52 protein-coding genes (1 of these 52 running past the window's edge) are annotated in these 57671 nt (G+C 42.3%); 26 read left to right on the top strand and 26 right to left on the bottom strand.

Annotated elements, in window-relative coordinates:
• Positions 1–29, top strand: the final stretch of a protein-coding gene (locus EO93_RS11595; protein ID WP_048162656.1) for a class I SAM-dependent methyltransferase. It extends 682 nt beyond the left edge of the window; 29 of the gene's 711 nt are visible here — the last part of the coding sequence; its start codon lies beyond the left edge, outside the window; its stop codon occupies positions 27–29.
• Positions 30–257: 228 nt separating this feature from the next.
• Here EO93_RS11595 and EO93_RS11590 read toward each other — a convergent pair whose 3' ends face one another.
• Together EO93_RS11590 and EO93_RS11585 are read right to left on the bottom strand one after the other, a co-directional pair.
• On the bottom strand, positions 258–1091 hold the full coding sequence (locus EO93_RS11590) for an ABC transporter permease (protein ID WP_048162655.1): 834 nt from the start codon (positions 1089–1091) through the stop codon (positions 258–260).
• Positions 1088–2077: an ATP-binding cassette domain-containing protein gene (locus EO93_RS11585; RefSeq protein WP_048162654.1), complete on the bottom strand. Its 990-nt coding sequence runs from the start codon at positions 2075–2077 to the stop codon at positions 1088–1090. Before EO93_RS11585 ends, EO93_RS11590 begins: the two co-directional genes overlap by 4 nt.
• A gap of 1045 nt (positions 2078–3122) precedes the next feature.
• On the opposite strand from EO93_RS11585, the gene EO93_RS11580 reads away from it, so the two are divergent.
• The 3 genes from EO93_RS11580 to EO93_RS11570 all read left to right on the top strand — a co-directional run bounded on the left by EO93_RS11580 (position 3123) and on the right by EO93_RS11570 (position 5391).
• Positions 3123–4532, top strand: a complete 1410-nt coding sequence (locus EO93_RS11580) for an ammonium transporter (RefSeq protein ID WP_048162653.1) — start codon at positions 3123–3125, stop codon at positions 4530–4532.
• 1 nt (position 4533) lies between these two features.
• Positions 4534–4881, top strand: a complete 348-nt coding sequence (locus tag EO93_RS11575) for a P-II family nitrogen regulator (RefSeq protein ID WP_048135925.1) — start codon at positions 4534–4536, stop codon at positions 4879–4881.
• Positions 4882–4959: 78 nt separating this feature from the next.
• Positions 4960–5391: a hypothetical protein gene (locus EO93_RS11570; RefSeq protein ID WP_235283048.1), complete on the top strand. Its 432-nt coding sequence runs from the start codon at positions 4960–4962 to the stop codon at positions 5389–5391.
• Positions 5392–6088: 697 nt separating this feature from the next.
• Here the strand turns inward: EO93_RS11570 and proC are convergent.
• The 3 genes from proC to EO93_RS11555 form a co-directional block, all read right to left on the bottom strand.
• Positions 6089–6901, bottom strand: coding sequence for a pyrroline-5-carboxylate reductase (proC, locus tag EO93_RS11565; RefSeq protein ID WP_048140838.1), 813 nt, complete (start codon positions 6899–6901; stop codon positions 6089–6091).
• Positions 6902–7123: 222 nt separating this feature from the next.
• On the bottom strand, positions 7124–8281 hold the full coding sequence (gene proB, locus EO93_RS11560; protein WP_048135921.1) for a glutamate 5-kinase: 1158 nt from the start codon (positions 8279–8281) through the stop codon (positions 7124–7126).
• 138 nt (positions 8282–8419) lie between these two features.
• On the bottom strand, positions 8420–9763 hold the full coding sequence (locus tag EO93_RS11555; RefSeq protein ID WP_048162652.1) for a glutamate-5-semialdehyde dehydrogenase: 1344 nt from the start codon (positions 9761–9763) through the stop codon (positions 8420–8422).
• A 925-nt stretch (positions 9764–10688) separates the two neighbouring features.
• Between EO93_RS11555 and EO93_RS11550 the strand changes: the two genes are divergently transcribed.
• Complete coding sequence (locus tag EO93_RS11550) at positions 10689–11105, top strand: DUF356 domain-containing protein (RefSeq protein ID WP_048135917.1); 417 nt, start codon at positions 10689–10691, stop codon at positions 11103–11105.
• A gap of 286 nt (positions 11106–11391) precedes the next feature.
• Here EO93_RS11550 and EO93_RS11545 read toward each other — a convergent pair whose 3' ends face one another.
• Both EO93_RS11545 and EO93_RS11540 read right to left on the bottom strand, forming a co-directional pair.
• Entirely contained in the window at positions 11392–11826 is a 435-nt protein-coding gene (locus tag EO93_RS11545; RefSeq protein ID WP_048162651.1) for a toprim domain-containing protein, read from the bottom strand.
• Positions 11827–11893: 67 nt separating this feature from the next.
• Positions 11894–12220: a DUF167 domain-containing protein gene (locus tag EO93_RS11540; RefSeq protein ID WP_048162659.1), complete on the bottom strand. Its 327-nt coding sequence runs from the start codon at positions 12218–12220 to the stop codon at positions 11894–11896.
• Positions 12221–13083: 863 nt separating this feature from the next.
• Here EO93_RS11540 and EO93_RS11535 point away from each other — a divergent pair.
• The 4 genes from EO93_RS11535 to EO93_RS11520 all read left to right on the top strand — a co-directional run bounded on the left by EO93_RS11535 (position 13084) and on the right by EO93_RS11520 (position 16515).
• Positions 13084–14193, top strand: coding sequence for an amidohydrolase family protein (locus EO93_RS11535; RefSeq protein ID WP_048135912.1), 1110 nt, complete (start codon positions 13084–13086; stop codon positions 14191–14193).
• Positions 14194–14212: 19 nt separating this feature from the next.
• Positions 14213–14665: a universal stress protein gene (locus EO93_RS11530; RefSeq protein WP_048162650.1), complete on the top strand. Its 453-nt coding sequence runs from the start codon at positions 14213–14215 to the stop codon at positions 14663–14665.
• Positions 14666–14750: 85 nt separating this feature from the next.
• Positions 14751–15605 (top strand): CBS domain-containing protein, encoded by an 855-nt coding sequence (locus EO93_RS11525; protein ID WP_048162658.1) that lies wholly within the window; start codon positions 14751–14753, stop codon positions 15603–15605.
• A gap of 223 nt (positions 15606–15828) precedes the next feature.
• Positions 15829–16515, top strand: a complete 687-nt coding sequence (locus tag EO93_RS11520) for a 2,5-diamino-6-(ribosylamino)-4(3H)-pyrimidinone 5'-phosphate reductase (RefSeq protein WP_048162649.1) — start codon at positions 15829–15831, stop codon at positions 16513–16515.
• A 229-nt stretch (positions 16516–16744) separates the two neighbouring features.
• Here EO93_RS11520 and EO93_RS11515 read toward each other — a convergent pair whose 3' ends face one another.
• Positions 16745–17464 carry a YkgJ family cysteine cluster protein gene (locus EO93_RS11515; RefSeq protein ID WP_048162648.1) on the bottom strand — a complete coding sequence of 240 codons (720 nt, stop codon included), beginning with the start codon at positions 17462–17464 and terminating at the stop codon, positions 16745–16747.
• A gap of 878 nt (positions 17465–18342) precedes the next feature.
• Between EO93_RS11515 and EO93_RS17790 the strand changes: the two genes are divergently transcribed.
• Entirely contained in the window at positions 18343–18516 is a 174-nt protein-coding gene (locus EO93_RS17790) for a DUF5350 domain-containing protein (RefSeq protein ID WP_162197436.1), read from the top strand.
• A 272-nt stretch (positions 18517–18788) separates the two neighbouring features.
• Here the strand turns inward: EO93_RS17790 and crcB (EO93_RS11510) are convergent, their stop codons facing one another.
• The 4 genes from crcB (EO93_RS11510) to EO93_RS11495 form a co-directional block, all read right to left on the bottom strand.
• Positions 18789–19157: a fluoride efflux transporter CrcB gene (gene crcB, locus EO93_RS11510; protein WP_048162647.1), complete on the bottom strand. Its 369-nt coding sequence runs from the start codon at positions 19155–19157 to the stop codon at positions 18789–18791.
• Positions 19158–19160: 3 nt separating this feature from the next.
• Entirely contained in the window at positions 19161–19541 is a 381-nt protein-coding gene (gene crcB, locus EO93_RS11505; RefSeq protein WP_048162646.1) for a fluoride efflux transporter CrcB, read from the bottom strand.
• Positions 19542–19712: 171 nt separating this feature from the next.
• Positions 19713–20903, bottom strand: coding sequence for a gephyrin-like molybdotransferase Glp (gene glp / locus EO93_RS11500; RefSeq protein ID WP_048162645.1), 1191 nt, complete (start codon positions 20901–20903; stop codon positions 19713–19715).
• A 20-nt stretch (positions 20904–20923) separates the two neighbouring features.
• Complete coding sequence (locus EO93_RS11495; RefSeq protein WP_048162644.1) at positions 20924–21229, bottom strand: ubiquitin-like small modifier protein 1; 306 nt, start codon at positions 21227–21229, stop codon at positions 20924–20926.
• Between the two features lie 80 nt (positions 21230–21309).
• Between EO93_RS11495 and EO93_RS11490 the strand changes: the two genes are divergently transcribed.
• The 3 genes from EO93_RS11490 (at position 21310) to EO93_RS11480 (ending at position 25122) form a co-directional block, all read left to right on the top strand.
• On the top strand, positions 21310–22944 hold the full coding sequence (locus tag EO93_RS11490; protein WP_048162643.1) for a flippase activity-associated protein Agl23: 1635 nt from the start codon (positions 21310–21312) through the stop codon (positions 22942–22944).
• A gap of 80 nt (positions 22945–23024) precedes the next feature.
• A complete protein-coding gene (locus EO93_RS11485) occupies positions 23025–23690 on the top strand; it encodes an HPP family protein (RefSeq protein WP_048162642.1) in 666 nt (221 codons plus the stop codon).
• Positions 23691–23940: 250 nt separating this feature from the next.
• Positions 23941–25122, top strand: coding sequence for a cation:proton antiporter (locus tag EO93_RS11480; protein ID WP_048162641.1), 1182 nt, complete (start codon positions 23941–23943; stop codon positions 25120–25122).
• A 174-nt stretch (positions 25123–25296) separates the two neighbouring features.
• Here EO93_RS11480 and EO93_RS11475 read toward each other — a convergent pair whose 3' ends face one another.
• Positions 25297–28011, bottom strand: a complete 2715-nt coding sequence (locus EO93_RS11475) for a calcium-translocating P-type ATPase, SERCA-type (protein ID WP_048162640.1) — start codon at positions 28009–28011, stop codon at positions 25297–25299.
• 280 nt (positions 28012–28291) lie between these two features.
• Between EO93_RS11475 and EO93_RS11470 the strand changes: the two genes are divergently transcribed.
• On the top strand, positions 28292–29605 hold the full coding sequence (locus EO93_RS11470) for an NAD(P)/FAD-dependent oxidoreductase (protein ID WP_048162639.1): 1314 nt from the start codon (positions 28292–28294) through the stop codon (positions 29603–29605).
• Between the two features lie 475 nt (positions 29606–30080).
• Here EO93_RS11470 and EO93_RS17545 read toward each other — a convergent pair whose 3' ends face one another.
• On the bottom strand, positions 30081–30239 hold the full coding sequence (locus tag EO93_RS17545) for a hypothetical protein (RefSeq protein ID WP_156161308.1): 159 nt from the start codon (positions 30237–30239) through the stop codon (positions 30081–30083).
• 14 nt (positions 30240–30253) lie between these two features.
• Positions 30254–30511, bottom strand: coding sequence for a hypothetical protein (locus tag EO93_RS11465; RefSeq protein WP_048162638.1), 258 nt, complete (start codon positions 30509–30511; stop codon positions 30254–30256).
• A gap of 807 nt (positions 30512–31318) precedes the next feature.
• Between EO93_RS11465 and EO93_RS11455 the strand changes: the two genes are divergently transcribed.
• Positions 31319–33904, top strand: a complete 2586-nt coding sequence (locus EO93_RS11455) for a NosD domain-containing protein (RefSeq protein WP_048162636.1) — start codon at positions 31319–31321, stop codon at positions 33902–33904.
• A gap of 54 nt (positions 33905–33958) precedes the next feature.
• Here the strand turns inward: EO93_RS11455 and EO93_RS11450 are convergent, their stop codons facing one another.
• Positions 33959–34498 (bottom strand): GNAT family N-acetyltransferase, encoded by a 540-nt coding sequence (locus EO93_RS11450; protein WP_048135885.1) that lies wholly within the window; start codon positions 34496–34498, stop codon positions 33959–33961.
• Between the two features lie 475 nt (positions 34499–34973).
• Here EO93_RS11450 and EO93_RS11445 point away from each other — a divergent pair, with 475 nt between their 5' ends.
• From EO93_RS11445 to EO93_RS11430, 4 genes are all read left to right on the top strand, one after another.
• Positions 34974–36035, top strand: coding sequence for a hypothetical protein (locus tag EO93_RS11445; RefSeq protein ID WP_048162635.1), 1062 nt, complete (start codon positions 34974–34976; stop codon positions 36033–36035).
• Between the two features lie 646 nt (positions 36036–36681).
• The gene (locus EO93_RS11440) at positions 36682–38436 is read left to right on the top strand and encodes a hypothetical protein (protein WP_235284232.1); all 1755 of its coding nucleotides are present in this window, start codon (positions 36682–36684) and stop codon (positions 38434–38436) included.
• A 767-nt stretch (positions 38437–39203) separates the two neighbouring features.
• Positions 39204–40322 (top strand): hypothetical protein, encoded by a 1119-nt coding sequence (locus tag EO93_RS11435; protein ID WP_235284231.1) that lies wholly within the window; start codon positions 39204–39206, stop codon positions 40320–40322.
• 314 nt (positions 40323–40636) lie between these two features.
• Positions 40637–42331, top strand: coding sequence for a histidine kinase N-terminal 7TM domain-containing protein (locus EO93_RS11430; protein ID WP_048162632.1), 1695 nt, complete (start codon positions 40637–40639; stop codon positions 42329–42331).
• 99 nt (positions 42332–42430) lie between these two features.
• Here the strand turns inward: EO93_RS11430 and EO93_RS11425 are convergent, their stop codons facing one another.
• Positions 42431–42739: a hypothetical protein gene (locus tag EO93_RS11425; RefSeq protein ID WP_048162631.1), complete on the bottom strand. Its 309-nt coding sequence runs from the start codon at positions 42737–42739 to the stop codon at positions 42431–42433.
• Positions 42740–42907: 168 nt separating this feature from the next.
• Between EO93_RS11425 and mtaA the strand changes: the two genes are divergently transcribed.
• Positions 42908–43933, top strand: coding sequence for a methylcobamide:CoM methyltransferase MtaA (mtaA, locus tag EO93_RS11420; RefSeq protein WP_048162630.1), 1026 nt, complete (start codon positions 42908–42910; stop codon positions 43931–43933).
• Between the two features lie 71 nt (positions 43934–44004).
• Here mtaA and EO93_RS11415 read toward each other — a convergent pair whose 3' ends face one another.
• Positions 44005–44898, bottom strand: a complete 894-nt coding sequence (locus EO93_RS11415) for a DMT family transporter (RefSeq protein WP_048162629.1) — start codon at positions 44896–44898, stop codon at positions 44005–44007.
• 115 nt (positions 44899–45013) lie between these two features.
• Here EO93_RS11415 and EO93_RS11410 point away from each other — a divergent pair, with 115 nt between their 5' ends.
• Positions 45014–45325: a nucleoside triphosphate pyrophosphohydrolase gene (locus tag EO93_RS11410; protein ID WP_048162628.1), complete on the top strand. Its 312-nt coding sequence runs from the start codon at positions 45014–45016 to the stop codon at positions 45323–45325.
• A gap of 6 nt (positions 45326–45331) precedes the next feature.
• Here the strand turns inward: EO93_RS11410 and EO93_RS11405 are convergent, their stop codons facing one another.
• From EO93_RS11405 to EO93_RS11395, 3 genes are all read right to left on the bottom strand, one after another.
• A complete protein-coding gene (locus EO93_RS11405; RefSeq protein WP_048162627.1) occupies positions 45332–46192 on the bottom strand; it encodes a GNAT family N-acetyltransferase in 861 nt (286 codons plus the stop codon).
• Between the two features lie 85 nt (positions 46193–46277).
• Positions 46278–47363 carry a DUF5050 domain-containing protein gene (locus EO93_RS11400; protein ID WP_235283123.1) on the bottom strand — a complete coding sequence of 362 codons (1086 nt, stop codon included), beginning with the start codon at positions 47361–47363 and terminating at the stop codon, positions 46278–46280.
• A 333-nt stretch (positions 47364–47696) separates the two neighbouring features.
• The gene (locus EO93_RS11395; RefSeq protein ID WP_255350225.1) at positions 47697–48239 is read right to left on the bottom strand and encodes a YigZ family protein; all 543 of its coding nucleotides are present in this window, start codon (positions 48237–48239) and stop codon (positions 47697–47699) included.
• Between the two features lie 464 nt (positions 48240–48703).
• Between EO93_RS11395 and EO93_RS17990 the strand changes: the two genes are divergently transcribed.
• The 4 genes from EO93_RS17990 (at position 48704) to EO93_RS11375 (ending at position 52031) form a co-directional block, all read left to right on the top strand.
• Positions 48704–49039, top strand: a complete 336-nt coding sequence (locus EO93_RS17990; RefSeq protein WP_048135860.1) for a hypothetical protein — start codon at positions 48704–48706, stop codon at positions 49037–49039.
• Positions 49040–49649: 610 nt separating this feature from the next.
• On the top strand, positions 49650–50168 hold the full coding sequence (locus EO93_RS11385) for an amino acid ABC transporter permease (protein ID WP_235283124.1): 519 nt from the start codon (positions 49650–49652) through the stop codon (positions 50166–50168).
• Positions 50152–50874, top strand: coding sequence for an amino acid ABC transporter ATP-binding protein (locus EO93_RS11380; RefSeq protein WP_048162624.1), 723 nt, complete (start codon positions 50152–50154; stop codon positions 50872–50874). The genes EO93_RS11385 and EO93_RS11380 overlap by 17 nt, the downstream gene beginning before the upstream one ends.
• A gap of 263 nt (positions 50875–51137) precedes the next feature.
• Entirely contained in the window at positions 51138–52031 is an 894-nt protein-coding gene (locus tag EO93_RS11375) for a prenyltransferase (protein WP_048162623.1), read from the top strand.
• A 15-nt stretch (positions 52032–52046) separates the two neighbouring features.
• Here EO93_RS11375 and EO93_RS11370 read toward each other — a convergent pair whose 3' ends face one another.
• The 3 genes from EO93_RS11370 to EO93_RS11360 form a co-directional block, all read right to left on the bottom strand.
• The gene (locus tag EO93_RS11370; protein WP_048162622.1) at positions 52047–53060 is read right to left on the bottom strand and encodes a dimethylarginine dimethylaminohydrolase family protein; all 1014 of its coding nucleotides are present in this window, start codon (positions 53058–53060) and stop codon (positions 52047–52049) included.
• 33 nt (positions 53061–53093) lie between these two features.
• Positions 53094–54125: an L-histidine N(alpha)-methyltransferase gene (locus tag EO93_RS11365; protein WP_048162621.1), complete on the bottom strand. Its 1032-nt coding sequence runs from the start codon at positions 54123–54125 to the stop codon at positions 53094–53096.
• Positions 54126–54221: 96 nt separating this feature from the next.
• Positions 54222–55295: a radical SAM protein gene (locus EO93_RS11360; protein ID WP_235283043.1), complete on the bottom strand. Its 1074-nt coding sequence runs from the start codon at positions 55293–55295 to the stop codon at positions 54222–54224.
• Between the two features lie 308 nt (positions 55296–55603).
• Between EO93_RS11360 and EO93_RS11355 the strand changes: the two genes are divergently transcribed.
• Positions 55604–56548, top strand: coding sequence for a radical SAM protein (locus EO93_RS11355; protein WP_048162620.1), 945 nt, complete (start codon positions 55604–55606; stop codon positions 56546–56548).
• A 169-nt stretch (positions 56549–56717) separates the two neighbouring features.
• On the opposite strand, the gene EO93_RS11350 is transcribed toward EO93_RS11355, so the two are convergent.
• Both EO93_RS11350 and EO93_RS18190 read right to left on the bottom strand, forming a co-directional pair.
• Positions 56718–57050, bottom strand: coding sequence for a carboxymuconolactone decarboxylase family protein (locus tag EO93_RS11350; RefSeq protein ID WP_048143026.1), 333 nt, complete (start codon positions 57048–57050; stop codon positions 56718–56720).
• 131 nt (positions 57051–57181) lie between these two features.
• The gene (locus tag EO93_RS18190; RefSeq protein WP_048162619.1) at positions 57182–57430 is read right to left on the bottom strand and encodes a glycosyltransferase; all 249 of its coding nucleotides are present in this window, start codon (positions 57428–57430) and stop codon (positions 57182–57184) included.
• Between the last annotated feature and the right edge of the window lie 241 nt (positions 57431–57671).

The following is a 57671-nucleotide window of genomic DNA, read 5'->3' as shown; positions in this document are numbered from 1 at the left end:
TGCAGGCTGGTTTTTACTGTATTAAATAATGCTATTTATTTGCTACACAGACTTGTGGTTATTTGTTAACCGAATACAAATCCACCGGAGAAAAACGCAAAATCCTGTTTTATAATTTTGTGCGGTTTGAGCCCATAGATTTCTGAACCCGGTTTTACGGAGTTAGAAGGCTACTTTTATCAAAGTCCATTTGGATTGCATACAATGCCCGAATTTAGAATAAAAAAGCGAAGAAAAAATAAATTCTGGCAGTTTGCTTACACATCCACCTTGTTGAACCTCCAGAGTGACGTGGCTAACATTGTAAGGGCGAAGAACAGAAGGCCCAGGAAAGATATGCTGATATCAGCTGGTGTATACATATAGTGAATACCCATTACAGAGAAGTTATCTCCTAAAGCAAAGTAGCGGATTCCGTTTGCCAGAAGTGTCAGCGGGTTAAACATTGAGAGAAACCTGAGGACAGCAGGGAAGGCATCAACGGGATATAACGCATTGCTTACGAAGAACAGGGGCATACTGAGCAGGGTAAGAATAGACTGCATTCCTTCCGGGTTCTCAATTGTGATTGCAATCGAACCTGAGAGGAAAAGGAAACCCAAAGTGAAAATTCCTACAAGTAAAAAGATGCCTGCGATTGCAATAAGAGTTTCAGTAATTGTATATCCCAAAAAGAAATCCATTCCTATCAGTTTTCCGAATCCTATTATCATGGCAGTTTGAATAAATGCTTTTGTTACGCCGGAAAGCCCGACCCCCAGAATGATGTGAAATCTGGGTGTCGGACTTGCGAGAGTTTCCCTTAGCAGGCTATATTTTTTGTCAAACATAAGAGAAGTCCCACCAAAAAGGCTGCTGAACAGCACATCCATGGCAATTATTCCTGCTCCCATATAGGAAAGGTAATCAACATTCTGTACCCCTTCGATGGGCGGGATCATAGAGGTCAGTTGGTCAAAACTCTCTGACATTGCAAGCCCGAAAAATGCCAGCCACATCACAGGCTGGATTAATGAACTGATGAGCATCGATTTGAATCTGAAAAACTTCAGCATATCTCTCCAGTATATGGCACGAAATTCAAAATTCATTCAGAGACCCCCATTGGTTCTATTCCTTCATATTTTTCCTGTGGTTCTCCTTCCCTCAAGCCATGCCCGGTGTAGTGAACAAAAACATCATCCATTGAAGGCTTTTTGATGTTTATGGTTGTAATCTCTATTCCTGCCTGTCTGATCTTTTCTATAATTTGGGGAAGTACGTGAGTAACATCTTCCCCAATCATGACTCTCAGAGACTTTGTATCTTCGGTTACGGTTTTTACCGCCCCAATTGCCCTTAAAATCTCTGCAACAGTTTTATTATCGCCGGTTTCCAGGTAAATAAGGTCTTTACCAAGTTTATTCTTTAATTCATTTGCAGTTCCGGTTACGATTATTTTTCCGTGGTCAATTATGCTGATCCTGTCACTGAGCTGATCGGCTTCTTCCATATAGTGGGTGGTCAGGAATATCGTAGTGCCTTCTCTCTTAATCTCTCTCAAATACTCCCACATCCTCATTCTTGTCTGGATGTCAAACCCTATTGTCGGCTCATCCAGGAAAAGAACTGCAGGTTTTGTCATCAATCCCCTTGCAAGCTCAAGTCTCCTCTTCATACCACCACTCAGATCTTTTGCCAGGGTATCCCTTTTATTCTCCAGCTCTGTTAGCTTTAAAAGCTCTTCAATGCGTGCTTTTCTTTCTTTTTTTGGCATCGAATAGATCTTACCGTGGTATTCCAGATTTTCACATACAGTCATTTCATGATCAAGGCAAAGCATCTGAAAAACAATGCCTATTGACTTTCTTACGGATTTTGATTCCCTTGCCACATCATACCCGTTAACTCTGGCTTCTCCTTTCTGGATCTTCCGAAGCGTTGTAAGAATATTAATCACAGTACTCTTGCCAGCTCCGTTTGGACCAAGAAATGAGAATATTTCCCCCTCTTTTACAGTAAAACTGATATTATCAACGGCTTTTACAGAGCCATATGAGTGCTCAAGACTATCTACTTCTATGACATTTGCAGTCATCTCTAAATCAACCCCCTTCCCCCTGCTGTATTAAACGTACCCCATCACTCTGACTGACCCCAAATTTTGAGTGATAAGTGATTCAGGATATTTGTTGAATCAATTAAGTTCGGATAAATATCAAGATAGTTTTACACGAGTAGTTGTATCTCAGATGGCTTATATAACTAGGAAATATAGATTCGAAACTATCTTCTCATAAGCTCTTTGTTTTCTGTTTTCAATGCCTGAGAGATACCTCAGATCCTGTTTAATCTTTCTTTCTTTCGTTAATTAAATGGCCAATAACTTTCCCGAGTTTGTTTTTTCAAAATTAATTTTTTTCATAACAATTTTTATTCAATGCGGATTATAAATACGAAATAGATATCTTTATATAAGATCATGACCCGCCAAAAACCGGTAAACTTCTTTTGAATCAACTGAGAAATTCTGGACTCTGAAATTAGAATGAAATTTGAGAAACTGCTCTTAAACAAATCCGATAACAATTACTTTAAAGTTCATGAAAGTTCCAGAATAATTTAGACCGAAATTCCATTGTATCCCGTATCGTGGTCTGCTTCTTGTTTTATACTTATTCTCTTGTAACCAACTCAGGCACTTACAGTTATGCGGTAACCTAATTCTAGTACTGAAATAATTGAACTAGAGCCTGATTATTAATCTCATGCCGGTCCAAAAATCCAGCTATGATTATATTTTTAAGTCAGATGCATAAGCAGCTTGTATTTAATTACCAAAATAATGATAACTATCCAGCCTGGGTAAAACAACGTCAATAGTCATCTTCATTACGATTCAATGGGCAAACTTCAGTGAGCTTATTTTCTTTAATTGTTGGCGATAGATTCGGTTTTTCTTTTTTCATTAGTTAGTTACCAGATGTGTCTATTACGTCTAAATCGACATCAAACAACTGATTTTTGGTGGGCTGGATAGTTGCCAAATTATGAATTAAATACCTTAGCGAAATCTTTAAATATCTAAAAGTAGACAAGCACTTACCGGTAGCCGGCCAAATACAGGGAGGCAAAAGAACAGTATGTTGAAAAATATACAAAAAATAGGGAAATTACTGATAATTATTTGTATGATACTTATAGCGCTGTCCTCACCGGCATTTGCTTCAACGGCAGAGGAAAATGCAGAAGCTATTGAAGGATTACAAACTTCACTTACATTCGTATGGCTACTTCTGGCAAGCGGACTGGTATTCTTCATGCACGCAGGTTTCTCTCTGGTAGAAACCGGGCTTACGAGAAGTAAAAATACGGCTAATATCCTGATGAAAAACTTCATGACGGTAATTCTCGGGATCCTGATCTACTGGGCTGTAGGCTGGGGAGTAATGTATGGAGCTGACGCAGCAGGACTTGTAGGAACGAACCAGTTCTTCCTTGCAGGTGCGGACAATGCAACGTGGAACTCCTGGTTCTTCCAGATGGTTTTCGCAGCCACGGGAGCTACCATAGTTTCGGGAGCAATGGCTGAGAGGACTAACTTCAAGGCATACCTTGTATATTGCATCCTGATGGTAGCTGTAATCTACCCTGTGTATGGTCACTGGGTATGGAGCGGCTCTGACCTTGCCCTCCTGAGCGGAGCCGAAAGCCCGATCGTAAAAGCAATCGGAGTAGCTCATCATGACTTCGCCGGTTCCGGAGTTGTGCATTCAATTGGAGGATATTCAGCTCTTGCAGGTGTGCTTCTGGTGGGTGCAAGGATAGGTAAATTCAGAGATGGAAAAGCTGTGCCTATTCCGGGTCACAACCTTACCTTTGCTTTCCTGGGAACTCTTATCCTTGCACTCGGATGGATAGGATTCAACGGTGGAAGTACCCTTAGTGGAAACGATGCTTACATGAACCTTGTAATAGCCAACACCTTCCTGGCAGGTGCTGCCGGCGCAGTCGTGACCATGGCTATCACCTGGATGACGACCGGAAAACCAGATCCTTCGCTGAGTGCAAACGGGCTTCTTGGCGGGCTTGTAGCAATTACTGCTCCCTGTGGTTCGGTCTCAAACTGGGCAGCTCTGTTAATCGGGGCCATTGCCGGAGTAATTATCTATGCCGGTGTCATGTTCAATGAAAACAGACTAAAACTGGACGATCCTGTAGGTGCAATTGCTGTACACGGATACTGTGGAAGCTGGGGACTGATTTCGGTCGGGCTTTTCTCTATAGGAATTGGAAACGGAATCCTTGCAGACGCTTCGTACGCTGCTGCAGTTCCCGGACTCTTCTACGGAGGAGGAATCAGCTTGCTTCTGATCCAGCTGGTAGCAGTTATAGCAACCATTGTCTGGGGCTTCGGGCTCTCGTTCATTATCTTCAAGATCCTCGATGCCGTAATAGGACTTCGGGTATCTGCAGAAGAAGAAATTATGGGTCTGGATATTTGCGAACACGGAATCAGAGCATACCCTGAGTACCTGATGAGGGAGGAATAACATGGCTAAAATATGCAAGGTAGAAGCGATCATAAAACCCCTGAAACTGCATCAGGTAAAGGATGCCCTGGAAGAGGCCGGTTTTCCAAGCCTGACAGTTATCGATGTTAAAGGGCGTGGCCAGCAAAAAGGGATCGTGCAGCAATGGAGAGGCAAAAAATACTGCGTGGACCTTCTTCCAAAAACCAAAGTCGAAGTAGTTGTGGCGGAAGATAAGGTCGAAGAAATCATACAGTTGATCCAGAGCACGGCCTATACTGGAGAAATAGGAGATGGAAAAATCTTCGTAATACCTATTGAAACCGTAGTCCGGATAAGAACCGGAGAACGGAATGGAGATGCTCTTTAACCAGGCACCTCTTTTTTTCCATTTTAACCTAATTAATTCTCAAATACTGAAACGATTCAAGGAATAAGGCAAGATACCATGATGACCGAATTCAAATCCGAAACTCCTACCTTTGAGATTCCCCGCGGATACAGCATGCCTGTAATTAATTTATATTTCTGGGTAGGACTGGTTTCCGCAATCCTGCTAAGAGGTATAATCATAGCTGACCACTACAGTGTTTTCTGGGGAAAGGCAATATGGTATCTTGGAGTCGCAGGTTACCTCTGGTTCTTCACACACAGATACCATATTGCAAAACGAAGGTTTAGTGTGGTTAAAGACCTGAGCCTGCTTGAAAAGGTAAGGGCCAGACAGAAACTTTCAGAAAAAGATCTTGAAGGAATGGAATATCTGCTATGGAGCCTTTCCGTATCAAAAGAGCGTGCAAATTACCTTGTAATTTCAGTGTTCTCAGTAATAGCAATTGCCCTGTCCCTGAGCCTTGACCTGGGAATCCTGAAACTCTGAAAAAGAGTTTCCTAACTCTGAAAAAGATTTTCCTAACTCTGAAAAAGATTTTCCTTACACAGGAATCTTTCAATACTTTTTTCGTAACTATACCCTGAATAATTACCTTTTTTATAATCGTTACCTTTTTTAAATCGTAATCTCGCAGAGAGTAAGGGTTTAGGCAAGGATTAAATTAAAAGAATTTGAAGAGGAACCTCTTACCCCCATAAAAGATTCCTCCTATGGCGAACGAAGAAGGTCCAAAACTCCGTTTCACCACAATTCATCGCGATTTCTGATTTTTGTCCATTCCCATTTGTCTTTAGTATTCATTCCTGACATCCATAATAGTTATGGAAGAAATTCAGCCTTAAGAGTATATCACCAGGCCTTAGAATTGCGAATTATTCCATAATTGAAAGTCATGCATGAGATATGAAGTATGACCCCCGTCAACCTCAGTCACGTATGCTTGGCTTAATTGTCAGGTAGAAAGTAATATTGAAACCACTGATATATAAAATTCACCGATATTTGTAATCATTGATCATGAACTATCGGAAGAAAATTAGAGGTAAATAGCAGGAAAAAGGTCAAGCAGAAATTAGAAAAAAGTGTCTTGAAACCCAATTTTATCTAAATAAATTTAAGTTTTGAAAATTTATAAAAAAGAAAATTAATTATATAAAATTAAAGAGAAGGGAGGAATCGGATTTTATTTTTTCCCGAGTTCCTTTGAGCGTTCACTTGCCCTTATAACGGCATTCATAAAGGCAGCCCTTATTCCGGCTTCTTCAAGTGCGTGAACCCCCTGAATAGTAGTTCCGGCAGGAGAGGTAACCATATCTTTGAGTTCTCCGGGGTGCATGCCTGTTTCAAGCACCATTTTTGCGGCTCCGAGCACAGTCTGGGCTGCAAGAGCAAGGGCGCTCTTTCTATCCATCCCCTCAAGGACAGCCCCATCAGCCATTGCTTCAATAACCGGGAAAATGAACGCAGGTCCGCTGCCCGAAAGCCCTGTAACTGCATCCATCAGAGATTCCGGCACCTGGACGGCTGTGCCAACCGCAGAAAAGATCTCAAGGGCAGCTTTCAGATCATCAGGAGTGGCATTCTTTCCTGGGGAAATTCCTGAAGCAGCTTCAGAAACTGTCGCTGCTATGTTTGGCATCACGCGCACAACCCGAGTGCCTTCGAGGAGAGCAGCTTCGTAGGTGGAGATAGGTACTCCTGCAGCAATTGATATTAAGAGTTTTTCTGAAGTTATATCATTCCTCATATTTGCGAGCACCGAGCCCAGGGTCTGGGGTTTTACTGCAAGGATAAGAATATCCGAATCCCGGACGATATCAGCGTTGTTCGTTGACACCCTGATTCCCAGTTTTGCCTGCAGCTCTTTCAAAAAGGGCTCGTATACATCACTTGCACCTATATTTTCAGGCTTTACGATTCCGGCTTTAATGATGCCCTGCATGAGAGCAGAGCCCATTTTTCCTGCTCCTATGAATCCTATTTTTTGATCTGTCATATATGAAATCTCCTTATTTCCAGAAAATAATTGTAAATTAACTTTAAATTTGAAATGAACTGCTTCCGAAGCTCACCTGCAAGAGGTTAATTTCAAAGCATACCTGCATTTATTGCCTGTTGAAGCTTCGGAAACTCAATAGCACCGGTTAGACTCCCCGGATCGATAATACTGTTTCCAGGACCAGAGGAGATCCGGGAAATCTTCCTGAGCCCTATGGATTTAGTTTAACTCTTCCAGTATGCCGATATTTTCTTTCTTTATAACATTATCATAATTATTATGGCCCAGAATATTTTCAATTTGATCTGTGTGGGCTCCTTTGATTTTGATAAGTTCTTCGGAGTTATAGTCTGTGATTCCTTTTGCAAAGACCCTGCCTTCACACTCGAGTTTCACGACGTCTCCCCTATCAAAAGTTCCCTCAATACCCACAATGCCTGCCGGAAGGAGGCTGTTTTTTCCCAGAACAGCAGCTTTCGCCCCGGCGTCCACACGGACAGTTCCTGAGGCCCTGGCAAGAATAATCCAGCGGGCGCGGTTTTTCTGAATATGCCTTTCAGCAAGGAAGAGAGTTCCGATATCTTCTCCGGAGAGAATCTTCAGGATAATATCCTCTATTTCACTGTTTGCGATTACGACATAGCAGCCTGCCATGCTGCAGATCTTTGCAGCTTTTATCTTGGTCCGCATTCCCCCCACACCCTTGAAGCTTGTAGGGTCACCCCCGTAGCTCTCAATTTCAGGTGTGATCTTTTTTACGAGGGTCAGCAGTCTTGCATCACTATGCGTTTTTGGGTTCTTGTCAAAGAGGCCGTCAATGTCCGAAAGGATGATCAGTAGATCGGCATCAATTTTGCTTGCAACCATTGCAGAGAGTTTGTCATTGTCCCCGAATATTGCTTCAATCTCGTTTGTACAGGTACAGTCGTTTTCGTTTATTATCGGGACGACACCATACTCCAGAAGGGTTGAAATGCTGTTTCTCAGGTTAAGGTAGGTTACGCGATCGGAATAGAATTCGTAGGTAAGAAGTATCTGGGCTACTTTCATCCCGTACCTGGAAAAAGCCTTGATCCAGTCCTGCATCAGTATGCTCTGCCCCACAGCTGCAGCTGCCTGTCTTATAGGGATCTCACGGGGTTTAGGGGCTATGCCCATCTCGTTAAGCCCGACGCCTATTGCTCCCGAACTTACAAGGATTACTTCTTTTCCCTGTTTTCGCAGCTCGGATACCTGAGCTGCGATGCTTTCCATGAAGGCCGGGTCAATGTTGCAGTTTTCCTTTGTATGGTCACAGCCTTTTCTGGTGATCGAAGAAGTTCCAATCTTAATAACGATTTTATTAACATCACGGAAGAATTGTTCTCTATCTGTCAATGGAAGTGCCTCTTAAGGTTATTTGGAAAATGGCTGCAGACGATCTCAGCCGCAGCCGGGATTTCCGGTTTTTGCACTTAACCTGCGCTGGTATTTCAATTCAAATATATAAACATATCATAAATATTCAAGGATGTATTAATTCACATCCTTGAACTTAAGGTCAAGCTTCCTGTGAGTATAAGGTTTTGCGTTTTCTCCTGCATAGTCGGCAACAACCTGACCTTTACCCATAAGAATATACTTGTAAATCAGCAGCCCTTCCATGCCAACAGGTCCACGGGAGTGAATCTTGTTCGTACTGATTCCTACCTCCGCGCCTTTTCCATAACGGTAGCCGTCCGCAAAACGGGTAGAGGCGTTCACCATAACGCTTGAAGAGTCAACAAGCCCTATGAACTCTTTCCTTCTGGAAGCATTTTCCGTGATTATTCCATCGGTGTGGTGGGAGCCGAAGGTGTTTATATGGCCAATTGCTTCTTTTATGGTATCTACGAGCTTTATTGAAAGGATAAGGTCGTTATATTCAAGACTCCAGTCCTCTTCGGTAGCCCTTGAGAGAGGAGAAAGCCCCTTTTCTGCAAGCAGAGAATAGCTGTCCTCGTCACAGCGCAGTTGCACTCCGGCCTCTATGTACATTTCTGCCATCTTCGGGAGGAAAGCTTCCGCAATCCCGCGGTTTATAAGAAGAGTTTCAATAGCGTTGCATACTGCAGGGTACTGGACCTTAGCATCAAAACAGACCTTCCAGGCTGTGTCCAGATCTGCAAACTCATCTACATAGATATGGCAGATCCCGCTTGTGTGCCCGAGTACCGGGATTTTTGTATTATCCTGAATGAACTTGACAAACTCATTGGAGCCTCTGGGGATCAGGAGATCTACATACGCATCAAGGCTCAGAAGGCTCATGATCTCTTCTCTGGTTTCCATTAGCTGGAAGGCTCCTTTCGGCATACCCTCGGTGGATTCTATGGCTTTTACAAGAATTTCGAAAATTGTGCGGTTTGACTCCCTGGCTTCACTTCCGCCTTTGAAAATAGTTGCATTTCCGCTCTTCAGACAAAGAGACATTACCTGAGGCACCACATCAGGCCGGGATTCAAAAATTACTCCTATCAGGCCTATAGGGCAGCTAACCTGATAGAGGACCAGATCATTGTCCAGTTCGAGTGTGGAAAGAGTATCCCCTACAGGGTCTTTGAGCCTTATTACATCCCTGATTCCTGCGATCATCCCGTCGACCTTTGAGTCAGTGACCTTAAGCCTATCTACAAGGGCCTGGGTGAGCTTCCCGGCGGTTTTTAGTCCGGCTGCATATTCAAGGTCCTTTAAATTTGCCTCAAGGATAGATTTTCTTTCTCTATCCAGAGCTTCTGCCATAGCCTCAAGAGCCCTGTTTTTTACCTCTTCGCTTACATCGGAAAGCTCAATTGAAGCTTTTTTTGCCTTAATCACTTTAGTTTCAATATCTTTAGCCATATATTCACCGTCTTTATGTAATAACCCTGAACGCTTCAACAGGATAAGCTGGTAACATGCTCTTTAACCGAATCCAATTTATTGAACCAGACTTACCGGGTCAAAGATCTACTTAAGATATAATACTTAAAATGTAATTTATTGAGATTATAAGAGGAAGAACTAAATCAATAGAATATTTGATTTTTTTTTCATGCATGAAGATGAAAAAAGAATCAAGAGAGTCCTATGATAAATATTTTTGTATGCCGTCTCGGTATATGATATGGCAAGGTTCTAAATAAAAGATACCATTTAGCGAAGTAATTTTTGGTCCCTGTGACAGAATCAAATAGTTCTGTTTATATCATTCTTCTTTTATTCAATTTATAACGATATTTATGGGGTTTATATAAATCCGCTTGAAGCTGGAATATTTCCTGATTTCATAATTAGCCCGGAGAAATATCTCCATTCATGCTGAAATTGGGAATTAAAAAATGTAGTTTACAGGACCAACAAGAGAATCTTATATTACTAAAAATAAAAAAACTCGTTTCTTAAATAACTCAACTAAATAGGATTTAAGGTAAAGTTCTCCTGTTATCAAAATATTATTTCAAAACGAATATATATACGATGCATATAACTATAGAATATGCGGCTTCATTTCATGGAAGCGCATACGATATCTTGAAAAAAGAAATTGTAGAACCCCCTGTAATTTTTGAGCATATTTTGCAAAGAAAGAAGGCGGACAAATATTAAGGCCTCGAAACTGGCCATTTTTAACATTATTATTTAACATTATTATATATGATGAGGATGCCATATCCGCCTGGAAAATCATGGTCATCCACTAAGCCGTTTCATAAACAAAGTTTATTATAGGGGTAGATCTATATCGAAATGGGGATAACTTCAGTTGATTGGTGGTGTGTAAAAAATGAAATCATTCGCGTTAGTCCGGGCAGACGACTCGGATAAAGTAAAAATAGCATTACATGACCTAGAACGATACGGACATATTCAATTTTCAGCGACTCCGAAATGTATTGAACCAAACTATGCTGATGAGCTTCTTGTAAATGTAATGGGTGTATCACTCAAGTCAAAATGCAACTCTGCAGCCCTTGTGGAGTTGAATAATCACGCTGGAGCGGCTATTAGCAGGTTGAAGAAAATTCATCCCCCTGCGCATATAATTATTATCAGTCCAAGGCATAAAATGTTTGAAGAGCTGGCTGGCAAATTTCAAAAATATCCGGAATTTGACAGGACATTCAATCATCAAAAAAACCCGCAAAGTATGGATTTGATTCCGGATAACGCAGAATCATCCAATCCAATGCATAAAGAATAATACTTCCTCTTTTTAAGGCTAGAATACAAATTAACTTTTATTTTTTTCTTTTTCTGAAATAGGTCGAGAAAAAGGAAACTCTCTTTTTTATATAGCTGATTTTTTGCAGACTTATATAGCTGATTTTTTGCAGAATTATATAGCTGATTTTTTGCAGGATTTTTGTCCAGGTTCTATTCCATCTAATTATTATTTTTATTATACAGTTTTCCCTTTCAGATCAGTTTTCCCCTTTTTGATTGGTTCATACTTTTGGAGTGTTCAGGCGGTCCATTAGTTTCGAGTCTCATATTTCATATTCCTGATTGAAAGATGAGCCCGTCTTTGACCTTAGCTTGGAAATGTAAGTATACAGGCTTTCCACATCTTTAATTTCTTTCTGCGTTAATAGTTTCAGTTTATTCCGGATCTGGAGTTCAGGCTTTACTCCAAAGTTATCAAAGTATTCTGAAAGTTTGGCGGCAAGCAGGTCACCTCTCCGATCCCAGTCCGTGAGTATGATTATCTCGCAGCCGAGTTTCGCGATTCTCTCTGAAAAATTAAAAAGAGATTGGTGGGTTGCAAGTTCAAAGCTGCCTTCAATACCGAGTCGCTTCATGGAAATAATATCTCTTTTTCCTTCAACAATAATCACTGCCCCTCTTTCAGAGTGCTCTGAAAGTTCTGCGATCAGTTCTTCTATCCTTTCCAGCCGTTTTCTGTATATTTCAATATCAGTCACGTTACTCTGCAACCTTTTTCGTTAAACAATAGGTATAATTTGAAAGCCGTTTCCCGCAGTCCTGTCTTTATCCTTTTAAAAGGGCTCCAAAAACCGAAACTGCCCGTTGATAGGAAACCCCTTTTACCAGTAAGGACTTCTTGCTGCTTGTAGCTCCGCTGTTTATCTGGATATCCGAACTGCTGATCCCGAAGAGTTTGGCGAGGCTCTCAATAAGTTGTTCATTTGCTTTTCCTTTCTGGGCGTTTTTTGTAAGTTTTACTTCGATTCTCTTGCGCCATTCATTATAGCCGCTGGGGACGGAAAGTGACCTGGAACCCGGGGTAACTTCAATATCAATAATAATACCGGAATCCAGAGCTTTTATTGCCTCTTCGAAGGACATATGTGTCATCATTTTGAATGTATATATATAAATGAGTAACTAGACAACTGACAAATGGTCGCAATAATCATCGATCAATAAAAATAGCCCGAAACGAATTAAGCTATAATCAAAAACGGGCTGAAAGACAGCCGGAATCAGCTAATTAAGGAATGATAAAATTCAGCTAATTAAGGAATGATAAAATATAACTTCAAATTTTCAGTTCGGGAATTGCTCTATAGTTCCATTTCCCCAAATAATCATTCTTGGCAACAAAAATCCTTGGCATTATATTTGAATCGTTCCTAAATATGCATTTCTAAATTATGTGCTAAAGTTATTAAAAGTGAGTTTTATGAAAATAGATTTGTGTAAATATGAGTTTTATAAAAATGGATTTTAGATTTGTGTAAATATGAGTTTTATAAAAATGGATTTGTGTAAATATAAGTTTTATAAAAATAGATTCGTGTAAAATAGTGCTGTAGCCCGGACGCACTAACTCCGAAAGTTCATCCTCTGGTTTTCCGCAGTCCCTTTCAGTTACCCTCGTGCCGAGCAGTGTCACACTATTGATGTACCGCATTGGGGTTGTCTATACACTCATAGTTAGGATTTACCATTATCTCATGCAAGGACCTATACAATGCGACATGTGACTATATATATTTCCTAACTTATAAATATGCCGGTAAGAATGACCCTCGTCATGCATATATAATTGAGGACAACCGCTTAAAATATAAGAATAAATATTCTGGCATTTCCCAATCAGAGAAAAATGTACGGGCAGCACAAAAGGAGCATAAGGAAAAGTTATATATGATGTATATGTTTGGTCTTTCATTAATTGAGCACAGGCGTTTGATGAGCAGCAGGGGTGCGTATATATGTACGGCACTGAACAGATAATTCCCGGAACAATCATTGCAGGTCCCGAACTGGATCCCATAGTTGGGTACATCTGTGTACGAAACGGGATTATCACGGAAATTGGAGAAGAGCACACATATTCTGCAAATATAATAGCGCCCTGTTTTGTCAATGCCCACACCCATCTCGGAGATTCAGTTTGCAAAGACCCTCCCCTGGGAAACACTACCGGTTTTCGGGTAAAGAGAGACCTTGATTCCCTGGTAAAGCCGCCGGATGGACTAAAACACAGAATTCTCAGGGAAACTTCTTATAAAACACTTATCGAGTACATTAGAAAGTCTCTATTAGATATGATTGCGACAGGGACCTGTGCTTTTGCGGATTTTAGAGAAGGGGGGGTTGTAGGAATTGCAGCCCTGAATAAAGCTCTTGAGGGGTTGGAATTGCATTCCCTTATATTTGGTAGACCCACAGAACCTCAGCTTCCTCTGGGAGTGGTGCTTGCCGAAGTAAGAAGGGTTTTATTGAATTCCGATGGGCTTGGAATGAGCGGAGCAAATGATCTCAATATGGAACTCTTGCAGGAGATTATAGCCTGCACACGAGATCGAAAAAAGCTCTTTGCAATTCATGCAGGGGAAAAGAGCAGAAGTGACATTGAAAAAGCCCTCTCTCTGGAGCCCGACTTGTTGATCCATCTAACACAAGCCACAAAAAAAGACCTTGATGAAGTCGCTCAGACAGAAGTTCCAGTTGTTGTCTGCCCGAGATCAAACTTCGTAACAGGAGTAGGAATGGCACCGATAGCTGAAATGCTAGAGGCTGGAATTCGGGTGGCAGCAGGTACAGACAATGTAATGTTAAACTCTGTAAATATGTTTGCTGAAATGGAATTTATGTCCAAAGTCTTTTCGATCGAAGATAGGCAAGTATTTAAAATTTGCACACTTAATGGTTCTTTTGTAATGGGGCCAGACTCCACGGGGTCGATAGAAAAGGGGAATAAAGCTAATTTGATGGTCCTGAATGGGAGTTCAAATAATCTGGCCGGGATAAAGGACCCTATAAGTGGAATCACAAAAAGGGCAAGACCTGACGATATATTAGCGGTGCTTCATTCGTAAAGCAAATGGAGAGCGAGACATGACGAGCGAATTTTACCGGAACATAGTAATTGCAACAGACGGATCTGAGAATACCAAGAAGGCAATTTCTTACGGAATTGAGATTGCAAAACTCAGTGGGGCTACGGTTCACGCACTTTACGTAGTGGACACATCTTCTTTTTCGTCAATACCAATGGATGCCGGATGGGAAGCAATGTACGAAATCCTGAAAAAAGAGGGGGAAAAGGCAGTCTCTGAAGTGAAGAGACAAGGAGAGATTGCAGGCGTGGATGTAAATGAGGTACTTGAGGAAGGGCACCCGAGTAATGCGATTCTTGAGTTCGCAGAGAATAACAATGCTGACCTGGTAATTATGGGGACACTTGGAAAAACCGGGCTTGACAGATTCCTCATGGGAAGCGTTGCAGAAAAGGTGGTCAGAGGCTCAAAAGTTCCGGTAATGGTCGTTCGTAGTGTAGAAACAAGCTGATATTGCTATCAACTGGAAGCCTTTTGAAGAAGAAGTGATAAACAAAAAAATCCAGGATTCAGAGGACAACACAGGTGTAAATCATATGCCAAAAAACATCTTCATAGAAGATATAATGGTAAGGGACGTCGCATGCGCGACCTTGCCAGGTTCCAGGGACGAGGTTCTTAAAATTCTTAAGAATAAACATATATCGGGAGTCCCGGTACTCAAGGATTCCAAAGTAGTAGGAATCGTGACCCGGACAAACCTGTTACAAAACCCTGAAGAAGAACAGCTGGCCCTTCTTATGACACGAGATCCGATCACCATATCCCCTGGATCGGACCTGCAGACGGCCGCACGCCTGCTTCTGCAGCACGGTATCAGAAGACTTCCGGTCGTCGATGGTGGAAAACTTGTGGGACTTGTTACGGTTGCAGATGTCGTGGGCACAATTGCGGATATGAATATCGATATTCCTATCAAGGACTATGTGGAAAAGGAAGTAGTTGCAATCTACAGTGAAACGCCTTTACCTGTTGTAGCCAGGATCATGGAACTTGCCAGTGTCAAAGCCGTTCCGGTGCTCGATGCTGCCCTGGAACTCATAGGGATAATCTCGGACAGGGACGTTATCTCTGCAAGTGTTATTGAAGACAGTGTGGAGATGTCTGATATGTCCGCAGGCCAGGATGATGATGCGTGGACCTGGGAGTCAATGCGGGATACCATGAGCATCTACTACAGCGTTTCCAGGATCAAGGTTCCAAATCTGATTGGAAGTGATGTCATGATCCGGGAACCGATCACAGCTACCTACATTGCATCTGTCAGTGACTGCGCAAGAAAAATGAAACGTAACAGGATCGACCAGATACCAATCATTAATTCAAACCGCAAACTTCAGGGCCTCTTAAGAGACCACGATCTCCTGAAGCCCCTGATTGAATCGGAATAAACCAGGTTGAAATGCCGGACTGAAAACAGTTTTGAGCCAGGTCAGAAATAGTTCAAGCTCCTGCTCAAACTTATTTCAGTCTAAAAATAAAAACAACCTGAAAAATCCGGAAAGAAAAACAGACTTAAAGTAAAGTGCCAGGTCTATTCCATAATTCTAATGCTGAAAGGCTACTTTTAGACAAAGTGCCTCTCAATTTAATACTTTTTTCAGGAGCCATAACATGGACAGACCCTTCATTTTTATAAACTCTGCTATGTCAGCTGACGGCAAGCTCTCAACAAAAGAGAGGAAGCAAGTAAAGATCTCCGGAAAACTCGATTTTGAGCGAGTGGATGAACTCAGAGCTCAGGCAGATGCAATCATGGTAGGGATAGGAACCGTACTTGCCGATGATCCCAGCTTGACTGTAAAATCTCTTGAAAGGAAAGCCGCCAGAAAAATCGCCGGAAAAAACGAAAATCCGGTAAGGATTATTGTGGACAGTGCCGCAAGAACTCCTCTGGATGCCGATATATTCAAAAAAGGAGACGGGCTCAGGATAATTGCTGTTTCAAATTCAGCCTCTGCAGATAATATCAAAAGCCTCGAAGAAAAAGCTCTGGTCATTAAAACAGGAGCCCTTAAAGTTGACCTTGGAGAGCTGGCGGCAAAATTAAAGGAAATGGGCATAAACACCCTCATGGTCGAAGGAGGCGCGACCCTGAACTGGGGTATGCTCTCTGCAGGCCTTGTTGATGAGGTCTATACTTTCGTTGGAAACCTCATCATAGGAGGAAAAACAGCCCCGACTTTTACGGATGGGGAAGGTTTCACAGAAGCCGAACTCTTTGGACTTGAATTGCTTTCGGCTGAAAAAATTGAAGAAGGTATACTTCTTAAGTGGAAGGTTAAAGGTAAAAGAAACTGAAATTTTCCTTCCTTTCTTTTCCTTTTTTCTTCTCTTACTATTTTATCAAAAGTCTGTCTTTTTTATCTAAAAATGAACTTTTTAGCCATTTTTATTTGGCATGAAAGTAATGTGATTTGAAAAGTACTTTCATTTCTTTGTGCCTGTTATTTTGAAGAATTTCATGTTTGTTTTTTTAAATTCTATTACCTTGACGAGCTCGTTCCCCGGATTAAAGCAGTTCCGCTGGTTACCTGTCCGATTCATACCTGAGTTTTTTCATTTCAAGCCCGCTGCTGCAGTATACAAAAACTTCCAGTTCGCATTCCCCTTTAAGGAATTCCCGCATTCTGCGGTCATATATACTCTGGACGTGTTTTAAGTGGTTCTTCCTGAAATGAGTTCCCACAACTTCGAAAAAGTCAATCATCTGTTTGAGATAAGCTTCTTCATAAACCCTGGTCTCCTTTGCAATTGCTTCACACGTCAAATTGCCGAGTTCTGAATTATAGCTTCCATGCTCGTTTAAGCCGCTTATCTGCCGCCAGTCTACTTTTCCTGTTTCATCGGCTTCCCTGTGAAGCATATGGGGATATACCCTGCAGATTGAAGGGCGGCTCTCATAAATTCTGCACCTCTTATTTTCCAGGAAAATACAGGAACCATCAGGTTTTGTTTTCAGGGCATAGCCTGAAACGTAGAACCTGCCGTTCTGGTCGCAAAACTCGTAATATGGGGCAGGAGTGATGGCATCCGGATCGATTTGCTTTATTATTTCCAGATCTGAATCAAGCAGAAATACATGGTCGTTAAACTCTTTAGTGCAGCAGCGGGCGCAGAGTTCACAGCTGAATCCCAGTTCTTTGATTATGCCGACAAATTCAGAGTCCGGGAAGCTTTTTAAGTCCCTAAGTTCTTCTCGCACTTCGGCAAGCCTGGTTTCAATAGGATTATTTTTTACGGAAATCACCTTTTCAGAAAAGAATAATGAGGCATTTGTACTTTTATTCGTTTATTCCTTCTATTTATCTATTCCTGCTATTCATAAAACCTCAGCAGGAAACCCCAGGGTCTTTAATTAAGGGGTAGTTGACCCTTTTTCTGGTATCATTTAAGGTATCTGTACAGTTTCAAGTGGATCTATACGCATTTTCCAGAGGTCGAATTATTTATATCTTACGCATATCTCCACATTTTATGCCTGGATTTCGGGCAATGTCCATAACATTTAATTACTAGCATTTCTCTCTATAATAAACTCAAGGCTTGATGAAACTCATAATTCCTTACTTTCAGGCTTCAAGGAATATCAAACATTCCAATTAAGATCATTGAGATATCATCGATTTGACAGATCCTCGAATCAAAATACCTTTTTGCTGAAACATTGCGAAAGGAAAAAGCTGCGGCAAACAGCAGTGGTCGGCGATAAGGCAAATATGTTATGTGAATAAATCACTTATAAAATGGATCTATACGCATTTTCCAGAGGTCGAATTATTTATATCTTACGCATATCTCCACATTTTATGCCTGGATTTCGGCCAATGTCCGTAACATTTAATTACTAGCATTTCTCTTTATGATAAACCCAAGGCTTGATGAAACTCATAATTTCTTACTTTCAGGCTTCAAGGAATATCAAACATTCCAATTAAGATCATTGAAATATTACCGATTTGACAGATTCTCGAATCAAAATACCTTTTTGCTGAAACACTGCTGAAGGAAAAAATCCGCGGCAAACAGCAGTGGTCGGCGATAAGGCAAATATGGTATGTGAATAAATCACTTATAAATTTAAGCAAATACAGAATATATTTAAATCAAAATTAACGAGGAATGATAATGGGCAAAACCGGCAGCATTGATTGGGTAAAGGTAAAAGGCAGAAAAGGCAGAGTAATTAAGGTTCCGAAATCGAAAGCTCAGAAAGCACACCCCGGACCTTCACAGCGCTTCACCTCTTCAGGTCATAAAAGGCGCTTCATAAGAAGATCTGCAAAAGCCCTTGTAAAGTGATTTTAAGGGCTTTTCTATTTTACCATTTTTTTTAGTTCTATATTTTAAGTTACTTCATAGTCTTTTTTAAATCCGTTAATCCGGGCTATTTTACTCCAGGTAGCCAGATTTCTAAATGGTGTTTTAAATTCGCTGCTCTAACAGCTGATGCTTTAAACAAATAACTTAAAGCTGAGAAAATACCTGAAACAACCTGGAAGATATCTGAAACAACCATAAAACAATCTTTATAATCTGCCCTAAGTAACCTCTTCCAGGGGATATCTTCAAAATCAAAGCCTGAGGGCAAGATATGCGATGCTTACACCCAGAAGGCAGAGCATAACATTTAGAAAGATATTGAGAAAAAATGAAACGTTTTTCCCATCCTCAAGCAACTTGAAAGTCTCGTAGGCAAAGGTGGAGAAGGTTGTAAAGGAGCCAAGAATTCCTATGTTTAACAGATATACCATGGATTCGGGCTCAGAGGAAAAAGTTAAGAGTGCAAGCACTATGCTACCCAGAAGGTTTACTGTCAGGGTCCCTGCCGGGATATTCCGGATTTTTGGCACGCGGCTTGAAACCGTATAGCGGAGAGATGCCCCTATAAAACCTCCAGTGCCTATTAAAAAGAGTTCTCCGATGCCCGAAACTGGAAACATTTCTCAGATCTCCTTGCTTGAGAGGGCTTTTATAACACTCCTACCGAAGAATACGCCTGTAAGGGTAAGAAAGATATTGGCACTGATATTTCCAAGGGCTGGAATGAAAGGCATGCTGAAAGACTGGACTGCAAATGTGGAAAAAGTTGTAAATGCTCCCATAAACCCTGTGCCAAATGCAATCCTCCCTTTAGGACCTATGAAACCCAGGTACTCAGTGTCGTACATTATCATGCCCAGCATGAAACTCCCAAGTACGTTTACAGATAGGATGCCAAGCTGCCCTTCCACAAGTTCGCAGAGCAAAAATCGACAAACGGCTCCAAGAAAGCCGCCAACTCCTATTAGAAAAATCTTATCCATTTCTTTATCTGGAGAGGGCATTTTTTTCACTTATTTTATCTAAAAATTGGAGTAAGGGACGGTTTTTTCCAGTCCCAATAGCCCGTGGTAGTATAAAATTTTATTCATTTCCAGAGAGTGAAAAAATACAAAAAGCTAGCCGTATCCGTTCTGTATATCAATTTCACTCGACCTGGAAGACATCCATTTCCTTCACTCGATCAGGAAAACATTCACTTCCTGTCCTTCCTCATAGCCTTCCACGTTCTCAGGAACCAGCACGTAACCGTCAGCCTTTGCAACCGAGCTCAGGACTCCTGCCTTTCCCATAAGTGGGTGCACCTTATCGCCTTCAAAAACAACACGGATAAAATTAACATATCCTATTTTCGAACTTATTTTTGCAGCCAGGCGCTTTCTAAGGACAATTTCCGGAACTTCAGGGATCGAACCCAGTTTACGGATCCCGGGTCGGACAAAAAAGTATAGAGCAACAAGCCCGGCAACCGGGTAGCCTGGAAGGCAAACCACAGGAATTTTATCTATAATTCCAAGGGCTGTAGGCTTTCCAGGGCTGACTCCTACACCGTGTATAAGCAGTTTTCCCAGGGATTCGACAACCTCAGGGGAATGGTCTCTTTTACCAACCGAAGTCCCGCCTGAGAGGAGGATCATATCGGCGTCCAGATTTGCTTCCACCGCTTCTTTTATGCTCTCAGGATGGTCAGGCACGATCCCTGTATATCTGGGAATTCCGCCCCACCTGTTCACATAAAGGGCAGTCATAAGCCCGTTGGTCTCAAGCACCATTCCCGGTGGAGGGACTTCTCCGGCAGTCTCACGGCTTACCAGCTCGTCTCCTGTGGGGATAACCGCAACCACCGGTTTTCGGAAAACCTTCACCCTGTCCAGTCCAAGGGATGCAAGTACTGCAGCGTCACAGGGGCGAAGGAGATGCCCCTCCTCAAAAACCAGATCTTCTCTTTTTATGTCCTCTCCAATCTGCCCGACGTTCCTTCCTGGATAAACCTGAGCCCTGATTTCAACCAGGTCCCCGGCTGTAACAGTGTCCTCAACCATTACAACCGCATCGGCTCCTTCCGGCAGTGCGGCTCCGGTATGAACCCACATAGAAGTTCCTTCCTCTATACTGTCGGAAAGCTGTAAGAGCACGGGATTTGCAGGGGAAGCGCCCGGAGTATCGGATGCTCTGACAGCGTATCCGTCCATTGCAGCACGCCTGTAATGAGGGACATCTCTTCCGGAAACTACAGCCTCTGCAAGTACCCTGCCTGCACAGGCTTCAAGTGGTACTTCTTCTGTGTGCCTGAGAGGGGAAATGCTTTCAAGGAAAAGCCGTAAAGCTTCATCAACTGAAGTGCGTTCTTTAAATATTCTGCCCATATACTCGCCCCTTAAAAAAATTAGCCTCCTGAAACGGGAGGTAGAACTCCAATTTCATCCGAGTCCTTTAGAAGAGTATCAAGCCCTTCCAGGTGCCGGACATTGTTTCCGTTGACCAGGACATTAATTGAGCCGCAAAGGACCGGGGTCTCGCCTTTTTCATCACTTTTGTCATCGCTTTTTTCAAAAATAAGGTTTTTTAACTCCGGATGTTTGTCGGTGAGGGATAACAGGACATCAATGACCTTTTCTCCGGAAAGCAGGAGTTCTGGTGTGCCTGCTGCCTCACGCAGATTTGCAAATAACTTAATTTTTACTTCAGCCATGAGGAAGACTATTTCATCCTATTCCTTAAATATACCTATGCCTTATAAGGAACAGCCATCACCGGAAGGTTTGGGAAACAATGCAGCAAAGTCCAGATTCTGACCCCGTAAATTCACCGAAGCTCTCTGATAAAAAGTACAGGCTTTTCGGGCTTCTGATCGTTTTTTTTGCCCTCGCCCTCAGACTATTTGAGCTTGGAGAGAGGGTTTTTCATCATGATGAAAGCGTACACGGCAGTTTTACCCTCAAACTGCTTGAAACCGGGGATTACAGTTATAATCCAGCCTACCACGGTCCCTTTCTTTTCCATTCTACTGCAGCTGTCTTCCATTTCCTGGGAATAAACGATACAACAGCTCGCCTGGTCCCGGTCTTTTTCGGAGTGGCAACTATTCTGTTGCTCTTTTTGCTGAAGAAAGAATTGGGAAAAAGCGGAGTGCTCTGGGCAATGTTTCTGCTTGCATTTTCTCCAAGCATGGTCTACTTCTCAAGGTTCTTCAGAAATGATATGATAATTGTGTTTTGCACTCTGGCTGCTGTTACAGGTGTATTCCGCTATCTCGACAATATTCACAGCTCAAAGCGGTACCCTTACCTTATCCTGACAGCTTCCTCCCTTGCCATTGCCGTAACTGCAAAGGAAAATGCCTACGTTATCATACTTATATTCGGAGCCTATGCCGGGATGGGCTTACTATACTGGATTTATTCCACCTGGAAGAGAGAAAACCTGAGTTTGCAAAAGACCCTCCTCCGCAAAGCTTCGGTACTTTTACCCTTCCTCCCTGAAATTCTTCTTTCAGGGGCTCTCTCCATTTTCATTATAATGTTTTTTTATACAAGCCTTTTCAGGAACGATATTTCCCTTTTCTCAATCGTAGAAAGGGCTTTTACCCACTGGCTGGCAATGCACAGGATAGAGAGGATCGGAGGTCCATTTTATTATTATATCCCCATCCTTTTCAGATACGAGATTCCGGTTATACTCTTTGGGACTGCAGGATTTTTCCATTTTCTGAAAAGTAAAGGTCGAAATGTTCCATTTTTCCTTTTCCTCTGTTACTGGGCATTTACCAGCCTTCTGCTCTATTCCTACCTTCAGGAAAAAGTTCCCTGGCTTGTTGTACATATTGTCCTGCCCGTTGGAATCCTGGCAGGAGCTTATCTGGGAGAACTATTTTCCCGAAATACTGAATCTGTAATGCCGGAACAGGAGCTTCTGGAAGGAAATCTAAGCCCTCTGACAGGGTCGAAACCGTCTTTCCGGGCAAAACATCCCGGAAAAGCCCGTACTTTAACAGCAGGAATTCTGGCGCTCGCCCTGCTAATCTCTCTGGGCCAGTGTATCTCGGTAAATTACTACAGGAGCATGGAGCCGGCAGAGCTGATGACGTATACACAGGCTTCTCCGGATATTCGGGAGCTCATGGAAAAGATAGAAGGTTTAGACCGAAGGCCTGAAAGTCTAAGGCTTTATGTGGTTGACCCGAATAAGTTGTACTGGCCTCTGCCCTGGTACCTGGAGGACTATGAAAAAGTGGGGTATTCTTCAAAACCTCCTGCAAGCAGTAAGTACGATGCTATTATTGTGCCCATGTCCTATGATATGTACAGGGAAATCTCTGCAGAAGAGTACTCCTCTTACAACTTTACCCTGCGCCCCGGGAGGGATTTCACCCTCTATTATAAGAAGAAACTTGAAATGAACGGATAAACCCCATATACAGAGAAGAAAGTGCTGGAGAACACAAATAATATGTAAAAAGGGGAGAGTTCTATAAATGGGGGCTGGTTATGGACAAAATATTCTCTCTGGCAAATAATCTTGCAGGAAGAAACTCCTCTCAAGGAAGCAGCAACGAAGAGAGAGAAGAAAAGGAAAAAAGAAAAGATAAACAGCTGGAAAAGGTTTCTGAAAAGGGAGAAGAATTACCTGATTCGCTTGAAGGGTTTCCGGAAGCTGGTCCTCCATCCGAACAGATCGTCGAAATTTTTGAGCGTTGCCTCTGGATAACAATTAAAGAACTTATGACCAGAGAGGTAGTAACAATCCAGGAAGACACTCCTCTGGAAGAAGTCTTTTCGCTTTTTGGGAAGCTTCCCTACCATACTTTCCCGGTAGTGAATAAGAATAATGAGCTTGTGGGAATTATTGATCTTGATATCGTTCTTGAAATCTTGCTTTTGTGTCTGGTTCCCAGAGCAAAACATACCCCTCTTACAGCTATAAGGTCTCTTGGAGGAAAAGCGGGAGACGTAATGATTACGCATCCTGTGACAATTTCTCTTAACGCTACACTCAAAGACGCTTCGGATCTTATGATGAAGCACAGGTTTGACCGCGTATGCGTCAGCGAAAATGGAAAACTGGCAGGAATTATCTCCAAGAAAGATCTCGTAAAGGAGATTTGTAGAAGAAGAAAGAAGGAAAGAATAGGGGACGAAAAAAGAAAAGGATGAAAGCAGGAAAATTAAATTGAGGGATAAAACAGAGACTAAAGTAGAGGGGATAAATCCGGAAAATTAAATCGAGAGATTAAACGGGGAACAAAACAGAGGGATAAAGCCGGAAACGGAAATTGAGAGATTAAACGGAGAACAAAACAGAGGGATAAAGCTGGAAACGGAAATTGAGATCTAAAAAGCTCTGGATAAGTCCTGAGAAAAAGGAGTTTGGGGTAAAAAAGCAAAGAGTGGGGGACTAACAGCAGTGAGTGCTCTGTTTCAGATACTATTCCTGATTTTCAGTGTGAAAATTCTGGGTGAGGTGGCAGAAAGAGTAGGTGTCCCCTCAGTCATGGGAGAAATTCTGGCAGGTATCTTACTTGGAGTGCTTTTTCTTAACGTAGAAACCGGAGTAATTACTTTCTTTGCCCAGCTTGGGGCTATTTTTCTGCTTTTCACTGCAGGATATAAAGAAGTGAGCTTAAGGGACCTGAAACCTGCAGCGCTGGCTGCCCTTGTTCCTACACTTTTTCAGGTCGCCTTTGCCTTTGCTTTCGGTTTCTGGCTTGGAAAAATCTTTGATTTCAGTTTTCTTCAAAGCCTCTTTATGGCAGTTGCTTTCAGCCCTACAAGCATAGGAGTGGTGCTCAGAGCCCTTATAGACCTGAACTACCTTTCCAGCAGGCCAGGGACAGTAATACTCTCCTCGGCAATCCTGGACGATATTATAGGGATATTTCTGCTCTCTGTGGTGGTTACCTTTTCCCGTTTTCACCGCGTGCCTTCAGTTCTGGGCGTTCTTACGATTGCAGGAAAAATTCTGCTCTTTCTGCTGATTATGTATATCCTCGGAAAGTATCTTTTTCCCAGGCTTTTTGTCTATGCTCAGAAAATGCATGCAAAAGAAGCAGTATTTTCCTTTGTGGTCATGGTAGCCCTTTTTTCTGCCTATCTTGCAGAGTTTTTTGAGCTTCATGCAACAATAGGAGCGTTCATAGGAGGGATCTTAATTTCGGAAATTCCCCTTGCCAAAATCCAGGACGTGCAGAGCAAAGTAGAAGGACTGGCTTACGGGATTTTGATCCCTCTTTTTTTTGCATTTATAGGCCTTTCAATTGACCTGTCCACCCTGGGAAACACAGGCATTTTTGCCCTCCTGGTTGTCCTCTTTGCCCTCTCAGGAAAGCTAATAGGGGGTTTCATAGGGTCAAAAGCCATAGGTTTCGATTTTTATGAAAGCCTTATCTTCGGGATAGGAGTCATGCCCAGGGCAGGGGTAGAACTTGTGGTACTGACCATAGGCAGGGAACTGGAGATTATCAACCAGGAAATATTTTCGGGGATAGTGCTTATGGTGGTTGTATCCATTCTGGTTTCACCTCCGCTTTTGAAGTTTGCGATTAAAACTGAAAGAAAAAAGAAAACCGATGATAGGATAAGGGCCTGACTGCTTAATTCTGGGATTCGGAACAGGGGAATGACTTTTCGGAACAGGGGAATGACTTTTCGGAACAGGGGAATAACTTTTCGGAACAGGGGAATGACTGTTTTTATTCGGAAAAAGGAACATGGACATTACTGCTTGAATCAGAGAGCCGGACAAACTCAATTCACTTTTTGATCAGTGGGCTCTCCTTGCGTTCAGGTACTTTACAATCTCCATCGAGATGAGTGTGGTGGAAGCTAAAGCCAGTATGATTCCCCACTCAGAAAGTGAAAGGGGAACTGTCCCGAAAGCAAATTGAAGGAACGGGACGTAAACCACCATCAACTGCAGAATCACTGTGGTCAGGACAGCGTAGACCAGAGGCTTGTTTGTAAAAAGTCCCAGTGAAAAAACCGAATACCTGTCCGAACGCCAGTTGAAGGCGTTGAACATCTCTGAAAAGACCACAAGTGTGAAGATCATAGTTTGCAGTTTCGAAATGGGAAAACCGCTGTCCAGAGCCCAGACTAAAACTATCAGTGCTTGTGAGGCTATAAGCCCTCCCAGCCCCAGTCCGGCAGCGATTTCACGGCGGGTGATAAGCCCTTCTTCAACGTTCCTCGGCTTCTGTTTCATAAGCCCCCTGTCAGGAGGTTCAACAGAAAGAGCCATAGGAGGGAGACCATCTGTAATCAGATTGATCCACAGGATCTGTACGGCAAGCAAAGGCAGGATCTGCCAGCCCAGAATTGCTATGAGGACGATCAGGACTTCCCCTATATGGGCTGTGAGTCCGTAGGTGATGAAATTTTTGATATTTTTAAATATATTTCGTCCTTCTTCAACTGCCGAGACAATGGACGCAAAGTTATCATCGGTCAGGATCATGCTTGAGGCTTCTTTGCTCACATCAGTGCCTGTAATGCCCATTGCTATGCCCATATCCGAAGCTTTCAGGGCAGGAGCATCATTTACCCCGTCTCCGGTCATCGCCACAACATGGCCCTTCTTTTTTAGAGCTTCTACTACCCTCAGTTTATGGGCAGGGTAGACCCGGGCGTAAACCGAGACCCTTTCAACTTTGTCTTCAAATTCACTCTCTTCAAGGCTGTCAAGTTCAGAACCAGTAAGTGTAAGGTCGTTTTCTTTCAAAATCCTGAGTTCTCGCGCAATTGCAGCTGCTGTAACCTTATGGTCTCCTGTTATCATTACAGTCTTGATGCCGGCATCCTCACAGGTTTTGATTGCAGCTTTCACTTCTTCCCTGGGAGGGTCTCTCATGCCAATTAACCCTGAAAAGACCATGTCTTCTTCGATCTTCTCTACAGGGATTTCCCCGAACGAAACTTTTTCGGGAGAAAAGTTTTCTTCAAGCGGGCGGAAAGAAATGGCCATAACCCGCAGCGCCTGATCAGCAAGCTCCTTAACCTGCTCGGAGATCTCCTGTTCGTGCTCGGGGGTTAAAGCTTTCATTTCGCCGTTGAGGAAAGTCTTCGTACACGAGGCAAGGATGACCTCTGGAGCCCCTTTTGAAAAAGTCACAAGCTCGGAATCAAAAAAGTTACCCGGATTATCCTCCAGTTTATTGAAGGTAGTCATTCTCTTACTTTCGGAAGAGAAAGGGATTTCTCCAAGCCGCGGATATTTCCGGTCAAGCTCGGATTTTTCAAATCCAGCCTTTGCCGCAGCGACCACAAGAGCTGCTTCTGTCGGGTCTCCTGTAATTTTCCATCCGTCTTCTTCTTTATGAAGGTTTGAATCGTTGCAGAGAGCAGCCCCAAGCAAAAGAATCCGAAGATGTGTATTGTCCTCCGGTACTTCTGAATCTCCTTTTTGAAATTTTCCCTCAGGGTTATACCCGTTTCCTGTGACCTTGAGGGTCTGCCCGTTAACATATATCTTTTCAACCGTCATTTTGTTCTGAGTAAGTGTGCCCGTCTTGTCAGAACAGATAACATCTGTAGCACCTAGCGTTTCTACGGAAGGCAGTTTTCTTACAAGGGCATGCCTTTTGACCATGCGCCTTACTCCAAGCCCGAGCCCTACTGTCACAACCGCAGGAAGGGCTTCAGGGATAGCGGCAACTGCAAGCGCAACACCCCAGAGAAACATGTCAAGAGGGGGAAAGCCGGAAAATACACCGAGCACTGCAACAAAAGCTACAATTACAAGAGTTGCCCCGCCAATCAATCTGCCGAATTTATCAAGGCTTTCCTGCAGAGGGGTTCTGGACCTTTCTATTGTCCCGAGAAGCCCGGCAAGTTCTCCAAAAGAGGTTTTCATGCCAGTTGCCGTGACAACAGCCCTTCCTCTTCCATAGGCAACTGCAGTCCCTGCATAGACCATGTTCTTCCTGTCAGCTCCTGGGGTGTCTGCAGGCAGGGAACCGGTAATTTTCTGGACAGGCACGGATTCCCCGGTGAGCGAGGATTCGTCCACTTTAAGGTTGAACTCTTTACTTATCCTGGCATCTGCAGGAATGCGGTCCCCGGTTTGAAGCAGAATAATGTCCCCGGGAACCAGTTCTGTTGAGGGGATTTTTTTTTCGGTCCCATTTCTTATTACAACTGCTTCCGGAGACGTCAGGGATTTGAGAAGCTCAATTGCTTTTTCAGCTCTGTACTCCTGCACAAAACCGAGAACTCCAGCAAGAAAAACCGTAAATAAAATCACTATTGCATCAATGGTTTCCCCAAGTAAAGCCGAAACAATGGAAGCAATTATCAGGATAAATATTAAAATACTTTTAAATTGTGAGAGAAAGAGGCGAAAGACAGAGATTTCTTCTTTTTCTTTAAGTTCGTTTTTCCCATACTCTTCCAGTCTTTTTTCAGCTTCTCCGGAGCTCAGCCCTTCCTCTGATGTCTTCAGCTCCTCAAAAACCGAGCTAATTTTCTGATCGTAGTACAACCCTGACCCTCATCTTTTTGTAACCCGATAGCTCTGCACTCAGTATGTACTGTGCTATAATATAAATGAGTTTAATGTATATATAGCGGTTAGACATATCGATATGCAAAGGGGTAGTTTACGTAATTTGCAGTTCTACAAAACCGTTCCTTGAAAAAAGATGTGGGGTCTATCTATTTCTCTAGAATCTATCTGTTTCTCTATATCGAAATTGCAAGGTTGTAAATGCCAATTCTCAAAAATTGACTTAAAAATTTAACGAACAGAGGGAAAAATATACATGAAGATAGTAATCATCGGAAGCGGACTTGCCGGTTTGTCAGCAGGTTACAGGCTCTGTAAATCTAACGAAGTAATCGTTTTTGAAAAAGATCCGGATATTGGAGGAATGGCAGCAAGCTACTGTCTGGAACACTCCGAAAAAAAATACTTTATTGAAAGGTACTACCACCATATATTCAGGAGCGATTCGGAACTTCTTGCCCTTATAAGGGAACTTGGGCTTGAAAAGCAGATGCTATGGCTGGAAGCAAAAAACGCCTATTTCGTGGATGGTAAGAACTATCCTATGAACACCCCTGTTGAGATCTTACACTTTAGCCCTCTTTCTATTCTTGACCTGGTAAAACTTGGCCTGCTGGTCTTCAGGATAAGACTGATTAAAGACACGGCGCCCTATGATCAAATAAAGGCAAAGGACTGGATCCTCGATACTGCAGGAAAGTCGGTGTATGAAAACTTTTTTGCTCCCCTGATGAAAAGCAAATTCGGAGACAATGCTGAAAACGTTTCTGCTGCCTGGCTAATCGGGCGAGTGAAAATAAGGTCGGATAGGGGAAAAGAAGGAGAGAAACTGGGGTACATGAGAGGAGGTTTTAACTCCCTTATAGAAGCTCTGGCAGGGGAAATAACTGCAAATGGGGGAGAGATTCAAACAACTAAGGAAGTAACGGAAATTGTGATCAAAGGCAATTCCGTACAGGGAGTGGTAGTTGGCGGGGATTTTATAGCCTGCGATGCAGTTATTTCAACTGTAGAACCAATGGCACTGGACGCAATCACCGGAGGCAAGCTTGGAGCCCTGCATAATTCCTTACAAAATATCCGTTATCAAGGGACTGCGTGCGCTTTGATCGGGCTTGACAGAAAGCTTATGGAAGATGGGAATTACTGGTTGAACATAAAAGCCGATGTGCCTTTTGGAGCCGTAATCGAGCACACTAATTATTTGCCTTTTGAAGATTATGGTGAGCATCTGGTCTATGTGACGTCCTATTTCCAGGACGAAAAAAGTGCTCTCTGGACGCAAAAAGAAGAACAGGTCATTGATTCTTATCTGAGAGGGCTCGAAAAAATGTTTCCCGGATTCTCAAGAGAAGAGGTTCACTGGACGAAACTCTACCGTAGAATAGATACCGCTCCTGTATACGAACAGGGATACCTTAAAAATGTGCTTCCTTTTGCTGCAGGCCCATCCGGACTTTACCTTGCAGGTATGTTCTCATCAACCAACTATCCGGAAAGGAGTATGAATGGCTCGGTAAAAGCCGGGTTTGAATCGGCTGAACTGCTGATACAAGAAAAAGGAAATTAAACTCAGGTAAATGCTAAGTTAAAATATTCATTAAGTTTATGGTCTATATCCGGTTGAGGGAGCTATTTCAAATGCTTTTAACTAAAATAATTATCCAGAGCTAAGATCCAAAGCTAAGATCATTTTGACTCAAACAGTAATTCTGATTTGCTGCAGGTCCGAATGACTACTTTCACTCATTTTCAATTTTTCCATAATTGTTCACCAGAAAAGCCTTCGTTTCATCCATTCTGAGTGTATAATCGAGACCGAAGAAATTCCGTTATTACTGAAAATAATTGTCGAACAGCCTGTTTAGGGCGGGGTAGCCGCGTGCAATTTGATTTATCGGTACTTTACAAAGACCTCTTTCCAGGGCCTGGCTGGAGCTCGTGGGCATCTTCGTACTTCAGAACCTCCGGCCCGCCAACTCATGAATCCAGACCTCTTTAATATTTTCACCTCTAAAAAAGATCTCTTTAACCGCGACTCGTATTCACCCTATCCTGTCACGGGCATCCCCCTTTATGTGTTTACCTGTAAGAACCTGAGCCAGGGCTAAAGGTTCTGGCATCCCGGGTTTTCCATAACCTGAGAACTCATCCCCGCAGCATAATTGCTTTATTTTGCTTTTTACGCATCTCTTCAGGTTCACTCTGCATTGCGTACTTATCCACTCCCTCTATTTCCAGTAGCGTGGGTGAATCCCGCTGGGTATCCCGGATTTAAATAATAATCAAAATTATCAACCACGCCATCCCTGTATTTTCCGTCATTACTGCGGTTTATCTCGCCTTCTGTCAGGTCCGTTGGCAAATCTCCGGCTGCAGAACCGGACTTTTCCATACACTTTATCCAATCTATGTTTGCAGCCGGAAGTACAATAAATAGAATGAATACTAATAGCAGCAAAGCTCTCTTACCCATCAAATTAACTCTCCCCCCATCTATTTATATTTCGATTATTCTATTTCAATTATTCCTGTTTTTCTAAAAGAATGTTTAAAACCCTGGACTTCTCTAACTTTTTAGTTAAATTCGATACTTTAAAAGAAGAAGCTAAGGACCGGAGTTTTGAGGGCCTATATTTGCTATGTCGCCGATTCTGGCTTTTTGTTAAGCTAAAAATTAATCAAAAATAAGGCGTTTTCTTCAGTAACTTTTCCAAGGCTTTTTTCCTTTTCCCGGTTTAATCCCGGTTCACTCACTCAGTAAACGTTTGTCCCTTTATTTCAGTCGAATACCCCGCTAGCTTGCTGCGGGGTGCGCCAGCGCAATTTTGATTTATTCGGCTTCTTTGTTCCCAACCTTTAATTTTTCCATATGGAGTTTCGCCTTCGGGGCTCAGGTAAGTAAATGGATCGAATTTAGGATGTAAGTTTGCTGGAAACGTCGCCATTTGTAAAAAATTTACACAAAATCAATCCTGATTGATGAGGAAATGAAGTATTCAAATACCCAACTTCCCAACATTTGAGTTAATTTTATATAACTGTACTATTTTTTAACATACTAATTAAATTTCAAATATTAGGTGCCTAGGCTTAAAACATTGTTCTTATATCCATGAGAGCAGCGAGGTAGCCGTGTTAATTTTTAGAATTTTTGAGGTCACCTGTAGCGCTTTAGAGAAGGTCTCTCCCCTAAACCTCTGAGATCCGACTATTAATTCCGATAATTGTCCGAAAAATAGGTTTCGTTACAGAATTCAAGAATTTTGTTACGGAGTTTACCATGTATCAAACAAAAAGAAAAAGCATAATCGTTTTCATAGCAGTTCTCGCGTTCAATCTCGTGATTACAGGAAATGCAGCAGCTATCGCAATTACGGTAAATGACAATACAGGTCTGGCTGCTGATTTTACATCCATTCAGGCTGCAGTAAATGCTGCAAATCCCGGCGATGAAATAATTGTCAAACCAGGCATTTACGAGGAAAATATTGAAATTACCAAATCTCTGACCATTCTTTCCGAATCCAGCAACTCTTCAGATACAATCATTCAGGCAGCTGATAGTTCTAAAGACGTTTTCGGTATCTGGGCAAATGAAGTGAGCATTAAGGGCTTTAGCATAAGAGGATCGGACTCAGCTGCCGGGATTCACTTATATGGAGTTGCTGACTGCCACATTGAGCATAATATACTCTCGAATAATAGCTGTGGCATCGATTTTTACATGTTTAGCTCAGGTAACACCCTGATTGATAATGATGTTTCGGATAGCCTGACAGGCATCAGCCTTGGTGACAGTCAGAACAATATTCTGAGAAATAACTCCGTTTCATACTGTAGCAGTGGAATTTCACTTTTTGATTCTCCTGGCAACACACTGGAAAATAACACGGTTTCGGAAAATGATGGGGGTATTTCTCTTACAGGTGTGTCAAACGGTAATGTTCTGGTCAGCAATACTATAAAGTCTAACACAAAAGTGGGCCTGCAAATCTACGAAACTTCCAGTAACCTCATTTATAACAACTATTTTAATAATGCAGTGAACGTGGAATCTGAACTGGCCGCAGGGGAAAATCTCTGGAATACAACGAGATCCGAAGGCACTAATATTGTAGGCGGGTCTCACCTTGGTGGTAACTTCTGGGGAAGACCTGACGGAACTGTCTATCCGATGGGTGTCAGGGATACTGACCTTGACGGCATCTTTGATTCCATGTATGATATTGAAGGCAGCGGGTTCATTGATTATCTCCCGCTCAAAGAATCGAAGTCCACGGTAATTACCGTAAGCAACAGCGCAGACCATGCTGCCGATTTCACCTCCATCCAGGCTGCGGTATACAGTGCATATCCAGGGGATACTATTCTTGTTTATCCGGGCATCTATGTGGAAAACGTAGAAATAAATGTGAAAGATCTGGTTGTTGTTTCGGCATCTGGCAGCCCTTCGGATACCAGAGTTCAGGCAGTCCGTAGCTCGGAGGATGTTTTCTCTGTCACAGCTGATGGAGTGGTTATTAGTGGGTTCAATGTTACAGGAAATATAAGTTCCCCCAATTCCGGAATTCACCTTTATGGGGTTGAAGAGTGCCGCATTGAAAACAACGAATTATTTAACTACCAGGGTATTCTTCAGAACGCTGTCGGGAACTATATTCAAGGAAACAATTTTAACTTAAATCCGGGATTCGGTATCCGTCTTGATTTCTCAGGCAACAACACTCTTAGCAACAACATAGTCTCATATAGCAATGCCTGTATCCTGCTGCGTAGCTCAAACGAAAATATACTTTTTAATAACAGGGTTTCCAACAGCAGTTACGGTATCTGGGTGGATTCTTCCCTCGGCAATGTACTGGAAAATAATACTGCAGCAAACAATAATATCGGCATATATCTGAAAGCCTCCAGCAGAAACACAGTTTCCGGCATTACGGCGTTCGATAACCCCGGGTCCTGCATCAATCTGTTGGACTCAAGCGAAAATACGTTAAGTAACAATACAGCCTCAAACAGCAGCAATGTCTGTATTATTTTGCATAACTCCAGCGGAAACATCCTTGGCAATAACAAGGTATTTAACAGCAACTATGGTATCTGGCTGGATTCGTCAAGTAACGGTAATACTCTGAATGAGAACAGGGCGTCATATACTAATAAAGTGGGTATTTACCTGAAAGCTTCAAACGAAAATGTACTTGACAATAATATGGCATTAAACAACAAGAAGTATGGTATCAGTCTATGGGATTCTACTGCAAACGAACTGGAAAACAACACCGCTTCTTACAGTGAGGTCTCAATCCTTCTGCATAACGCCAGCAAAAATGTGCTTGCCAGCAATACAGCATCTGACAGCAGTTATGGTTTCTGGCTTGATTCTTTCAGCAATGACAACACACTGAGTGACAGCAGGGCACCAAACAATAGAATTGGCATCTACCTGAAAGGCTCCAGCAAAAACGTTCTGACTGGCAACAGTGCAAATTTAAATTCAAAGTACGGTGTCTATCTTAACTCTTCCGGTAATAACACGTTTAACAGCAATATAGTGGATTCGAATTCAGGATATGGCATTTGCATTCTTGACTCAAATAACAATATTATCTATAATAATTACTTTAACAACACGAAAAATCTATATTCCGAAGGCAAAAGTTCAGGCAATGTCTGGAATGTAAGCAAAAACTCAGGCACCAATATTGTTGGAAAATCTTTCCTGGGTGGGAACTTCTGGGCTTCACCTGAAGGGAATGGTTTCAGTCAGTCAAATCCAGACGCCGATGGTGATGGTATTTGTGAGACAGCTTACGATATGGGTAAAGGAAACATTGATTATCTGCCCCTTGCAGGTTCTTTTTAATGTTCCTTTTCCAATTCTCTTTTTTACTCTTGTTTTATCTGATTTTATCTGATTTTACTCCCGATCTTCCTCAAGGAACTTCTGCAGCCATACGATATCAAAATATTTCCCAAATTTAGTTCCGACTTCCCGGAACTTCCCGCATTCAATAAAACCGTGTTTCAGATGAAAGTTCAGGCTGGCTTCATTTTTTGAGGACACATTTGCAAGGAGGCTTTTCATCTTTTTTTCGCTGGCTTCCGTACAGAGTTTGTCCAGCATCCCGGACCCAAGGCCTTTTCTTGTGTGCCCTGGCAGGATAAAATAGGAAACCACACCTGTGTGCCGGAAATTCGGGAATGGAAAATATGGTCTCAGGGCTCCGAGTCCTATTATTTTTCCCATTTCTTCAATAACATAAAAAGGAAAATGCTCATTTCCATCCTGCTCATTTTGACTCTGAACAGCTTGAAAAAACTCGGGGCCAACCGGAGTTTCGATATACGCTGCAAAACTATTCTCAACGTAATAGTTAAAGACCTCAAGCATTCCGGATATATCTTCGGCTGTAGCTTCTCTTATTAAATACTTTTCGGAATATTTGCTTCCTTGCATATATAAATAGTCTAAAAATCAGTATTTAAATTTATTTAGTCAGTCACTGCATTTCCTTGAATAACAGATTATATGCCTGAAACTTTGCATCAAATAGAGATTTATTTCTCCACCTCCTTATTTTTTATTCTACTTAGAGCTGCTTCTAATAGTTCTCCTTTAAATAATACGAGTCGCTGCTCCACGTTTTTTTTATTGGTCTGGATTTACTTTGGCTATTTGTCATGATTTATATTTATAATTAATTTTCAGTGCGAATATATTTATATACTTATGCTATTCTACTATTTCCTGCAGGTAATTATACAAACCCTATCCTGCGTTTCAGACCGGATTTTGATTGTTTTAATGGGACATCAGAGTTCAGAGTGCTGAGATAAAATTATTTTTCAACAACTCAGACAAGATCCAGCTCTGAGAGTAAAAACAAGAGAAAAGGAATTTTCTCAATATATTTCTAAGAAGTGAAAAATAGATGTTCCTGAATGAAAACCGAATTGTAGAAAAAATCTGTGAACTTCCGACTAAACTTGGAGACATCTCCGAAAGCATCTTTGGAGGCATTAGCACCAAAAATGGGTTGCTGCACAGGCTTGCAGTTCCAGAAGGAAGCGATTCTGACTCGCTTTACCTTTGTGAAGGCCTCTGTAAACCCGTAATTTTAGAGCCTGAACTTATTTATCCCTACGTCTCAGGCGCATTTTCCGAAAAATTTGCATTTAACCCCTCACCTTACCGCTTTATGCTGCCTTATGAGCTGTCAGACAAAGGCAACAGGAAGGAGGGCAGAATAATCCCTCCAGAGGATCTGAAAGTCAGGTTCCCTATGGCATACGGGAGAATCCTGGAATTCAAAAATCAGTTCGATCACGACAACTCTCCTCTTGACTCCGCAGACTACTATAGTGTAAGGGGCAAGAAACTTCTGGAGTACCTTGGCACTCCGAAAATCATTGCTACCGAAGGCTACCGTTTGCAGGCAGCCTACGACGCTTCCGGAAACCATGTATTTGAGGGCGGCTGTGGTATTGTCCTTAAAGAACCGGAAAAATACCCTTATGTAACTGCAGTCCTTAACAGCCAGATTGCCAGACTTTTTCCAGCAGTTTGCGAGTCTGAGATGGTGTACTCAAGCTCTGTAACCCCTGCAGTAATGAAACGCTTCCCAATTGTATTTCCTGAAGACAGGCTGACTGAGGACCTGATCACCACTATTTCCGGCTATCTCATGTTCCTTAACCGGCAGAAATATGCAGCAGGAAATGGTGTTGCGGGCTGGCTTGATGAGCTTACGGGCTTTTATGAGCAGATTTCAAACCTTCTGGTTATGGATGCCTACTTTGAAGATGGCATTGACCCGAAGCTTCTGGGTGCCCTTGAAGATAATATCCACCCATATGCAGGAGATATGGAATCTGAAAGCAGTGAAAGCCTTCTGAGTGTACTCTACTACATAAAGCAGAAGATTTTCGAAACCTCTAACTTTAAAAAGTACGCATTTGATGCCGAATTCTCTGGAGTTCTTAGCTTCCTCTAATAAGTAGGAAATCTGAATAACTTCTATTTGAGGTATTCAGAATCTCACTTTTTACTCTTTTCTCTCCGGCATTTCCAATATTCGACCTGCTATTTTTTAAGATTTGACCCTTTATCCCGAAAATATTTCGCATACTATGTTAGCTGGGATGATCCTCTATTTTGAAACTAAATGCTAAGAAGATCAGATGGATTATCAGTCAAAAGAAGACGGAAGAAAGAATAGGCATAAAATCCTCTGATGAATTTGTGTTTCGAACTGAAGATGCTTTGTCAGCATTTAATCCAGAGGAAATCTCCGAGAAGGCTATTTTAGAATTTTGTTAAGCTCAGGTCCGGGCTTAAACTGTTCCTGACAGTAGCTGCGTGGTAACTACAACAGGAACTGAGATAAATTACTTTTGTTGTACATGCAATTTTTTTTCCGTACTTTCTTTTACTACTAAACAAAAGTTTTTATAGTCTATATTTGCTATATTAAAACGCAGTTTGTCAATTTTTGAATTAATGGGCAATAAATACAAATCATATTATATATTTTGCACACACGAGACTGCATATAATATAACATTTAACGCAAATTTCGAAAATCATTAGGAAGAGGGGGGCAAATGGAGAGGTCATATCAAATAAAAATATTTCTTTTTATGTTCTTGATATTAAATTACTCATGTGCCGGAGAACTCGGAGTTTCCCGGGACACAAACAGTTCAAAAACTCTCACCAATATTAATCAAGGTAATATTCTACTTTTCACGGGCAACTATTCAGAGAATAATGGTGTTCCTGGAAATGCCTTTGTCGCAAAACTCCAGAATGGGACTTCCGATATACTGTATTCAACAATTTACGGGATCCATGAATCAAAAGTCATTTTTGATAATTCCTCGATGAGGTTAAAATATACAACTACAAGAGACTGCTCTCCAGTTTCTTACTTCATACTTCCGGTTGTAGATCCCATCACTAATTTTGGAACAGATACATATGTAGGATATTTCAGGAGCTCTTCAAAGACATTCAATTTTTGTAAATGTGCTTCCATTCCATTGATTCACTATCTTGAACAATCGAAACAGGTAGGATCACTTTATATCTGCGGCTTTACGCCGATGGCCAAATGCACTTATCAAATTTCAATGGATATAAATACGGACGACCCTGAAAGTTTCGTTGAACTCAATAGTCCGGGTTCAAGGATGATAATTACCGAAATAGGTAACAAATCCGTCCTAAAAAGCTATTACAAAAGTCCTTCCGGCGAACTTAAATATGAAACCATATACCTGAAAAATGCCGGTGATAGATCTGATTTCAAAATAATATTTGACGGATACAACAAAACAAATACTATCGCCATAAATGATGGCACATACATAGTAACTCCATTTTATGATCTTGAGAGGCAGAAATTGCCTTATGTGGATTTCTCAAACGGGTACATCAAGTTCACGGGCTTTGTCATCGGAAAAGGAACATTCCTTGATGTGAATATACATAGCATAGACCAGTATGCGGACAGAAATTTCATAACAGCAATTGGAGATAACAGAATGCTTGCCTTTGGACTTGATGGGCCGCATCCGAAAAATACGACGGAGCAGGGCATCAACTACCTTAATAGCAGAGGGGATAAAGGCACAATATGGTTTGATGTAGGACTTCTCAAGAAGTGCAATGAAACGGAAATTGAATACCTGCGGGGTCTGGTGGAAAACGATTCCTGGGATACTGGCATACATTATTCCAAAGAATTGACCATCCTTCCCCTCGAAGAAGCATACAGATTAATGGATGAGGAGTATTGGTACGTCTATGAAACAATAGGGGAGAAGCCGACAAACTGGTGTTCGTTGAGAAATAGTGATAACATTACACACGCAATTTATGCATATGAAAACCTGGGAATGGTCTGGAGAAATGGAAACTCGGGAGTTCATGCTGAACAAAGTGTCGGAAACCTGGACGACGATACCTGGGGATGGTGGGAAACAGCATCATCGGCCGGGATGGCATATCCGGTTTTTACCCATCAAACCGATAAAGACCCCTCTATAAAGTACTCTATAAGCTACCCAAAATTCCAGGAATGGGCTGACAACTACGATTCAAATAATGTATCCATAGTGTCGTTTTACGAATATTACATGGTAAATAGCAATACCTACGATGCATTTTTTGATTCTCTGGAATATAGGGATGATTATTTCACTTTCAAGGCAAACACAAATGGTGCCAGGGCACTCATAAATGTAAATATAAGTGCCGGGGACAACACGCAGGTTTACGACAATACCTCGGGTGAATTCCTCGGTTACAAGGTCGAAGGGGACGGATCAATCACATTCCCGGTTGAAAATAACCACACTTACAACATACATCCGGAGGGCACAGAACAGTGATCATTTCACTAGAAACAGAAATACCAATGGACGTTTGTTTTTTAAAACAATTGTGATTTATTCCAAAATCATTTCCCTTTTTTAATTTTTTTTTATTGAGGTTGTATCTAGGATACAGTTGTATATCAGATACAGTTGTATATCAGATACAGTTGTATATCGGATATAGTTGTATAACGGATACAGACGACTCACTATTCTACTTCTACTTTGTATTTGCTTCATATATTGAACTCCCCAATGGGTTTGAATCTACGAAAGCATTTCAGGATACAATACTTTTAGATTTTTGTGAAATGTTTATATACATTGACCTTTTCTAACCCACGGGGTAAAAGTCTCTCAGGGCAGAATGCCAAGTTTTCCAGTCGGAATCACTGAGACCGTAAAAGGTTCAGATCTTTGCTGTTTAGAAGGATTAATTTCCCTGGCTCCTAATGCTGCGGGAGCATGGATCTCAATCCAGGCAGATTATTCCCCTCCTTAATGCTCGAAAATTTTAACGAAAAACGATAGTCCTGAGAGAATTTTTAGCCTTTACAGGGCCGGATTAAAGGAGCCACTTATTAGAAGTTAATATGTATGGTCCAAATCCTTCCGGGTTTTTTTATCTACGAGAAATGCATTTTCCGTTAACCCTTTTGTTTCCGGGATCAACTCTGAATGATTTTTTTTTCTGGCGGGAATAAATCATTTTCTGATTAAGGATAAGTCTATTTATAGAAAGGATAAGTCTATTCATAAATAAATTCCACGATTATAACGAAGTGAAACCTATCATGTTCTGGAGCAAAAACAGTATTATAGAAAAAGTAAGCAAGATTTCGAACACCCTGGATGATATTTCAGCAGATATTTTTTGCGGGATAAATACTGACAGCGAATATCTGCATAAGTTAAGCCTTTCGGAAAATGACTCTCCTGAAACCCCTTATAAATGTATGGGCCTGAACAGGGAGATCAATCTCGAACGAGAACTTGTATATCCGTTTATAGACAGTGCCTTTTCTAACGAATATGCGGTCCATCCCTCTCCTTATTGTTTCATGCTGCCTTACGAAATTAAAGCCGATGGTCTGAGGAAAGGGTGTCGACTCCTTGAACCTGAGGAATTGAAGGCAAGGTACCCCCTGACATATGCCCGGATTACGGAGTTTAAAAACAATTTTAAGCACAATTCCACATCTCTTTCTTCTGCAGATTACAGTGTTGGAGACTGCAAACTGTTGCAGTATATCAATACCCCGAAAATTGTCGTTTCGGATCATTACAGCTTGCAGGCTTCTTTTGACGCAGCAGGAAACAATCTCTTTGAAAAAGGTTGTGGAATCGTACTTCAAGACCCTTCCAGGTATTTTTACGTCCTCGCTGCACTTAACAGTTCAATTTCAAGGGTCTTTTCCGAGATCTGCCAGAATGACAGGCTTTACAATGGGAGCCTGAATCCGGGAGTTTTAAGGCGTTTCCCTATTGTTTTCCCTGAAGAGAAAAACCTTGAATCTCTGATAAGCACACTTTCCAGCTATCTGACCTATATTCACGGACAGATTTACCGGACTGATTCTCCTTACATTTCCGGAAGCGAAGACTACGAGCTTCTAAAATTCTATGAGAGAATCGTAAATCTCCTTGTGCTGGACACTTATTTTACAAAAGATCTTGATCCCAGGTTCCTGGAAATCCTGGAGGAAAATATCGTGCATTTCGGAGAGTATCCAGAAGGCGGAAAATCCGGATTCTCCGGTTTTGAAGATTCCAGATGTTTTATGAATGAGTTGCAGGCTGTAAAGCAGAAAATCCTGGACACTCCTGATTTTGGAAAGTGCAGGTTCAACAGTGAATTTACCAATATCCTTGCAACTCTTAAAAACAATGGTGTCTGGTAAGCAAATAAATCGCAATTATCTGGAGTTTTCCTTTAAGGATCTCCACCTTTTCTGTCAGGGTCCGGGTAATATAAATTTTATATTGAACCCTCCCAATCTTTATTTCTAAGAATTTTATCTCGTGGACAGTATAATCGTAATCTTATTTCTCTTTGCTTAAATACATAAATTTATATAGATAGTCTTTATGTTACTATTAAAACGTCTGGTGTTTTTTACTTCTATTTCCTGACTCTCCCCATTCGCCTAATAATAATTGTAAAAAGGAAGGTCGTCTTATCAGCCTGCAAATACACACCGTTGCGTTTCCCTATATGGGGGCATTAATTTTTTCAGGGCTTATATCTACTTTGCTTGCAATCAAAGCATACAAAGCCTTTAATTACCGCAGTTTGCCTTTTGCAAAGCATTTTATATTAATTATGCTTTGCATGGCTCTCTGGTCCGTGAATTACGCTTTTGAAATCGGATTCCTGGATATTGAGTTTAAGTATTTATTTGCCCATCTCCAGTACCTGGGGATTGCCTTTGCTCCTGTAGCGTGGTTTTTATTTGCAGCCGAATACTCTGGGGTATGCAGGCAGTTTGCACGAAAGTATGAGAAACTGCTTTTTCTTTTTCCCTGCCTTGCAATTCTATTGATGCTTACAAACAGTATTCACGGGCTGTACTTTGAAGGTTTCTATCTTGATGCTTCAGGAGGCTTTCCTCTCCTTGTACTTAAGCATGGGCCATTTTTCTGGTTTTTTTATATCTACTCCTTTGGTTTGATCTTCGCAGGAATCTTTTTCTTTTTCAGGCAGTTTGTCCACCTTACCGCACCTTATGGGACCCAGGCAGCCATTGCTCTTACTGCAGCTTGTGTTCCGGTGATTGGAAATATACTTCACATAGCAGATATCGGGCCCTTTGAATTTTTTGATCCGACTCCCTTTTCCTTTGCAATAACCGGTTTGATTCTCTTCTGGGGCACAATCCAGCATGAGTTCCTTAACATTATTCCAGTTGCCAGAGAGAGTGTGATAGAATCCATGAATGATGGGTACATTGTTGTGGACTTTTCAAACTCTATAGTGGATATTAATAAGGCAGCACTTGAACTCGCCGGAAAAGTAAGAAAAGAGGTCATGGGAGAAAACTTAAATGGTATTTTCGGAGAGGGAGTGGAGATTTTTGGTGATTCGCCTGAGGGAAGTTTCGGCAGGGAAATTTCACTCAAGAGCGGTTTGGAAACAAGGTTCTTCACTGTCAGTGTCAGTCCCCTTATGACAAGGGATGATTCAGAGGGCAAGTTGGTAATGATCCATGATATCACGGAGATACATCGGTACCAGGAAGCTTTGAAACAGGCAAACAAGAAGATAAACCTCATGAGCAATATCACCAGGCACGATATTCTCAATCAGGTGAATGTACTTTCAGGGTATACCGAGCTTATCTCGGAAATGCTTCCTCCGGATGTAAAAGGAGACCGCAGGATCTCAAAATACCTCCGAAATCTTAACAAAGGCATTGAAACAATCCATAGCCAGATCATTTTCACAAAGGATTACCAGGAACTTGGAGTTGTTTCCCCTACCTGGCAGTCTATAAGCAACATTGCAAAAGAGGCGGCATTTGCCTTTTCCGGGCAGGGATTGAAGTTTTCCATAGAGGATAACGGTCTTGATGTATATGCCGACCCCCTGCTCAAAAAAGCTTTCTACAATCTGTTTGACAATGCAAGAAACCATGGAGATCACGTCAGCGAGATTGATGTAAGCTCTCATATAGTCGGGGAAAGTGTTGTAATCGAAGTAAAGGATAATGGCATAGGGGTCTCTCCTGTCATGAAAGAACTTATTTTTGAGAAATCCGTAGGTAGAAATACCGGGCTTGGTCTTTTCCTCGTCAGAGGTATACTTTCCATTACAGGCCTGGAAATTCATGAAACAGGAATTGAAGGGGAAGGCGCAAGATTTGAAATTAGCGTGCCACCGGGAAACTGGCGCAGAGCCTCTTCTCAATAACAGGTATTGAACCTAAAACGAGAATTTTTTAGACTGGAAACTAAAATTAAATTAGTTTTTGCTGCAAGTGAGAATATGTAGAGGGCGGACCTCATTAAATTAAGCAGTACCTGAATAAGCCATAAATACAGTTGACAGGACCAGAATTAAAGTTGCAACAACCACGGCGATCAGTAGCTTACTTTCTTTTTTGTTCCTTTTCTCGGGTCTGGTCCCAAATTCCAGGACAGTTCCTAAACTTACTCCAGCTCCAATTCCCATTGCAATGCCTATAGCTGCCCCTTCCGCAACACTATCCAGCGCAGGTCCAAGAATAAAAGCTCCATAAAGGCTTCCAAGGGCGGCACCTATGGCAAAGGCTAGTATCATCCACTGGTTTTCTTGCTTATGATCATTCTGTTTTCCCATCTTCTTCTCACCCGTTAACTTCTACCTAATCTCTGTGAAGTTTTTTTAATTTATATCTTTTTATATCTTCTTCTTAGTATATTATAAAATAAGTAAATATTCTCCGAAAATCATTCTTTGAGTTAACAACTACATCTCAAATAATATCTACTTACATCTGGTGACAAAATGAGTGAGATTACCCTAAAAGAGAGATTTGAAAGGGCACTGAAAGGTGAATCCCCGGATATGGTTCCTGTCTGTTCGGTAACCCAGACAGGCACTGTCGAACTCATGGATATGACAGGAGCTTACTGGCCTCAGGCTAATTACGACTCCCACAAGATGGCGGCACTTGCCCTGGCAGGCCATGAGATTGCAGGGTTTGAAAACGTGCGCTGCCCTTTCTGCACTACGGTGCTTGCCGAGTCCCTGGGTTGTACGGTAGCTGAAGGTAGTGTCGATATACAGCCTTACGTGACTGATTTCCCCTGCAAGAAAAAGAATGATGTTAAGAATATTTCAGTCCCCTATCCTCTTCTTGAAAGCAGGCGGACATCGGTAGTACTGGATGCGGTTGAAATTATAAAGAATAACGTCGGGGAAGATGTGCCTGTTGTTGCAGGGCTTGTGGGTCCTGCCGGACTCGCTTCCATGCTTGCCGGGATGAAAAACTACCTAATGTGGTTTGTGACAAACCCTGAAGTTGTTGAGGAACTCATGGGAACTCTGACCGAAGCCTGTATAGAATACGCTAACGGTTTGCTGGAAAGAGGGGCAGATGCCGTAGTTCTCATAGACTCCGAAGCCGGTCCTGATATTATTGCCCCTCAGATGTTTGAGACATCTGTTTTTCCACTCCACAGAAAATTCTGCAGGGAGGTTCAGGGATTAAAAATCCTCCATATGTGTGGGGACGCCACAGCTGTCCTTGACCCTCTTGCAGATGCCGGGTTTGAGGGAATCAGCATTGAAGAGAAGGTGGACGTTAGTTTTGCAAAGAGAATTGTGGGCAACAGGGCATGCCTGATAGGAAATGTATCTCCCTCTGATACCCTGCTGACAAAAGGGCCTGAAGAGGTTATAATTGAAGCCCGGGCATGTCTTGAAGACGGAATCGATATTCTTGCTCCGGGCTGCGGGCTCGCTCCCCATACTCCTCTCGAGAATATAAAAGCGCTTTTCAGGGCAAGGGATGAGTACTGCTCATTGTGAATCTTTCGGAGGGGCTTTAGGAAGAACCTGCGGAGGCAGCTCTTTTAAAATGCCCCGGGGAGTTTCTTCACTTATTTTTCCGGAAGCTTCTCTGAATCATTCAGACTTATAATTACTGCAGAGCCCATAATTAAGGCGCAACCTGCAAGAGTTTCTGAAGACAGCGCAATTCCAAGCACTGCGATATCAAAAAATACTCCGCTTACAGGTTCTATCAGGGAAAGGAGGCTTCCTGTCTGGGCTTTAAGGTTAGCAAGTCCTAGAATTGTAAAGATCTCTCCGAAACCTATGGACACTATCCCGAAAGCAGCAAGCACTTTCAGGTTGCTGTAAAGGACAGCCGGGGCAACTTCAAATGCAAACGGGCTCAGCAGCAAAAACGCAATCCCCATGGGCCAGAAGACGATTGCAAGCTCCGGGTATTCCGCTTTTAAAACTTTTACGTTCAGGATCAGAGCCGCAAAGACAACTCCCGAAAGCAGCCCTGCTATCATGCCCAGCATATAGGTGCCGGAAAGTTCAATGCCAGAAAGTCCACCTTCGGGTCTGACTATCAGAAATACTCCTGTGATTGCGATGAAGAGGGCAGCTATACTTTCCTTTCCGATTTTCTCATTCAGGAGAAAAGGGGAAGCCAGCATTACATAGATTGGGGCTGTATACTGGAGTAGAATTGCAATGGATACACAGGTAATCTTCAGGCAGGTAAAATAGAGCAGCATGCACGTAACCACGAGCACTCCCTGCAGGAACAGGCTTCCTTTCTTTTTCTTTAACCTGAGGTCCGAGGTTTTCCCTCTCGCAACTATATATATAGAAAGAAACAGAAGCCCGAAGAACAACCTGTAAAAGATTACTGGAGAAATAGCCATATCATGGATACGGGAAATAAAAAGCCCGTTCATGCTGTAGAATACGCAGCCTGTAATTACTGCCAGATGCGCCTTTTTTTTCTCCAGAAACATTCTGCATGGATAGACGTGTAGCACTTATATATTTATTGGATATGTATTTGTCTCCTATATATTTGTTGAAATATATTTATTATAAGTTAAGACCGGGTGAAGGTGGCTAATTCAAATGAAGTCTTCCGCAGAAAATCGCCCTAAAGCAGTCAGGGATCGAATCCCGGAGATTATCCGGAATTCAGGCAGAGAATGTGCCGCGAAAGAGCTTTCAGATCCTGAATTTCTTGTTGAGCTGGGAAGGAAGCTTGGAGAAGAACTAGCCGAGTATCTTGAGAGTAAAGAGCTTGAGGAGCTTGTCGACCTGCTTGAAATTATCTATCGAATCGCAGAACTCCAGGGTTCTTCAAAAGAGAGCCTTGAAGCTCTCAGGCTGCAGAAAAAACTGGAAAAGGGAGGATTTGAAAAGAACCTGCTACTGCTTTAATCTTTCTTATCCAAGTTCGAAACTCGTGACCCCATAAACCTTATCAAGCTCTATATCAGGTTCTTTTTGGCTGTACATGCGGATAGTTTTGAACATCACATTCATGTGATATTTTTTTGCGATTTCCATTGCTTTTTTATTGGGTTCGGGGACATCAAGATAAACGGTTTCCCCAGGAACTGAAGCTCTAAGAGCCCTGAATATTTTCTCTGCCGTGTCCCGGTCGTCTGCGAAAAGAGGGCCTATCTTATATCCTGCTCTGCACTTCCTTATCACACCGTACCCTTTCAGGTCTCCGTCTTCCAGTGCTGCAAAGGCGTAAGAGTCAGGTTGATTCACCCATTTCTCCAGAAAGCCGGACCTTGGGGCAGGAAACATCTCCCTGTCGTAGGCAAGCAGTTTTTTAAAAGGGACTTCCGAGATCTTCATAAGTCCATCCGGAACTTCTCCTCCTCCCCTGCCTTCAAAACGCAGGTTGCTATAGGAGGATCTGAATTTCATAACCTGCTGGTATTTCTTTTCATTTTCCACAACACCGTCAAGCCCGATGTTCCTGTCTTCCAGATATTCCAGGCATTTTTCGGTCAGTTTCATTCCGATGCCTTTTTTCCTGAATTCGGGGTTGATTACATAGAGCCCGAAAAATCCGAAAGAATCATCATAAGCGACAGCAGAAGCGCAGCCTACGGGCTTGCCTTCTACCTCTGCAATAAAAAAGCCTTTGTGATCGGCTTCGTAAAAAAGTTCTCCGTCATGGATGCCAGGGTTCCAGCCTTCCGCAGCTGCCATCTCAATTGCGAATCCGACTTCTTCCCTGCGCATTTTTCGGATTTTCAGTTCTCTTATTTTTTCCGAATCTTTATCCATGACAGTTTATATTCTCACTTTCTATTTATTTTTTAAGTATCTTCCCTTGACCTGTTTTTTTGCATGATATCAGAGTTTGCAGCGATTAAATTTTTCTTCTCCTGCCTTTCCCTGAAGTTGCTCTAAGGTAAGCCGCTATAACTGCAGCTGATGCTGGATAGATGCCGAGAGGCGATTCTTTTGCTCCGGATTCGTCTTCAGTCCCCTTCTCTTCTTCGGCAGCTATGCCTGTCTCGGAAGCATCTTCTGTGAACATAAAGATGTCCATGGTACCTTTGCGTTTGTCCTGCCAGACTATCCGGTTGCCGTCGATTGCAGGGTTGCTTTCATATTCAGATGCAGTGGAAACTGTCTTTTCCTGCCCCGTGGCTATGTTGTATATAAAGATGTTTGTTCCCTTAATCCTACCGTCAGCCCATACTATTCTTCCGTCCGAGATAGCAGGGGTTTTCTGTGGGGATGGGTCAATACAAACAGGTATTTCTTTTTTGCTTGAAAGGTCATACATGTAGATATCAAGGTTTCCGGCACGCCTGTCCTCCCAGACAATGTAGTTTCCTTCAATGACGGGGTTTGTCTGCCCTGCAGGGTCCGTAACCACAGGGCTTTCTTTGCCTGTATTGATATCGTACATGTAAATGTCGTCATTACCGTCACGCGTATCTTTCCAGACGATGATATTCCCCGAGACTGCAGGCTGGCTCTGATCTGCCTTATCTGTTGTTATCCGTGTTTCCTTTTTGGAGGTAATGTCATACATGTAAATGTCAGTATCCTGATTCCTGCGGTCCGTCCAGACAATTATGTCGTCTGAGATTGCTGGTTCTTTCTGGTCTGTCCTGTCCGAAGTAATCTGGGTTTTGGTCTCGGAGTCGATGTCGTACATATAAATATCATAGTTGCCTCTCCTGTTGTCCGAGACCACGATGCGGTTACCTGAGATTGCCGGCTCGATTTCGTCTTTTGAGTCCTCGAACAGGGCAGATTCAGTCCTCCCAACGGTCATATCGTACAGATATATATCCCAGTTTCCGTCCCGTTCATCCTGCCAGACAATGTAGTCTCCTGAGATCACAGGGCTGATCTGGTTGCTAAAAGCCGAGTTAACTTCCTGCTCGGTTCCTTTCAATGATTCGCTGGCAGCTGAACCTGCACATGCGCTCAGTACCATGAATAAAACAACCGAAATAAGTATAATTGAAAATTTGTTGTGCCTCAATATTACACTTCCAATATTCCCTCTCGAGCTTCAGTGTGGGTTTTTTGAGTATAGATACTTTCAACTTCGGATTAAATTTCGGTTTAAACTTCTAATTTTTTCCAGTTAAAGTATTTTCCAGCATAGAATATTTCCAATAGCTGGGTAATCTCTAAATAATGTATATCTCCCATAGTTTTTAGCGGTTTCCTGCAATTTAGTGTTTTCTTTATTTGAGGGGACACTTCCATAAAGTTCAACTCAAGATCCAGCGCTCAATTCAAGATCCAGCCCCACTTCTTTAAGTTAAATCTTCTCAAGCTCAACTTTATTTCTTGTCAGATTTGCCAGTTTTTCAATAAAATTCTCTTCAAAACTCTTTTTTACAAGGAAAATAAATTCTACGGCATCAGAATATTTTTCTTCCTCTACTTTTCCGTGTTCCTCAATGAGATTCTTAATCTTCTGAATCTCCGGGTATCCGAAACATATCCTGAACCTTACCTCTTCAAAGACCTCTACAGTACCTGCTTCTTCAATAGCTGAAATTGCAGTTTCCCTGTACGCCCTGGACAGCCCCCCAAAGCCCAGCTTTATTCCCCCAAAATACCGGGTAACAACCACAGCTGCATTATAGATCCCTTTTGATTCGAGGACCTTAAAAACGGGCTTCCCGGAGCTGCCCGCAGGTTCTCCGTCGTCATCGTATCTGAGGGCAAAGGAACTCCCTTCTTTTACAAAATAGGCTGAAACATTATGGTTTGCATCTTCATGCAGCTCTTTTATCTCTTTTACGAAAGCTTTTGCTTCGGTTTCATTTGTTACCTGTTTGGCATATCCTATAAATATGGATTTTTTGAATTCTCTTTGGGCTCTGCCAGAGCTTTTCAGGGTTTTATAATTATTCAGGGTCTTATCCTCGTCTTCTTTTTTAATTAGTTTTTAACTTGAGGCTTTAAAGTTTTGCAGCTGCGCGCCCAACGAACATTTTGATATCTTTAAATAATTTTCTGCTTCCCGGTGACTCACAGTTTTTCCGCTCAAGTGCCGATTTTTTTTCCACCATAGCTTACGCGCGGACTTTTGTTCTATATCATGTCTCTGGGATGGCTATCTAACTTAATCCATTACCACTAATTTTCTTCTATGTTTATTTGTTGGGGCACTTTGGAGCTCTTCGTTCTCTTATTTTTTTACCAAATCGAAAAGTTTTAATCTCATTGGTGGTTCATGCATAAATATCTCATATGAATGTCTCATGAATTTGTATGAGATAAGTGTAAAAGGAAGAGAACTAATTAGAGGTAAAATTAATGAAAAAAATGTTTAAGATCATTGCAATGCTCCTTGTTATTGCTACTGTTGTTTTTGCAGCCGGCTGTGCTGACAAGGCCGCTGAACCAGCAGAAGAAGGAGCTTCAGAAGAAGTGACCGATGAAACCGTAGTAGCAGAAGAAAATGCACCTGCAGGTGAATTAGAAGCTGATGTTGCAGCTGTTGACGCAAACGTCACTGATGATGCAAACGTCACTGATGACGCAAATGTCACTGACGATGCAAATGTCACTGATGATGCAAACGTCACTGACGACGCAAACGTCACTGACGATGCAAACGTCACTGACGAAAATGAATCAATTACTGAATAAGCAGTATAATTAATAAAATAACAATCCGCGTAGCCTTTTAAGGCTACACATTTCTTTTTTTAAACACTCGGGTATAATCAGTTTATAGCCGTGTAAAATTTCAATAAGGTATTTTTACAAAATTTCCTCCAATAGTTTCTCTTGCTTTTCTGTCCCAAATCCGGAAAGTAGGCTAAACAAAAAGTACTAGACATAATCTGGCAAAAATTGGAACTACATGGTAAATATTAAGCTCACTGAAATTTTCTGAAGATATCAGTTTTCCAGATAAAATATTACTAATAGGTTTCTGGGTAAAGCCACATTAACATCAACATTTTTTCTCATTCGAGCTCCGGCAAGAATTACAAATTTCTTTTATTTGCTTCCGGTGTACGCTCAAACTTTCTTCCTTCTCCTGAATTATACTGAACTTTCTACTCAAAATTGGGTGCATACAGAGTTTTTTCAGTTTACTCCATAAATAAATGAATACACATGTTCGTAAATTTATTGAATCTACCTGTCCCGTGAGAACTACAAAAGAGATGTCAGTTTTTTACCGGGTGCTGCATCCTGCCGCAATCTTCAGTGTTTAACTCAGTTTCATTAACTTTCAGGCTTTTCTATTATGTATATTGATTTTATCAGGGGAACTCCTCTTTTCGTGCAGATCCTGCTTTTTTACTACGGAATCCCTGGCCTTATTTTCGGGCTTACAGGAGAGCCTTTCATGATCGACCCGATTATCGCGGGTATTGCGGTATGCAGTATTAACAGCGGGGCTTACAATGCTGAGATTATACGAGCAGGCATCAAATCCGTTGACCGGGGTCAGATGGAAGCTGCTCGTTCCCTAGGCATGACTGAAAGGCAGGCTATGAGGGAAGTTATCGTGCCGCAGGCTGTAAGGCTCATTATCCCTCCTCTCGGAAACGAGTTTATAGCCCTTTTGAAAGATTCGTCCCTGCTTGCAATCATCAGTGTGCATGAGCTTTCCAAAAACGGGATGCTTTATGTCTCAAAGACCTTTGCTACTTTCCCGACATACATCTCAGTTGCCCTTGTGTACCTGGCCCTGACCATGGGAATTTCCCGCGTGCTTAATTACATTGAGAGGAGGCTTGGCGTAAGTGATAGAAGTGAATAACCCCCACAAAAATTTTGGAAGCCTGAAAGTCCTTAAAGGAATAACCGAAAAAGTTGAAGATAGCGAGGTGGTCTGCGTGATAGGTCCCTCAGGTTCCGGAAAAAGTACCTTCCTCCGCTGCCTGAACCTTCTTGAAACCCCTACCTCGGGAGATATCCGGATCGATGGGGAAAAGGTCACTGACCCTAAAGTGAATATCAACAAGATCCGCGAGGAAGTCGGAATGGTCTTCCAGCGCTTCAACCTCTTCCCCCACATGACCGCCCTTAAAAACGTAGCCATTGCCCCTATGAAGGTCCGCGGCCTTTCCGAAAAAGAAGCTTACGACCGCGCCCACGACCTACTAAAAAAAGTAGGGCTTGAAGACAAGGCCAATGTGTACCCCAGTTCCCTTTCCGGAGGGCAGCAGCAGAGGGTCGCAATCGCACGGGCCCTTGCTATGCACCCGAAGGTAATGCTCTTTGACGAGCCCACCTCCGCGCTTGATCCAGAGATGGTCGGAGAAGTCTTAAACGTCATGAAAGACCTTGCAAAAGAAGGCATGACAATGGTTGTTGTGACCCACGAAATGGGCTTTGCCAGAGAAGTCGGTGACCGCGTTCTCTTTATGGACGACGGCATCATAGTCGAAAAAGGCACACCCCATGAAATCTTCTACAATGCTCAGAATGAGAGGACAAAGTCATTTTTGAGTAAGATTCTGTAATAAGATTCTGTAATAAGATTCTGTAATAAAATTCTATAATAAGATTCTGTATCTCATTATAAATTAATGATATATCCATTGTGATAAACAGAAACCTTACCTTTTTCATTCTGATTTTTTTGTTTCGAGCGGAATAAACTTTAGGCGCTACACCTATTTTATATTCCTTAACTTTCTCCCTTTTTACAACGGTTTTAATTTATACTCATTATTTTTATGGAATGATCTCCCTTATTTACCACTATTGTTACTGAGGCCAAAAAATGAAAGAAACCCTGAAAGCCTACATCGACCTCACTCGTGCTCACTTCCTTCCCGCCTGGCCCCTTATTTTTTGCTCGGGCCTTGTGCTCGCCTTTGAAAATTACGGCGGTTTTTCCTGGCCACTAATTATCAAGGCTGCCCTGATAGGCTTGCTGGGGTTCGAAGCCGGCTTCGTGCTCAACGATTACGTGGACAGAAAAAGAGACAGGCTTGATGTGGAGAATACCCTTACAAAGTACTGGAGACCCTTTAAAGAGAGACCCCTTCCCTCAGGGAAGATCACTTCAAAAAATGCCTTCTGGCTGTTTATCCTGCTTGCAGGTGTTACTTCAGCCCTGATCTTCACCCTTCCCTATCCTAATTCACTCTATGTCTTTGCCATCATGCTGTACTCTTACGGCATTGAGGCGTTTTACCAGGTGAAAAAAAGAGCCCAGAAACTCCCTATTGCCCAACTTCTCGGAAGGACTGACTTCACCCTTTTTCCGGCAGCAGGTTATCTCTGCTACGGGCAGCCGGATATGACCATGCTGCTCTATATGGTTTTTTTCTATCCCTGGACGATGGCTCACCTGGGATTGAACGACTTTATCGACCTGGAAAATGACCGGGCAAGAGGCATGAATTCGATAGCCGTCCTTTATGGCGCAAAAGGGACTATGTACTGGGTTACAGGCTTTACGCTCCTGCATTTCTTTACAGCTATCTTCTTCCTCAAGGAGCTCGGGACTATTGCTCACTACGGCTTTTTTGCAGGCTTTGCACTCCTTGCAGGGGCAAACCTTTATCTATGGAAAGAAAAAAGTCCAGGTGCGGGTTTGAGGATACTGCCTGTTTACCACGGAACTCTTGTAATCTATGCAGTTTCGATCATCCTTGATTTCTTATATTAAATTTTGTGAAATCCGTCATGCCTTTTCCACGGCTTTTACTCTCTTTTTTAGCTTAATCTTGTTTTTCCTTCTGCAGAGCCTCAGGGTATGGCAGCGCAGACTCCCTCCTCCCGCAAGCAGGGCTTCAGGGTGGAAAGGAATTATCTCAACACCTTCTCCTGCAAGGTTTTTCCTTGTGTCCTGATCAAGTGCAATGTCATAGTGGAAGATGGTCCCGCTTTCAAGTGGGACAAAAGAACAGGCAAGGCGGCTTTGCTCGGAGTCCGAAACAGGTATGATCTCCATGTCTTTCTCCTGCATGAACTCTTTAAAATCTATTCTTTCTCTGGAGTCTTTCGTAAACAGGCAGGTCTCTTCAAAGGCTGGAAGGTAAGCAAGGGCAAGGTCTTCTCTTATTCGATTGAAGACCGTATCAGGGTGCATGTAGCGCCTGGCTTTAGGAATGCGGGCGTAGATGACTTCATCAAACTCGCTCAGGATATTCAAAATAAATTCCCGGATAAAGGGATAGGTATGCCTTTCCGTATCAGCAACAAAAATCGTCTCTTTTGAGAGCAGGAGACAGCCTTCAAAAAATCCTTCTTCCCCGTTGAACTCGTTGAGTATGGGAATTCCCAGGTTGTTCAGAGCTTCCTTTACGACAACCTCTTCATTTTCCCTTGCAGGAGGACGCATTTTTGAAAGAATTGCGCCTTTTCTGGAAATTACCGCAGTGTCATGCAGGAAGGTAATATTTGGCATCCTGCTTATCATATCTCTGTTTTCTGTCACATGGTCTGCAAGCTCATAGACCCTGACCCCATTTGATTCCAGCAGTTCCTGGTAACGCCTGTGTTCTTCAATATATCCGGAAACATCGGGGACCTCATCGTAAAGCCAGTGTTTATAGTTCGATTCGTTGACCAGCGCGAGTTCATCTCCCGGAGTATGCACAAGTACACTTTTCAGCTTCCCCAGTTCATCGCAGCCGTAAGCAATACTCGATCCGGTTTTTTTCACCCCATCCAATTTTTCTATCCGGCAACCCATGTCCAGAACCTCCATTCTAATTTATTGTCATTCTCAGATGCGTTTTTTTGCAAGGATCATCACATTTGTCCTGTCTTCACTCAGGAAAGCCTTGAGAACCTCAAATCCGCAGATGTTTAGAAAAGCGATAACCTGGTCATATGTATATTTATAGGTAAAGCCCATGCGGATGACGTCTCCTTCTCTGAAGCCTATGGTCTCTGTTCCGATCCTTATCTCAGCGTCCTTCAGGATATTCAGGCTCTTCCAGGTCCTGTACAGTGCCCCTATTCTGGAATCCACATGCGCAAGCAAAAGCTCGAAGTCGAAATCCTCAGGAGCCATTCCGTACTGAAGCAGGGGGTACATATTGAAGAGCGCATTTTCTCTTGAGGCATATGTGCCCAGGATAGATTTCCTTGAAGACTGTGCCTCTTCACCCGAACCCTGTGAAGGAAGAAGATTGGCATCGAAGAAGAATAGGTCTCCCTGCTCAAGGTTTTCATAGATCAACTGAAGAATGAATTCAGGCTCATAATTGCAAAACGTGTTTCCCAGAATGCAGAACAGAACTGGGGGTCGCCAGTGTTTTTTAAGGAGAGGCATGTCCTCGATAAAGCCGACTATCCCTTTCTTTTCTACAGGCAGGTCCTTTACCTTTTCAAGGGCGATATCTACAAACTGGCTGTTTATGTCGACAGGATAATAGTGTGTTGATATTTTTTCTGAGGCTGGTTTTTCAGCCCGGTTTTTCTTTATTAGCTCTTCGAGAAGAATTCTTTCTTTTTCCCCGCTCCCTACTCCCACACTCACAAGGTTCATGCAGGCAGGAATGAATCTGACGATCGAAGCAACATTCTCCTCAAGCATTATCTTGAGCTGACGGGCAACAGGAAACGTTTTGGATTCATCTAGCTTCAGCCAGTTATTTGCCCCTCCAGCGCCTGTATACAGAAGATAATCGGGCAGTTCGTACTTCTTCAGGCTCTCATACAGCTTCTCTTCGGGGCCTTTCTCGCTGATAGTTATGATCTTTTCTTCTTTCTCCGGAGCCTGTTCTAATCTTGCTTTTCCTGTGCTGTCCAACTTCTCACTTCTCCCAGGGTCATTTCATAATATATATGCCCCTCACTTAATAAATTTATTTATTATTAATTGCCTGGGCCGCTTTTTATTGTTTTATCATTCTTTGAAGCACTGCTTACATTCCATCTTCAGGGCTTCGAGTGGGTCGGCTCCGTTATTTATTCCGACGCTGTAGGCATACCCGCGGCAGCCTATGCATTCTTCGATGTGTTCGCAGTTCCCACACCTGCCTTCGAGCACTTTGTCGATATTCCTTACATATGCGAAGAGCTCGGAGTCATAGATCTCCCTCAGGGTCATCCTGTTTATGTTATAGGGATATTCCCCGTTAACCCTTAGTGCGGGATGTTCGTCCAGCTTTGTAGGTGCACAGGGCCTGACATTTCCTTCTATATTGATGTACAGGCTGTAAAGGTGTTGAAGGCAGCCGCTTGCAGTGATCGGGGTATAGGGCAGCCAGTCGTATCCGTAATATTTCCTGTCTATTTCCAGCAATTTTAACTTGTACTCTTTTATCTCGTCGGCTGTGAGCAGTTTATCTTCAAGTTCATCATTTGCCCTGCCTGTTGGAGTGAGAATCTCCATGTTAGGAAAGATATTGTTCTGTCTGCAGAAGTGCCAGATCTCCTCAATCTCTTCAAGGTTCATTTTATTGCTCACGAAAGAGACTCCCAGGCGGAGTTTCCCAGGCTCGGCAGGGTTTGAAAAGCCTGCTTTTATCAGATTTTCAAGTCCGGTTTTTATATCCTCGAAAGCCCCTTCCCTGCCTGCCAGATAGTTCTGGACCTCAGGCCTGAGGGAATCGAGCTTTCCCATAATAGAGGCGTTGTGTTCATACAGAAACCCTGCAAGTTCCTCTGTCATCAAAACAGTATTTGAAAAAAGCATCGGAATGATCCCAAGGGAATCAATGCAGGCAATCAATTCTCTAAAGTTAGGGTAAAGAGTCGGTTCTCCTCCCCCTATCACCACCACAGACCTGATCCCCAGTTCTTTTGCTTCGGATATTATGCGTTTAAGGACATTAAAATCAGCTATTTTTACTGAATCCTCTCCACTTTGTGCATAGCAGTAGCGACAGTGGAGGTTACATGATGTGTTTGTTTCAAGCCGTATGGCCAGAAGCCTGTTTGAGTTCCTCGCTTCATAGGCTTCCTGTGCCCCGTACATGTATCCTCTCAGGACAGGGGGTGGTGAAAACAGGCTCAACGCATCGAAATTTTTTGATTCTTTCCCCAACATATTAAAAGGTATATATATCACCCTTTATCAAGTTACAAGAAACTAAGTGATATTTTCGAGATCAGATGGTTTATTTTGTTCTGATGTTTTTGATTTTCTATTTCTTATTTGTTTTAGTTTTGTTTCAATGTTTTTCCCCTTTTTTCATTGAAATTGCCTATTTTTTCTACTGATTTTTTTTCTAATATACTCTGTTCTCAAGTTTCTTATAGCTTTCAACCCAATCTTATTCCCGGATGTTTGAGGAAATCCGGGTTAAAAAAGCTCTGAATAATATAAAGGAAACTAGCAGGCTCAAATTACCTTTCGGCTGGGACCTGAATATTTATAGGGGGTGCGAACACGGCTGCAATTACTGTTATGCAATGTATTCTCACAACTATCTGGAAACAGAGGGGAGTTATTCCTCTACAGGGAAGGAAAACTGTGCTTTTTTCCGGAGGATCTGCGTAAAGACCAACATTGCAGAAGCCCTTGAAAAACAGCTTGGAGCCCGGTCCTGGAAAAGAGATGTAATCAACATAGGTGGAGTGTGCGACAGCTACCAGCCCGCTGAGGCAAGGTACGGCTTGATGCGGAAAGTCCTGGCGCTGATGATCGAATACAAAAACCCTGTTATTATATCCACAAAATCCGATCTTATCCTGAGAGACTATGACCTGCTTGAAGAACTTTCTGAACTGACGTATGTAAACGTCGCAGTCACGGTCACTACAATGGATGATAAGCTAAGCTCTCTGCTGGAACCCCTGGCTTCTTCTCCGGAAATGCGCTTCTCAGTCCTTCGGGCTTTCAAAGATACAGCCGCTGTTACCGGGCTTCATATGATGCATGTTCTTCCTTTTCTTACGGACAGCCCTCAGAACCTTGAGCAAATTCTCTCTCTTGCAGCCGACTGTAAGGTAGATTATGCTCTTACGGGTATCCTTTACCTCAGGGGTGAAACCAGAAAGCATTTTTTCAATTTCCTTGCCTGCAATTTTCCTGAACTTTCTGTTCCTTACCGCCGTTTGTATGAAAAAGGAGTGGTTGACGGGGCCTATCAGGCTGAACTTTACGGGGTGCTCAGGCCTCTCATGGAAAAATACCAGCTCTCAGGAGATTACATAAAACCAATGCAAGCAAAACTTTTACGCCCCAGACAGCTCAAGCTCACGGATTTTTCCAAAGATGATTTTTAAGCTTCATTTTCTTAAATTAGGGAATCCGGATACAGGAAAATGAAGCTCTTGATTTTTCCCATTCCATATTTCTGAGCCTGAAAAGATCAGGGGTGAGAAATAAGAGCTGCATTCCTGAAATCATGTCCCTGTTGGAAGTTATATCCAAAAAAATCTTGATTTTAAGTATTTATTTTTCATCTCCTGCGCAGCTGCAGGAAATGTTGCCTTTCAGGATTTCTTTCCAGTCGCCTATCACGTCGTGGGTCCAGCAGTCGTCGGCTCCTGCGGCTTCCCTCATGACCAGGGCAAAGATGTATGAGAGTTCCTTGACCGTAGCTCCTGCTTCGAGGGCACCCTTGAAGTGCTTCAGGACGCAGGGCTTTGACCTGCCTTTGATGGAGAGGGCAAAGCAGATGAACTGGTAGGTCTTTTCATCGATCATCCGTTTTTCGGCATAAAGCTGGTCAATTTCGTCCAGCTTCTGGGTGAATTCAGGGAAAAATTCTTCCAGCATTTTCATTTATACGGCTCCTTTTTTACCTGCAAACTTGCAGGTTCACACTGTTAAGACGGTACATATACTATGATATTTTTTTATATTTAAGTATTAGTTCAATATTTTTTGAAATCATTCTCTCTTTAATCGTTCTTCTACTCAGTGAGGTTATCTGCAAGGTAGCCATTTACTCCGTGCCCAATAATGTCCGAAACTCCGCTGTGGTTCATTGCTATAAAAGGGACCTTTTTTGAAATCGCTTCCAGAATTGGAATCCCGAACCCCTCGTCGCTGGACTGGTGAGCAGGTTGATAATGCAGAAGGGGAAAAGGTTCTGTACAGTGGTCTTGAAGTCCAGGCTTCAAATTGTACGGAATGCGGGTAATGTGAAGATAAGTGCCCACAGAAAACTCCTGTCGGAGAAATGTTAACAGAAGTTGTTAACTTATTCGGGAAATGATCTTATTTGGAAAAAAGGTTCCGAATTTCGTCTGTTTTATTGTTATATTTCTGAATCCTCATGTTTTACATGAGACAATTCCGATGACTAGTGTCTTAGAAACTTAATTATGGTGCATAATATTTAGACATTTTCTCATCAGCAACTTTTCTCGTAAACTTCCAGTTGATCTTATTTTCATGTTC

This window comes from Methanosarcina sp. 1.H.A.2.2, assembly GCF_000979975.1.
Classification (GTDB): domain Archaea; phylum Halobacteriota; class Methanosarcinia; order Methanosarcinales; family Methanosarcinaceae; genus Methanosarcina.
The sequence above is the reverse complement of the archived record's forward strand: the minus strand, read 5'-3'. Positions and strand labels throughout refer to the sequence as shown.

What these genes read in the sequence shown, in the direction of transcription:
- EO93_RS11590 (WP_048162655.1), bottom strand. Translation starts at nt 1,091, where the DNA reads ATGAATTTTGAATTTCGTGCCATATACTGGAGAGATATGCTGAAGTTT.
- EO93_RS11585 (WP_048162654.1), bottom strand. Translation starts at nt 2,077, where the DNA reads ATGACTGCAAATGTCATAGAAGTAGATAGTCTTGAGCACTCATATGGC.
- EO93_RS11580 (WP_048162653.1), top strand. Translation starts at nt 3,123, where the DNA reads ATGTTGAAAAATATACAAAAAATAGGGAAATTACTGATAATTATTTGT.
- EO93_RS11575 (WP_048135925.1), top strand. Translation starts at nt 4,534, where the DNA reads ATGGCTAAAATATGCAAGGTAGAAGCGATCATAAAACCCCTGAAACTG.
- EO93_RS11570 (WP_235283048.1), top strand. Translation starts at nt 4,960, where the DNA reads ATGATGACCGAATTCAAATCCGAAACTCCTACCTTTGAGATTCCCCGC.
- proC (WP_048140838.1), bottom strand. Translation starts at nt 6,901, where the DNA reads ATGACAGATCAAAAAATAGGATTCATAGGAGCAGGAAAAATGGGCTCT.
- EO93_RS11555 (WP_048162652.1), bottom strand. Translation starts at nt 9,763, where the DNA reads ATGGCTAAAGATATTGAAACTAAAGTGATTAAGGCAAAAAAAGCTTCA.
- EO93_RS11550 (WP_048135917.1), top strand. Translation starts at nt 10,689, where the DNA reads ATGAAATCATTCGCGTTAGTCCGGGCAGACGACTCGGATAAAGTAAAA.
- EO93_RS11540 (WP_048162659.1), bottom strand. Translation starts at nt 12,220, where the DNA reads ATGACACATATGTCCTTCGAAGAGGCAATAAAAGCTCTGGATTCCGGT.
- EO93_RS11535 (WP_048135912.1), top strand. Translation starts at nt 13,084, where the DNA reads ATGTACGGCACTGAACAGATAATTCCCGGAACAATCATTGCAGGTCCC.
- EO93_RS11530 (WP_048162650.1), top strand. Translation starts at nt 14,213, where the DNA reads ATGACGAGCGAATTTTACCGGAACATAGTAATTGCAACAGACGGATCT.
- EO93_RS11525 (WP_048162658.1), top strand. Translation starts at nt 14,751, where the DNA reads ATGCCAAAAAACATCTTCATAGAAGATATAATGGTAAGGGACGTCGCA.
- EO93_RS11520 (WP_048162649.1), top strand. Translation starts at nt 15,829, where the DNA reads ATGGACAGACCCTTCATTTTTATAAACTCTGCTATGTCAGCTGACGGC.
- EO93_RS17790 (WP_162197436.1), top strand. Translation starts at nt 18,343, where the DNA reads ATGGGCAAAACCGGCAGCATTGATTGGGTAAAGGTAAAAGGCAGAAAA.
- crcB (WP_048162647.1), bottom strand. Translation starts at nt 19,157, where the DNA reads ATGTTTCCAGTTTCGGGCATCGGAGAACTCTTTTTAATAGGCACTGGA.
- crcB (WP_048162646.1), bottom strand. Translation starts at nt 19,541, where the DNA reads ATGCCCTCTCCAGATAAAGAAATGGATAAGATTTTTCTAATAGGAGTT.
- glp (WP_048162645.1), bottom strand. Translation starts at nt 20,903, where the DNA reads ATGGGCAGAATATTTAAAGAACGCACTTCAGTTGATGAAGCTTTACGG.
- EO93_RS11495 (WP_048162644.1), bottom strand. Translation starts at nt 21,229, where the DNA reads ATGGCTGAAGTAAAAATTAAGTTATTTGCAAATCTGCGTGAGGCAGCA.
- EO93_RS11490 (WP_048162643.1), top strand. Translation starts at nt 21,310, where the DNA reads ATGCAGCAAAGTCCAGATTCTGACCCCGTAAATTCACCGAAGCTCTCT.
- EO93_RS11485 (WP_048162642.1), top strand. Translation starts at nt 23,025, where the DNA reads ATGGACAAAATATTCTCTCTGGCAAATAATCTTGCAGGAAGAAACTCC.
- EO93_RS11470 (WP_048162639.1), top strand. Translation starts at nt 28,292, where the DNA reads ATGAAGATAGTAATCATCGGAAGCGGACTTGCCGGTTTGTCAGCAGGT.
- EO93_RS11465 (WP_048162638.1), bottom strand. Translation starts at nt 30,511, where the DNA reads ATGGGTAAGAGAGCTTTGCTGCTATTAGTATTCATTCTATTTATTGTA.
- EO93_RS11455 (WP_048162636.1), top strand. Translation starts at nt 31,319, where the DNA reads ATGTATCAAACAAAAAGAAAAAGCATAATCGTTTTCATAGCAGTTCTC.
- EO93_RS11450 (WP_048135885.1), bottom strand. Translation starts at nt 34,498, where the DNA reads ATGCAAGGAAGCAAATATTCCGAAAAGTATTTAATAAGAGAAGCTACA.
- EO93_RS11445 (WP_048162635.1), top strand. Translation starts at nt 34,974, where the DNA reads ATGTTCCTGAATGAAAACCGAATTGTAGAAAAAATCTGTGAACTTCCG.
- EO93_RS11440 (WP_235284232.1), top strand. Translation starts at nt 36,682, where the DNA reads ATGTTCTTGATATTAAATTACTCATGTGCCGGAGAACTCGGAGTTTCC.
- EO93_RS11430 (WP_048162632.1), top strand. Translation starts at nt 40,637, where the DNA reads ATGGGGGCATTAATTTTTTCAGGGCTTATATCTACTTTGCTTGCAATC.
- EO93_RS11425 (WP_048162631.1), bottom strand. Translation starts at nt 42,739, where the DNA reads ATGGGAAAACAGAATGATCATAAGCAAGAAAACCAGTGGATGATACTA.
- mtaA (WP_048162630.1), top strand. Translation starts at nt 42,908, where the DNA reads ATGAGTGAGATTACCCTAAAAGAGAGATTTGAAAGGGCACTGAAAGGT.
- EO93_RS11415 (WP_048162629.1), bottom strand. Translation starts at nt 44,898, where the DNA reads ATGTTTCTGGAGAAAAAAAAGGCGCATCTGGCAGTAATTACAGGCTGC.
- EO93_RS11410 (WP_048162628.1), top strand. Translation starts at nt 45,014, where the DNA reads ATGAAGTCTTCCGCAGAAAATCGCCCTAAAGCAGTCAGGGATCGAATC.
- EO93_RS11405 (WP_048162627.1), bottom strand. Translation starts at nt 46,192, where the DNA reads ATGGATAAAGATTCGGAAAAAATAAGAGAACTGAAAATCCGAAAAATG.
- EO93_RS11400 (WP_235283123.1), bottom strand. Translation starts at nt 47,363, where the DNA reads ATGGTACTGAGCGCATGTGCAGGTTCAGCTGCCAGCGAATCATTGAAA.
- EO93_RS17990 (WP_048135860.1), top strand. Translation starts at nt 48,704, where the DNA reads ATGAAAAAAATGTTTAAGATCATTGCAATGCTCCTTGTTATTGCTACT.
- EO93_RS11385 (WP_235283124.1), top strand. Translation starts at nt 49,650, where the DNA reads ATGTATATTGATTTTATCAGGGGAACTCCTCTTTTCGTGCAGATCCTG.
- EO93_RS11375 (WP_048162623.1), top strand. Translation starts at nt 51,138, where the DNA reads ATGAAAGAAACCCTGAAAGCCTACATCGACCTCACTCGTGCTCACTTC.
- EO93_RS11370 (WP_048162622.1), bottom strand. Translation starts at nt 53,060, where the DNA reads ATGGGTTGCCGGATAGAAAAATTGGATGGGGTGAAAAAAACCGGATCG.
- EO93_RS11360 (WP_235283043.1), bottom strand. Translation starts at nt 55,295, where the DNA reads ATGTACGGGGCACAGGAAGCCTATGAAGCGAGGAACTCAAACAGGCTT.
- EO93_RS11355 (WP_048162620.1), top strand. Translation starts at nt 55,604, where the DNA reads ATGTTTGAGGAAATCCGGGTTAAAAAAGCTCTGAATAATATAAAGGAA.
- EO93_RS11350 (WP_048143026.1), bottom strand. Translation starts at nt 57,050, where the DNA reads ATGAAAATGCTGGAAGAATTTTTCCCTGAATTCACCCAGAAGCTGGAC.